Here is a 57671-nt window from a genome sequence, read left to right as displayed (position 1 = left end):
GGGCGGATCTCCCTGAAGGATCGTGCGTTCGCGATGGCGTCCGGGCGTCGGCACCGCGGAAACGAGTGCTCGCGAATAGGGGTGCAAAGGATCCAGCAGAACCGCGTCGGACAAGCCTTCTTCGACGATGGCACCGAGATACATGACGGCAATACGGTCGCAGATCTGCCGGACCACGCGCAGATCATGGCTGATAAAGATCATCGCCATGCGGCGACGCTCCTGAAGGTCATGTAAGAGGTTGATGACTTGCGCCTGAATGGAGACATCGAGAGCCGATATGGGTTCATCGCAAACGAGGAGATCTGGATCGGTCGCGAGCGCACGGGCCAACACGGCTCTTTGGCGCTGGCCGCCTGAAAGCTCATGCGGAAAGCGCTTGATGTGGTCGCTCCCGAGCCCGACATCGGCGAGAAGCGCATCGACCCGATCCTCACGCTCGGACTCGCTGCCGAGGCGATGAATGTCGAGCGGTTCGGCGATCTGCGCCCCTATCGTCGACCGAGGATCGAGCGCGCCTAGCGGATCCTGAAAGACCATTTGGATTCGCATCCTGAGACGCCGCCATGGAGCATGGCCAATGGGAGGTAAAGCTTCGCCGTCGAAGCTGACCACGCCAGAGTCAGGCCGTTCCAAGCCGATCAGGAGCCGGCCCGCCGTGGACTTACCGCAGCCAGATTCGCCAACTAGTCCGAGCGTTTCGCCGCGAGCCAAGGCCAGAGAGAGCTCATTGATGGCGTATACCTTCGCTGGCCGTTGGAACAGGCCCTCTCGCAATTGATAGTGGCGGACGAGCCTGTCGGCTTGGAGAAGCGGTGGAGTGGTCCTCCTCATGCGGCCACGATCTCGCCCGCAGAGGGTTCCCCGACGGCACGCAAACAGGCAGCCCTATGTCGGACCTCGCCACGGAGCGGAGCGAGCTCGGTCACCCATTCACCGCAGCGTTCGATCCGCAGATCACAGCGGGGAGCGAACGGGCAGCCTGGCGGCAACTCGGCCGCGTTTGGAACGACACCACGAATGGCCGGCAAACGGCTCCGTGGTGCCTCCAGGTCGGGAAGCGCCGCGAGAAGACCTCGCGTATAGGGATGAACAGGCTGATCAAAGAGACGGTGGGCGGGCAGCTCCTCGACGATGTGCCCCGCGTAAAGGACCAGGATGCGTTCGCACATCTCGCCGACGACGCCAAGATCGTGCGAGATCAGGACTAGCGCCATGCCTGTTTCCCGCTGGATCTGCTGCAGAAGGTCAAGGATCTGCGCTTGAATGGTGACATCCAACGCGGTGGTAGGCTCATCAGCGATCAAGACGTCAGGCTCCCCCGCAAGTGCCATGGCGATCATGACCCGCTGGCTCTGCCCACCGGAGAACTCGTGCGGATAGGCTTTGAGCCGGCGCGCCGCGTCTGGAACGCCAACCTGGTCCAGCAGACGCCGCGCTTCGGCCAACGCGCTGTGCCGGTCCATGCCGCGATGGAGCCGCAGGGCTTCGACGATCTGATCGCCTACCGTGTGTACCGGGTTGAGCGCGCTCGCCGGATCCTGAAAGATCATCGCGATTCGACCGCCGCGCACCTTGTCGAGGCGGGAGGCCGAAGCATGGAGGAGCTCCTCGCCGGCCAAACATACGCTGCCCGTTATCCGGGCGCGCCGCGTCAAAAGTCCCAGCGCCGCAAGCCACGTCACGGACTTGCCGCAACCGCTTTCGCCAACCATGCCGAGCGACTCGCCGCGGGCGAGCGTGAGATCGATTCCCCGCAGCATTGGCACATCGTCGAACGCCACACGAAGATCGGTGATCTCGAGAACCGGCTCTATTTGAGGTCTCTGTGCTTGGCGTATCATCGCGGCCCCTTCGGTTCACTGCGAGCGGCATCCTCCCGGCCCCGGGGATGGAACAACGCGATCGCATCGCTGACCGCGCCGAGAAACTCCGCGGCAGCTCGTGTACCGGTCGCAAGGGCCCCTACCCGCAGACCGACTCCACGAAGCGTGCGTCCATGCGCCGGACTTTGTCGGCGTCGCTCAGCCCGATGGCGAGAGCCCTCGCCAGGCTGCATCGCGCCGATAGCTGCATGCGATTCGGATTGTCTCGCACTCGCGCTGATCTCACGCGACGGCACCGCAGTTCCAGCGGCCAGCGCCTTGGCCTCGCTGCCCGTCATGAAGGGATCTGACACCTGCCGCTGCCCTTTCAGATCGACGGCAACGGTCGGAACTGCGCCGCTACATATGCGCCGCGGCTTCCCCGCCCCGGGAAGAGCGCAGTCGTCGCGTCGGATCGCCCGCGCAAACAGGGTCGCAGGATTGCCGGCAGCGATCGTGGTGCCTTGCGAAATGATCACGACGCTACTCGGTTAAGGCAGGCCGCCAAGCTGGGGTTGCCATCGCAGGATCGCAGATTTGAGCGGCCGATCATGACGATCAGGTCCGGATCAGGGCTTTGTTGCGCGGCCCGAAATCGAGATCGAGCGTCAGCCCTGGCAACCACGGCACGTCGCGGCGCTTGCCGTAGAACTGTCCCGACACGTGCAGGATAACGCAAGGTGGATCGACCTCGTTGATGATCTCGAGCATGCGACGGATGATCGATCGCCGCTGATCGGGCTGGACGGTATCCTGAAGCTTCGCGCCCAGGGAGAAATATTCCTCGTTGTGCCAGACCCCGATCGACTTTGGCAGCGAGCCGCTGGGACCGTATTCACGCCAGGGATGACCGAGATGATCGAGAAAGAGCGCTGTGTTGGAGGTATCGAATATGGCCCGCACCGGCTGACCCTGAACTTGCGCGAAATTTTCCATCATCTGGATTTTGACGTTCAGGCCGACAGCACGCCACATCTCGATCATGATCTGCGCGGTGGAGACTTGATTTGGATAGTAGTTGTTGAGCAGACGATACGTGATCTGCTCTCCATTGTAGCGCGCCGCCGCGAGCAGCTCCTTGGCTTTGTCGGGGTCATAGGCAAGCGCCGGGAAGTCTTGGATATAGCTTTCGCCATAGCTCGGCAGCTGGTAGCCGTTCGGGATCGGAAGCCGATTCTCCCATAGACTCTCCACGATCAGCCTGCGATCGAGCGCGAGGCTGATGGCGCGGCGAACGCGTACATCCTTCAGGACCGGATCGGTCTGATCGAGGACGAGCGAGCGGATATTCTGCACGGCGCCACCAACGACTTCCAGATCGGCGCGCTTCTTTATGCCCTCGAACTGATCCGGCGGAATGTCGGTGATGATATCGAGCTCGCCGGCGAGTAGGCCGTTCACGCGCGCGGAGAGTTCGGAAAGGATCCGATACTCGATGCCTTCGAATGCCGGTCGTCCACCCCAATAGGCATTGTGCGCGGCCAAAGTGACATGGATGTCGAGCTTGTGATCCACCAGCTTGTACGGCCCGCTTCCGACAGGAGTGGTCATCCAGCGCTCCCACGAGCCCGCGGCCGTGAAGGCGCGCTTGCTGACGATCTCCGATCCCCAGGCCGCGAGCCGCTGCTCGAGGAGCGCATCGCCGCCCTTCGCATGCACGACGACGGTGTAGGGATCAACGATCTCGATCTTCTCGAGGCGGTCGAGCGACTGCAAGGCCTCTGACATTCCGCTGCGCCCAGGTCCCAGCAGATGGTCGGGACCCAAGCTGAAGGCCACGTCTTCGGCGGTCAGCGGAGCTCCGTCATGGAAGGTTACGTCCCTGCGCAAAGCAATCGCAGCGACTGCGCATCGATCCGTTCCCACCTCTCGGCCAAACAGGGCCGCAACGTCATGTCCCTGCCGTGATCGACGGTGATAAGCGTATCGAAAAGCTGTGGCATGATCCGGCGAATGGCAGTGTCGGTGGCGATGACTGGGTCGAATGCGCGAGGAAATCCGGACATGCCGACCGTTAGCCGACGACGCGGCAGCTTCCTGAAATCGTTCTCGACAGCCCCAAGGCCCGTGCTGGCCAACATGCTGGCGGAAAGAGCGCCGGTGAGTGCTTGTCGTCGCGTCAGATCGTAACGGATCATCACTGCCTCGGAATTCAACTTCAGTTTGGATCAAGGATGTTACTGCCGTGACTTCGAGATCGGCATGAGTCTGGTCTAGGCAAATCTGAATGTGCGCGACCTTAGAAACCCGAACTGCTACGGCGAAATGACGTTGATCGAATAAGTCGATGCAAACTTTCGAATATGCGATGGACTATGGGTCTCCGAGGGATGCGGGTGTTGGGAAGCAGAAGTTCCGCACCGGTCCGAAGCCTACAGGGAAGCTGGGGCCGACCCGATCGGTCCGCTCGCAATCTTGCGAAATCGAGAGCCGTCCGCGCGCTTGGACCGGATCGGCGCGGTTCTTTGACCTTGCCGAAAAACGCTTACCCCATCCCAGTGCCAAGCTCGTCGGGACAAGCGCGATGTATGCGCAGAGTGATCTGGGACAATTACGGTATCCGCGATCACGCCTCGGCCATGCAGAGGACTTCGTGGCAAATCATTGCCGACCGTGCTGTCCAGAACGTCCACGAGGACATCCAGCCATGGAGGGGATCTTCAGACTTAAAAATTCTTACCATCCAACGGCTAAGATGAATTCTCCCGACAAATCATTATGTTAGGCGATTGACGGAGCCCCCGAACCCTTAGCACGATGTTAGCACGAACGTTTCTTTTACCACGCTCAGCGTGTGTCGGCCGCGAGCTGATGAAAGACAAGCGTCATGTGCGTCGTCGCGCTGCAAAGGGCTGGACGGGAGCGGGCAGATTTCAATAGCGCTCGCCTACAGCAGAACGCAGGAAGCTTCGGACTCGCCGCGGAAACGCAGAAATACATCGCACGTCTGAAGACCCGGCGTGCCTACTACGCCGCGTGCATCCGCGACTCTGAACCGCTTGGAGGCAGGAGCGGCGGATCGCGCCTCGGCCTCGTGGGCACACCCTTCACGCCCGTCAGCGAGCCACAAATCCACTGGCTCATCACGGAGCTTGACCGTTGTTCTTCGAGCTGCTCGGTTCAACCAGCTCGTTCGCCAGACGGTCAAACCGCTTCCGATGCTGGCGCCAGGATCTCACGCACCTTCACATAGGAGGTCGTTTGCGCCCGCGATGACACGGGGCCAAATAGCAAGTCGATGGTATCTTGGAGCGCAGCAACTTATCGTGGACCCGAGATTGCGAGCGTTCAAGACGTTGACTTATAATCTCTGAAGATATTAGGCCCTCTGGGAGTGGGGCCACAAGCAAGTTCAAACGTGAGTTCATTGACGGGAGGAGATCATGAGGCACAAGGCTTTGATGTACGCTGTTCTGAGCTTCCTAGTCACTTTGCTACCCAGCCACGCTCTCGCAGCCGGCCCAACGAAGTACGCGATCCTAACCCAGGGCACGTCATGCTCTCTGGATATATCGGAGGTATCGATCAAGTCCTTTCGACTGCTTGCTCCCGTCGACCAGATACACAAGCTCGCGGGCAAGGGCATCATCAACGTTCATGTCTGCGAGTGCTACCTGATGGCAGGTAATCTGCAAAAGTGCGTGCACGACGCCATAAGGAAAGCCGAGACCCCTCAATCTCTGACAAAGGAACAGGCAGACCTTCTCGGCGGGAAGATGTTCTTGGTCCTTCCCGACAGGGACGAATTCGTCGCCCTTTACCTGGCCTTGCAGTCAGAGTCGTCCGCTGCGGCTTTTGAGCTTGCCTCCCGGCTGCTCCAGCAGGCTGCCGTAGCGCCGTCGCCAGATGCTCCGCCCCCACCTACACCACCTCCACCGCGCGAGCCCGCAAAGAACGCCGATCCCGAGGGGGCAAAGCGCCATCGAAGCTGTGAAGTCGAGCCACAGATTTGCGTGAAGCCGAAGAAGTCCGAGGGGAAGGAATCCAAATCATCGGAAGGCCCGGATCTAGTGGCTGAATACGAACTAAAATGCGAGGGGTTCCCCCCGATCATCGTTTCCACCGAAGGAAAGGCTGGCTTTAAGGTCGGCCCGCTGGAGGTCTCTGTTTCAAAGCCCTAGTTGCAGATCACAGTCGCGCCGGGCTGTCGCGGGAACGGCATCATTGGTCAATGCCGGCCAACCATCGTACCTTTTCCACCAGCGCCAATGCCGCCACGCGCGATAGTTGATCTTTGAGGCGAGCACCGGATAGCGGCGATACAATAGGCGCGCAGGTACCCTACTCCGCGCTCGAGCGGCTCAAGGCTTCCCAAGGCAGCCGCCTCTTCGAGCAGCAGGAGTACCTTGTACTTGGGGCTCGGTAGCTGCTTTGACGCGCGTTAAGGCGTTAATGACGCAACCCACCAGGACGCGCAGGAAGCCGGCGTAAACCGTGAGTTTCTTCTCGTCGACTATCAGGTAGATGGTGGAGACTTCGCTCACCAGCTCGGGGAGCTGGAAGGTGGAGGCGGTGCTGATCTCGCCGGGATTGCCGGGACCAGCGGCGGGTGGCCTCCGCGCTGGACAGCATGCTGCGATGTTCCTCGCTACCTCGCATCGCGAGGAAACTGCCAGCCAGTTCTCGGCCGCGGGCGCGCCCGCGCTGGCGATGGTGCGTAGGCAGCTCCCTGAGGTTCTCCGGCGGTCGCTCGAGAGCGTACGCAATTGCACCATGGTGCGCAGGTGCGGCTCAAACCGCACCAGGTCCAGGATGAGGCAGGTCAGCAGGCCTTCGGCCTTGAATATCCATGAAGTCAAGGCTGCTGAAGCTCGCTTCCTTTGAACGCTGCGCGTGTTCCACCTGAGCCAGCGAAATCTTACACGAATTCAGCCGCTTGATCGAGGCTCGGCGCTGTCCTGATCTTGCGGACAGTCCAAGTTATCGAGAGGAACGTGGGCTGCTCGACCGTCGTCATGTAATTGCGTCCCCTTCGCGGCGCCTCCTCGGAAAGCCGTCCACGATCATGAAATCGCAAACTGGACCGTACGTATCGTACTAAAGACCGCCGATCTTGCGCTCAAAATGCCGTTGATCAGCAGTAATCCGACAACGTACATCGATTAATGTGATGAAGCATTCCCTTTTGGCAAAGCCTGACGCGTTACTAGCGGACATTCAAGGCTCTACCGGAGCAGAACATGCCTGCCGAGCACGATGACGTGCCCCTCAATGCAATCAGGGTGTTCGTGACCATCGCGCGAGAAGGCAGCGTAACACGCGCAGCTCGCGTCTTGGGAGCGACACAGAGCTCGGTCAGCCGCTATCTCTCGGTATTGCAGGATTACTTTGGTACGGACCTCGTGGAAAGGAAAGGCCGGCGCAGCGAACTGACGGAATTCGGACGGCTGTTTGTCAACACCGTAGCCGAACCGCTTGATACGGTGTGTTTTACCGCAAAGAGGATGCGGCGCCGCAATCGACCGGACGCCAATCGGATCGTGGTCCGCACGTCGCTTTCCACTTTCGCGTACTCCTTTCTTATTCCAAATCTCCAGGCGTTCTCTGCCGAGATGGGCGGCGTAATCGTCGACGTGATCAGTTCATTGTCGCCGCCGACGTCCTCCGACGATTTCGACATCTTGATTACTCGTGATCTTTCCGTCATTGAACCAGCCGATGATTGGGAGATTTACAATGAGACACTCGTATGTGTCGGATCTCCAAATCATGTCGCGGGAAAAACACTCTCGATTGTTCGCTCGATGCCGGTTCTCAACATCACGTCCCGACCCGACGTATTGCCCACATGGCTGAGGGCGATGAACTTGGCCTCGAAGGATATAAAGTCGGGAGCGCGATATGATCACAATTATCTTGCGCTGCCGGCCGTCATAACGGGAAAATGCCTGTTGGTGGCGCCTGAAATCATCGTCAGCGATCTCGTGCGCGGGGGTATCCTGAACGTGATACCAGGATCGCGAACTCCCAGCGGCATGCAGTATCGGGCCTATGCGGTCGACCGCAGCGCTAATCCCGAAATCGCTCGCGCCTTTTGCCGATGGGTAGCACGGCTCTGTAAGAAGGCAGCAATCCCGGAGGCGGCCTGATATCGTTTGGACCATGTCGGAACCTGGTCATCGGATCCAGTGATCCAGTGTAGACCACGGTAGCTCAAACGACAGCGACAGCTTCCAAGGTGAATCCGAAATAGCACAAGCTGGTGGCACTGCTCGCGTCCGACTAAAATGCATCTTCTTCGCGGCAACGCTGCTAACCTCATTCAGGGCACCTTCGAAGGGAACCTTGCGGCCTCCACGACATTTCCTGCCAGAACATCGATTGACCGGCATCGAATGGTCTTGGCCGCGAAGCTTCCTATCCGGTCCGCTTTTTACTTATTGAGGTAAGCGCCGGCCAGTTGAGCACCGTGTTCTCACGTACGAGCTTCAACCAACGGATTTGGCAGCGACCGCGATGCACGCCGCGGCAGCTTTGGCCGGACCATCCGGTTTTTGCAGTCGACTCGCTGACAGCGCTTCGCGATCACGCTTGCCCGCGATCTGGATGGATACATCCGAGCAACTTTCGCGCAGTCGGCGCCCGCACGCCGGCATCAAGCATCAGCCAACATTATCGGATGTTTCTCGTCAGGAGGCGAGAGCATTGGATATTACCCGGACCAAAACGAGCAATGACAGGGTCGCGGGGCGTGCTCAGCATGCTCTCTCGAATGCGCGATCGACGTAGTTTCCGTTCACAACGCGCATGCGACGTCACTTTGTCTGGTATATCGAGGTGCAGTATACCGAGCAACCGGCATCCTCTCCCGCATGGACTTGCGGGAGACATTCGCCACCAATTTGCGCCGTCTGCGCAATGCCAGGAGATGGTCGCAAGACGAGCTTGCCTTGGAAGCAAAGATAAGTCGGAGCTATTTGAGCCAGCTTGAAAAAGGCGAGTACTACGTCAGCATAAAGATCATAGGCCGCCTTGCTGACAAGCTCGACGTCGAGCCGGCTGAATTCTTGAAGCGGCCCACAAAGAGAGGTCGCTAGATGGACCCAGCCCAACACATGTCGTACTCCCAATCCATTTTCTTGGTCTCCGTAGCCTTTGCTAGTTCAGGTCTGCCCATCATAACGGGCCTTGCTGAGAACGGGGCTCGAAAGCAGGAGCGGCCCGGTTTCGTGGGAATGGTCGCGAAGACCTTGATGGCGATATCGAAAGCGACCGCGGGCGGGGGCGACACCAGCATCTGCCGAGCCATCGTTTGACAGGGATCGCGTTGGCTTGAAGCCAGTCGCGAAAGACAAAGACCGGTAGATGAGCCCGTCAGGATCAGCATCTGAGCAATTGCGCGCTATCCGGAGGACGAGGGAGCACGCTTTCCGGCGCGCTCCGTCTCGTGCGGCTCGATCTCGGCGTGATACAAACTGCAAACCGCGAATGCCGCATCGAAACCACGGCGATCGGCCGCCAGCTAAAGCCGCCCAAAGAGCGCGACCGTGATATCGGCCGACCGATGCGTCGTTCGGCGATTGCTGTCAGAGGGAGGCCGCGATATGTGCATCGACAGGTCCGCTAGACAGCGCCGTAGCCTTGATCGTCGGGTGAAGGCGCAATGTATTGCCGCCTCGTTCAGGCCGGCCGGAGCAGCACAGCAGGCTCGGGCCGTGAATTGCGCCTAAGCACAACCCAATGTCGGGCAGCCCGCCCGTCAAGAACTCAGGAGGTGTCGTCGTTGTCTTTTGCCTTGTGACGAAGCAAGTGGCGATAACCGCCCCGCATGAGAAGCAGCCCCTTCTGAACCAGACGAATGGTCCGGCTGCGCAGATCGTGTGTTTTCCAGCCTCGATCCGGGATGCGAGCTTTGCCAAACAGGCCTTCCGCGATTTTGCGATAGCTATTCCCTTCCAGCCATCCATCCAGCGCACGCAGAGCGAGGACGAGGCGAAGACGGGCTTGAGGCGATAGAGCAAGAGGGGGCGGCCCGAGAGGGCGCTGCTCGAGCGCCAGCAAAAATCGATCTGCTGCCTGCAAGCGGATGTCGAACTCGCGGTCGAGCGGTAGGTCGACTGTAGCCAATGAGACGCTCGACGGAAGCTCCTTAAACCAAAGGCGATGCTGCACACCTCCGAGCAGGACGATGCCATGCCATCCATCTGGTGCATGCCGAAGATTCCCGCCTGCCAGTGTGGCGAAATCAAGCTCATATGATCCGGAGTTCGCCGAACAGATGGCCGTGCGAACGGCTAGCACGGTCGACAGCGTCTCAGGCGCCCAGAAAACGGCTTGCTTGTCGAACGCCTTTTTCGGATCGGCTGCAAAACGTCAGCCCCCACTTTCGTCGAAAGTCATCGCTCGCCGCGCTGGATAGTTCGCTTCCGGCCAGAGCCGTGAAGGCCTTCTGATAGTCGTGGTCGCGGCGAAGCCACTCCCAGGCTATGTCGGCAGTTTCTGCTTGTCTGACTTCACGGTATGCGCCTTCTGATCTCCAATCGGCACCCGGCATCACGCTCATTTCCCCGCATGTTTCGATGCGCACGCATTGCAGACCGACAATTGTGACGGTTTCTAGTCGTGCGCGTGCAGGTCTCCGCTACTGATGCGCTTTCGCGATGGAATGATCTGCTTGTGCGATGGGAAAGAAGGTCGCGTCGGCTTCACCCTTCACTCTTCGCTTTTGGGCCACCCCCGGCGCAAGAGATCACGATAGCCGTGACGCGCAGCCCACTTGGCGCGAGCCAGATGACTTTCGAACGCACGGCGTGCGCGATTCGGATCAACGGTCGGATCGAAGCCAAGAACAATGCGCGCGACTTCGCGCCAATCAGCATTGTCAGCTTCGGCATCGAGAAGGCGCATATAAGTGACGGCGTGCTGCTCGTCGTACGACGTGAGCTCGGGCGCACTCGGCGCCAGATCTGCAATCATGGAATCGGGTGGCACGCCTGGAACTCCTACGAAACCGAAAAACCTTGATAAATCCGCGCGATGGTAGCGGTATTCACGGCATCTTGGCACCAGCCGGATTGTCGCGGCTTGCGGAAACCTTTCCTGCAGATCGTCGATCGGAGGCTGCTATCGGACATCCTGGCGGTGCCGGCCCGCCGTTTGCCTCGATCACGATGGCTCCGTTTGGGCCGGTGTAAGCGCCTGTTGCCAACCAGCTGGCATTGACGCTTGTGGTCTGGCGGACGCCCCCGTTCCGTGCTCGCCGGCCGACGATCTGGCTGGTCGGTCCAGCCGGCGGTAAGAACTTCGTTCTCGGCTTCGAACGCCACGAGACCAATTCGACCGCCACGAAAGCCGCAGCAAGGTCGGTTGTCCTTCCATGTGGCGCCCACCAAACAGATAGCGGCCGTTCGCGGCGCGCACGGGCCCGGGATCTGGACCGATATGCAGCACGGTCCGAGCAAGCTCTTCCCCGGCCGACGCCGGTGGTTTTCCGGATCGAGAACTCGGCAATACGTCAGGGGTTCGTCATAGACCATGGGCATCGAATTAACCGGAGCAGCATCAATGACGACAGGATCGGGTGGTGGTCTGCATAGTCCTGCGAACGGACGGGAGACCGATGCGGTTTCCATGACAGCGTGCATGAGCGGCACTTTGTGAAGTATATCGGGGTGTGATATATCGAGCAAGCGTTCGTCCTTTCCCGCATGGATTTGTGGGAGACATTCGCCGGCAATTTGCGTGGTATGCGCAATGTGAGGGGATCGTCCCAAGACGAACTTGCCTATGAGGCTTGGATCAGCCGGAGTTATCTGAGCAAGCTCAAAAGGGCGCGTACTGCGTCAGCATCAAAATCATAGGTCGCCTTGCCGATAAGCTCGACGTTGGGCTGCTGAGCTCCCGAAAGGGCCCTAAAACAGGGCGCTAAGCTAGATCAATCCCAATACAGGTCTTGCTCTCAATCCATTGGCTCTGGCTATCGTAGCCCTTCAATGCTGGTTTCCGAGGTGATTTCCGCCGGATAATCTTGCGCAGCAGATTGAGCAGTTTTGGTTCTCAGTACGCATGGGATGACGTTTTGTGAAATATATCGAGGGTGCAGTATCTCGAACAAATCGCTTCCTGGCCCGCGTGCATTTGCGGGAGACATTCGTCACTAGTTTGGGCCGTCTGCGCAACGCGAGGAGATGGTCCCAAATCGAACCTAGCTTTAAGGCCGAGATCAGCAGGAGCTATTTGAGCAACCTTGAAAAGGTACGTAACGTCGGCATCAAAATCATAGGTCGCCTTGCCGATACGTTCCCCGTTGCGCCTGCTGAGTTCCTGAAACGGCACGCAACACAGCCGCCACGTAGGCACGTCGCAATACGCGTCTTACTCTTACACGATTTCTTCTCGACATCGAATGGCTCTACAGCTCACGAAGTACAACGGTGTGATTGCCCGATCAGAAGGTCTGTCAAGCTCAAGGCCGCCCTCGTGCAGGACATGATAGCCGCTGGTCTCCAGATGATGAGCGATCTTGTTGGCATCTTTGGCGCGTTTTCAACCTTGTTCCAGCCGCGCGCCAAATTCGTCCGAACCGTACGAACGAGCTGCTTCCCGGGCCGGGCATTGTCCCTGCGTCTGGTTCGCGCTAAGTGGCAATCCTGAACTGATAGTCAATGAGCGCTACAGCGAGCCTGTACTGCAATGGCGCACGAGCATTTTCCCTGCCATGCAGCGCCGTCGGCGGGATATTGAAGGCCGCGCGCGGAATCTCCATCCGGAGCCGGACCTCGCCCGCTGCGCGCATAAGGCAGCAAGTGTCTTCGTCCGCCGAGCTGCCGTCCGACGAGCTGAGATTTCGATGACGGCGGCCAGACGCGCGCCGTGCCGGCTGCGGTATGGACGCACCATGAGAGATCGGCTGCGAGGTGACGCGTTCAGGTCAAAGACAGTGGTCGGATTTCCGAGACGCCGTGCCCGCGAGATACCTTCATTAAAGGCGACACGTCGTCGGGCTGATCACACGCCGGAAATAATGAGAACGCGTTCCCAGAACTTCACTAATGCCCGCGCCATCTGGTGCCATCGCGGGTTTAATTAGAACATCGCGAAGCGAATTCGTCAAATCGAGAGCGACGTGGAGATCGACTCAATGTTGGTCCTATTCGTATTCACGAGGTAGATACACTGAGCGTTTACGCCATCGTTCTTCAACTGGTGCCGCAGTTCGGCATGATGTCCGGCGTCGCCCCCAAAGCTTCCAGAATTAATTGGCACTTCGCCCCGGCGGATTGCGCTGACGCCGAAGCGCACCGCAGCCGGCCGACGCGATAGGCCGCCATGGAGCGGCGAATACCCTTTGGCGGAGATCAACGGAACCCGTGCATGCCGGGCTCATTCGCCATGAAGCGCAAATCTGATTCGAGCCGTACTGGGAATCGCAGCCGATTGGCGACCATAATCATCGCGCTTGGTGCGCAGGGGGGTAAACAGCTTGGACACCACGGAAGATAAAATCGAGGCGGCTGAGCCGCCCAGTCCGTCGCCGCCGCCATTCGTTCTTCGATGTTCTGGAGAAGGAGGAAGGCCTCGGTGGCGTCGGGTCTCCGCAAGGCTGTACTTGAAGAGGGCGTGCTCCACGAACCCGCCATACGAGCCGCCCTGTTTCCGGATGCGACATGATCCGGATCGAGACAATATATATTAAGGAATTTCGCGTCATTCGTGACCTGACCCTCGAGTTCAAGGGCCAGAACTTCGCTGCATGCGGACCGAATGGGACCGGCAAGAGCGGCGTTGTCGACGCGATCGAGTTCGCTCTGACCGGCAACATTTCTCGCCTCGCCGGCGCCGGGACCGGGGGCCTTTCTGTCAAAGCGCAGGGCCCGCACGTCGACCGTCGCAACAAGCCAGAGGCTGCATCCATGACAGTCCACGTCACTATCCCCGGGCTGGGCAACATGAAGGTCCGGATACGGCGATCCCTGAAATCGGCGAGCGCGCCGGAAATCACGCCTGCTGACAAGGATGTCGTCGCGACGTTCGAGAGGATCAATCTACCCTGAATTCGTGCTCTCACGCCGCGAACTGATCCGCTATGTCCTCTCCGAGCCAGGGCAGCGAAGGAGGTACAGTCGTCTCGACGACGTTGAGAAGCTCCGCGCCGTCCTGCAGAAGATCGCCAACCCCTCAACCAAGGAGCTTGCTGGCCTCGAACGAGAAGGACGCAATCACGAATCTTCTTGCAGCGCTCGACACTGCCCAGCTCACCAGGAAGTCGGTCCTCGATGCGGTCAATCCGCATCGTGCAATTCTTGGGCTGGGCCCCTCTGCCGGAGCTCGACGCCAACACGTCGCTGAAAGATGGGCTGACCGCGACCACCACAGGGGGCCAGGGCGCGTGCCGAAGACACAAGCCAATGCCGACCTTGGCTGGCTGAGGGAAGCACTCCAGGCGCTCAAGGCCGACGCGTTCAAACAGGCCTGCTCGACCGCCCATACCAATGCGGCCGAACTCGGCAAGGAGACAGCCTCACCAGCCTGTCGCGCGAAGCGCTTCTGCAGTCGCCACTGGACCTCTACGATGGAACGGCTTGCCCGGTCTGCGACAGGCCATTCGAGCCCGATGTCTTCAAGGATCAACTCGCTGCAACGCTCACCCACCTCGACGATGTGAGCAGGCGCCGAGCCGCCCTCGAAGCGGAGCTGAAGCCGATCCTCCGACCGTCTTCATGCCGCCGGCACCGCGCTGAACATCATGATCGATTATGCGAGCCTGTTATCGCCCAGGATCAACGCCTCCGAACTGACGAAACTCAGGACCGTTCTACGTGGCCGATACGAGCAGCTTCAGAAGCTTTTGCCGCGCGGGGACACGCTCGCGGTTCTCGCGGCCGTTCACATGGTCCCCGATCTGGAGCCGACGACTATGGGACTGTGACGACCGCTGCGCTCGAAAGGATCTACAACGAGTTTGAGGCGGCCCTCGCGACTTACGCAGTATGGGCCGGCGGATCACGATCACACCATGCGCGCGGTCGGGTGAGCGATGCGGCCGATCAAGCTCAATGCCAAGAACGGACTGTTCGCTCGACGAGGGCGCCGGGAATCGGGCGTTGCTGGCTTCGCTGATGAAGACGTGCAACCTTAATGGCGTGAATGCCGAGTACTGGCTTCCGGATGTTCACACATAGCTTATCAATGGCTGGCCCACGTACGGCACAACTGGACGAGTTGCTCCCCTAGGGATCGACTCACACTTGCATGGACAATAGGCTGGCGACGTTTGCGGTGGATCGACCGAAGCGCGCATACTCCGCGCCGACCTCGTGGTTAGGTTACGATCCAGCCGCAGGCCTCGAGGTGCGTGCATGCATATCCGATCCATGCCGGCCAAGCGCACAGCTGCGCCGCGTTCATCCGCATCATGCCGTCAATAACATCGCCATTTGTAGCCGCCCGCCTCCAATACATCACAAGGCCAATGCCATGCCAGACAACACTCTTCACCCGGTCGGCACGCTTCGCACGGAACACCACTGCTACGCCTTTCATCGGATCTTGGTCTAGCCTCTGATTCGAGAGCTATCAGCATGAGCGTGTCCGGCGCACCGCCATAAACACGTCGACTGAGCACGGTAATGCCACGAGTTGCCGGCACAGCTACCCGTCGACGCAATGCTCAAAGGCAACAGCACCTGCTCCGGCGGTACAGATGGCTCCGCAGCCGCCGGTCTCGAAAACTCCGACACAAGCGGCGCGAAGGATAGTGTATCCGCCGATGCCGGCAGCCCTACTTGACCCAAACGCGCATACCGCCAGCCGTGTACCTGCTGTGCACGGCAGCCAAGACGGCGCGCGACATCTGCCACAATCGCGCCTCGCAGAACCCTTTCGGCGACGATCTCTGCTTCGGTTCATCCGGCCAGGGCTTTCGACCCAAGCATCCGCGGCGCAGAACCTTTTCGAAACGTTCGGCCGAGATGCGGTACTATCTCATCCTTGTTGGTTCTGTCGTCGGGACGCCACCAATGATGGACATACTCTCAAACGTTGCTAAGTATGGGCATACCCTCCCTGGCAACGAGCCGACCGCCAGCAAAGCAGATGCAGCGAAACAGCTCGCGTGACGGTGCTTTGTGAATTCTTTTGCTGCGGCTACCGATGCCAGGCTGGCGCAGGCAGCAAGGGATCTGCGGCAACAACCCTTACGTGCCAAAGACAATGCATTTGGTGAACTATGCTGGGCTGACATGACCTGATCTGTTGTATCGCCACAAAACTGTACTCGTCGACATAAACAAGACTTCCTCGTGGGGCACCATCTACATTATCTGGTAGGGTATTGATGGTTCTGAAAATGGTACTGGTGCGGCAGCCTAAGAACAACGGTACGTATCCCCGAAGCGTAATTGTACGAACCATGTGCATAGGTGCGAGGCGGGCCAACATCTTAATCGCTTGCCAAAAGAGTTCAGGTGCTCTCTAGGTCCAGGGCCGGCGGGGCAACGAAGTCGCCAGGGCTCATCTGGTTTCACCAGCTGTCCTGTACAACTGTCGCACTCATGCTTTAGAGAATCGTGGCGCACAGCGCCCTTCCAGATAGAGGGGCTGCCAGCTCACGAGTGAGCGGAGCGGTTTCTTCGCCATGGAGAATTCTGTGTCCGCTCCTGCAAGAGAGGCTCATCATGAAGGCATTGCGTCCCGTCAGCATAGATCACTTCAGAGAACTCGCGAGCGATCAGCTACCAAAATTCATCTCGGAGTACATTGATACGGGCGGCGGCGGCGGTCTCAGTCAACGGCGCAACTTAGCGGCGTTCGATCGCTATACGTTTGTTCCACGTAGTCTGATCAAGGTCACGCCTGTCGTCACTGAGCGGACGATCTTCGGCCGAAAGTATTCTCTTCCATTCGGCATCTCTGCCATGGGTAACATTGGCTTTGTGCACCGGCATGCGGAGCACATCCTTGCCGAGACCGCGCGCGACGCGAATATTCCCTTCATCCTATCCGGGCTGGCAAATGCCTCCGTCGAGGAGATCGTTCGGCTGGCTCCAGATCACGTTTGGTACCAGTACTATATGCCGAACGATGAGAAGGTCGCTCTTGATCTGATCAGCCGGGCACGCGACGCCGACGTCCCCGTCATGGTCGTGACAGTCGATTTGCCGGTGTCGCCGCGTGGGTCCGACCGCCGCGGCGTGTCGCTGTCCAATGGACTGGACTGGACCATGTGGAGGACCATTCTGTCGGACGTTATCTCGCATCCGCGATGGACGTTTGGCCTTTTGAGAGCGCGGAATATCCCACGATTGGAAGGTTGGGTGCGTTATGGCCCGGAAAAAAGTAACAGCCTTGACCTGAGAAAGTACGTTAACAGCATCTGGCCGTTGGATCTATGTTGGTCGGATTTAGAATGGATAAGGCGTGAGTGGCCCGGCAAGCTCGTCATCAAAGGCTTGTTGCATCCGGACGATATAGTGCGCGCTTTCAGCATCGGCGCGGAAGCCGTCACCGTCTCCAATCACGGCGGCAACAAGCTCGACTGCATTCCCCCCTCTATTGATATGCTTGCGATGGCTAAACGCCAACTTGCCCCTGACGCAACAGTTTTTCTTGATAGCGGTATAAGGAAAGGCTCTGACATTTTAGCGGCGATAGCGCTAGGCTCGGAGTTTTGTTTTATCGGCCGAGCGGCGCTCTATGGGCTGGCCGCGGACGGTGCGCGCGGTGCGCGCCGGATCATCGAAATATTGGGCTCCGAGATCAAGTACGCCATGGCAATGGTCGGCATAAGCAACACCGATCAGCTGTCACGGGTCATGTTGTTGCAGGACGGGCGGCAAATCCAGGACGCGTACTCAGCCAGCCTCTCGTGCTTGGGGCTGTAGGTCGACCAGCTGGGAACAGAAGAGACACTATGGCGCCCACCTAGATCCGCTGAAGACGCATTCGGCTCTGTCCAAGACCTTACGCGCAAGAGCAGGCGTTGCGAGCGCGCAGGCTGCTCTGCCCCGTTCGATCGCCGCTGACGCGATGACCTGTACGGTTGAACTTGCCGAGCTTTTTGATATCGATGTGAATCAGCTCGCCGCGATATTCGCGCTCATAGCGCCGCACCGGCTCGTCTGGTTCCAAGTCGCGCAACCGGTTCAATCACAGCCGCCGTAGCATACGGCTCCTGCCTCTGGTCATGGCGCGGGCCGTGGATTGGGATGCGGTCTGTGTCGCCCGACGTAACGCTTGGCTCGGAACCGATCCCAATTCATCCGAGAGCGCTGGCTGCGTCGGCGAAACGAGCACAGCCATGAGGCTGGCCTGGACGGAACATGCCGACCGGTTTTAGGTTCCTAGTAATCGCGTGGCAGTTCAGATAACTCTTCACCACGCCCGGAGCTTGGCACTGGTCTCAGCGATGGGCGCGTGGCGGCGTTTCATTAGGCCGTGTCGTATCGCCCTCGACCTCGCCCGAGTGCGGGAAGCGATTGTCCCGTGCCGGATTGTGAAGTGCGGATCCATCCGGGTCACAGCACAGATCTGCGTGAACCCGAGGAAGTCGAACGTCTCAGGGCGGCGTTGCCCCCGGTTGCGGCGCTCGGCCGCATACTGTCCAAATTCCAGAATCCGCGTCTTCTCCTCATTCAGCGAGAGACCAAACTTCGCCATCCGCTCTTGCAGCTTGATAAGCGTGGGGCCTCGGAATTTGTTTCGAATCTCGCCACGCTGTCGTCCGCATCTCGAGGGCTTTGCGAAAGCCGAGCAAATCGCCGAAGGCAGGCGCTGGTAGCGCGGCGCAGTTGGGTGGCTTGGGTGGGTGAACCATGAGGGCAGGGCGCCTCGTTAGGTTAGGCGACGTGGGGGGCCGTCCGATCCCGTCGCTGGAGACGCGGCGAGCAGGAAAGCCGCGGCACTGCGCACAGACCCAATAGCGGGCACCAAGGCCATAGACGCGCTTGAACAATGCGAACAACGGCTCGATCGGCGCACGTCGAACGAGATAACCGTGTTGCGACGCATCGCCCATTGTCCCAAACGAAACCAGCGCTTATGACTTCGCTTAACGCCGTCACGACCATCCGTCTTCTTCAGATGCACGCGCCGCGCGATGGCGCCGTAGCCTTTGTCGGCATAGACCGTTGCCTCGTCGCCTCGTCTCATGCATAAGCCCAGTTAAGGCAGTTTCAAGAGCGAGGTATCGGACGGCCTGCCCTTAGCAAGGAGGGCGTGAACCGCGCCAGCTTGTTACCGCACCCTTGCCTCAACGTTCGAAGTGGATTGAGGGAGTGCCCCCGATACTGCGGTCTTCGTGTTCAGCCATGTCCCGTTGTAGACGCTCAATGTCCGTAACAACACGCGACGGCGAACTGTCCTCGCTCGCGGCACTGAAGAGATACTTAGGTCTCTTAGCGAGAGGCCGCTGTTTTGGTGGCACATCAATTGCTTGGACCGCAGAATGAGCGACTAATCTGCGCTAGGATCGCGGACGCGCTATGCCAGTCGAGGAATCTAAATGAGACTTGCTCGATTCACCACAACTAAGACCATTGACAACAGCCTCCAGCTTTGCCGCCGGCATCGGCAAATTGAGAATCGTCATCTGAGTTGGTTGGCGCTTAAGACCTCCGATCTCGATTTCCAATTCGCCCTAATTGTCCCCGAGCAAGTTCGAACCAGATTGTAGGTGGGAACCGATATGTGTCGTCTAACACCCGCATGCGGCCGGGCCGTAGACCAGCAGGAGATCAACTGGAGCTCGCTCTCCCTTGCGAACACACGATTGCCTCACCTGGAGCCGGAAGAGGATGAGCAGAAGTTGGACGAGGCTCGACCTGGATTCGGTCGAATTCAGGGACTGGTTGGCTCTACCTCACAACTCGGAGGCGACGCGTACATTTCTCGAAGAAAATCGTGCGCCTGGTCGCCTAAAGCGTTCCTCGGCGACGCTTCGCAACCACGCCCGATGCCCGTATCCTTCGCGACATGCCAAACAGTTTGAGCTGTCATCACAATGTCGGGAAAAAATGAAGGAGTCCAAATAATCTGCGCAAGGCATTCCAACACGCAGGAACTCAGGACGGACCGCTCACACTGTGTACGCGAAGGAAGGGAGTTCGGCCTCGCGAAGTTGCGGCACTTATTCGACTTACCGCACGTTTCCCAAATTCTAAGATGGATATCGAAGTATGACCGCACTGCCCCAAGTCGGAACAAACTGGAGCGACCTTAAAGCACGCTTATGTAAAATGAAGCAGGAGGACTACGCGTGGAGGGACGGACGGCTTCCAGTTTATATCTATCACTACACGGAGGAACTCTTGCGGGTCTCACAAGAGGCCTACATGGAGTTCTTCACCGAGAATGCACTTGGCCGTACAGCGTTTCCGAGCGTCGCCAAGCTCGAGACGGAAGTCATCGAAATGGGTATCGGACTCTTTGGTGGAGGCCCCTGGGCTGGAGGGACGTTCACCAGCGGTGGGACTGAAAGCATCTTTCTCGCAATTAAGACCGTCAGAGACTGGGCACGAAAGGAAAAAGGAATTGATCGTCCCAAGATCGTGATGCCCACTTCCGGACATGCCGCTGCCGACAAGGCTGCCCACTATCTAGGGATGGACGTCGTTCGCGTGCCGCTGCGATCCGACTTCCGCGCGGACATCGACTTGCTCGAAGCCGCGATCGACGAACGCACCTGTATGATTTACGCCTCCGCGCCTGGATATCCACACGGCGTGATTGACCCCATTGAGGAGATTGGAGCGCTCGCTCAGAAGCATGGCTTGTGGCTTCACGTCGACGCGTGCCTGGGAGGATTTCTAGCGCCCTTTGCGCGGGAAATCGGCTATCCTATTCCAGCCTTCGACTTGTCGGTCCGCGGCGTCTGCAGCTTGTCCGCCGATATCCACAAGTACGGATTTGCGGCGAAGGGCGCGTCCTTGTTGATCTTGGCAGATCGCGAGCATCAGAAGTATCAGCGCTTTGAGTTCAGCAATTGGCAGCGCGGCACTTACGTAACAAATACTTTCCAGGGTAGTCGAGCGGCCGGACCCATCGCGTCAGCATGGGCGGTCATGAATACGCTTGGGCATGCCGGCTATCGCGAGATAGCACGTGTGATTATGGGCGCCAGGGAGCGGCTTATAGCGGGCATAGAAGCGATCAAAGGGCTCCGGGTGATCCGGCCCAGCGATCTGTGCATATTGGTGTACGACTCGATCGATCCGAACGTCGATATCTATGTCGTCGCAGATCGCATGGGTGAGAATGGGTGGTACGTTGGTAAGTCGATCACGCCGAAGGCAATTCATATTGCTCTCAGTCCTGTAGTTGCCCCCGCACTCGATGACTACTTGGCCGACCTGGCTGCGTGCGTCGAGCGTTTGCGCAGCACGAACTAGATCCAGACAGCCGCTCTCCACGCTTGTCGAGAAGATGGACATTTGATAGGCAACGCATCCCGCGCGCGGGCATTCCGTTAAGGTTCTCGCTGGCTACGGCTTCAAAGCAAAGGCACCGCGCCCCGCTGAGCCTTTAGGCCCAAAAAGCGGGTGCGCGAGCCTCGCAGAGGCCCGGCGCCTGGAGCATTTTTCGATTTGAATGAATCGGCACGATTCCGAAGATGGTTCAAGTCAAGCCATATGCCGGCATAGGAGTAGCGCCTTTTCAGCGGAAAATCGCGCTCAAAAGGACGGCACACGCCGGCGAACAATCGCGCGCCGATGTGAATGTGGCGTAAGCCCCGTTCTCAGCGCACGGCTTTGAATGCTTGAGCGCGGTAAGCCCAGGGCAGTAGCTAGTCGATGTCGCGGTTGGACGGCCGTTGACGATCTTGGTCAGCAAGTCGATGAGATAGGCGAGCGGATCGATGTCGTTGAGCTTGCAAGTCTCGACCTGCGACGCGACGACGGCCCAATGTTTGGTACCGCCGTCTCCGGCAAACAGTGCGTTCTTGCGACTGAGCTTGATGCCACGGATCAATCATTCGACGGTATTATTGTCAACTTCGAGGCGGCCGTCATCGATGAAGCGGGTCAGCCCCTGCCAGCGCGAGAGGGCATAGCGGATGGCCTCGGCGAGCTTGATCTTCTGGCTCACGAGAGCCAGCTTGGCGCGCAGCCATACCTCGAACGCATCCGCCAGGGCCGGCTTTTCTGCTGCCGCGAGGCGCCGCTCCTCCGCGCCGCGGCCGCGGATCTCCCTCGATCGCGTAGAATGCGGCGATGTGCTTCAGCGCCTCGCTCGCGATCAGAGCCGCCCGCGGTGGCGAGTTCGTAGAAGTTGCATCGCGTACCCAGCAGAAGGTGAGCTCGACCTCGCCACCCTCGCCAAGCTTTCGGTAGGCGTTGTAGCCGATGGAGTGGACGCCTCCCGACGGCATCGAATGCGCCAAGTGTGGGAGTTTTAACCGAGCAGGAGGGCATCCGTGGACGAGGTTGGCATCATTGGTTTGGATTTGGCCAAGAACGTATTACAGCTCCACGGCGCTGGGCAGGACCGCACCCGTAAGAAGCTCGACCGCAGCAGATTGCTCGAGTTTTACGCCAGGTTGCTAAGGTGCGAGGTTGCAATGAGGCTTGCGCCAGCGCCCATTATTGGGCACGGGCGATAAGTAATTCGGCCACAATGTCCGGCTGAGCCATCCCTCATACGAGAAGCTGTTCGCTAAACGTCAGAAGAACGATGCAGCGGATGCGGAAGCAATCGCCGAAGCCGCGTCTCAACCAACAATGCGCTTTGTCGGCGTTGCGCCGAGAACCGTGACGATTTCGGGATGTTGTGTCAGACATTTGTGTTCGCTATCATGACCACCCTCTGAATCGAAGATTGCCCTGCACGACAGGGGCTCACACACTCGTAGACTTCCAAGCCTCTAAAAATTCCGCAAAGGCGATTTTGGAGCAGTGACCCGCTGCCACGGGTTGCAGATTTGGCAACACTGCCTCGCGCGCTCGTAACGTGTTCCCCATACAGCGCTCTGCCAACGAGGAGATCAGCGGATTCTCATTCATAAGCTCTGCAGTAGGACCACAACCTATTGACAGATGAGGACTGTCACCCGCTTTTGCGAGAAACCAGATGTTAACCTGATCCTAGAGTTGACCGCGCGATCGCAAAAGCAACCTTCAGGTCCACGCGCCGTAGCTTCGGGCGACGGCGGCGATGGGCAGCCCGAGCGTGCGCAAGGCCCATCTGAACTGCGAGTAGCGGTGCATTCCGCGAATGCACCGACGTGGCGTTCGTGTAAGCACAACTTGAGTATCTCCGCGCGAAGCTGTTCAGGATTCACTTGCCAGTTGGTTACAAGGTCTAGACGTGCGAACATCGACCAATTTGGTAGGTGGTCGACGCCGACTATGTGCAGTCAAGATAGATCCGGATGGCTGCCGAGCATCTTTTCGGTGCTCGCAGGGTGCAGGTGAGGACTCCGATCGGCAGGCTGCGTCGAGTCGAGTGCATTGGGTAGGAGCTGCAGGCCGCTCAGCAATGTAGGCGTGTTCGAACGGACGAGCGATCGTGCTGCGTACATGTATCCGCAGCGCCCGACGATCAGGTCGCAATGTTGGGACAGGCGGTCAACGGCCTTCGCGATGCCAGCGAGAGCGGTTGGCGTTCCATCGAGAATCGCCTGACCAAAGGCGCCAGGCGCAGTGGCAAATGCGTTGGGACGGGCCAGAACCCAGGGTGAGTAAAAGGTTGGTCCGGCGGCGGGACGACATTGAACGTCGGGCAAGTCCGCCGTGTCGTTGGCGCCCTCGTATGGTAGTAGCGCCCTCCTTTGGGTATAGGAAGCATCGCGGCTGTAAGGCGTAAACGGACAACTCCGTTTACATAACCTCGGAACGAGTAGCCTATCAATGTAGGCAGTGTAGGCCCTGAAAGTTTGATGCCGCTCCTCCATTCCGAACGTCTCACTCCGGCTCCAGGCTCATCGTTTCTCATGATCAATCTGTTGTATCGCAAGCTCCGGAACCACTACCGATTATGCGGTAATGCCGGCTGCGCCCTGCGAAGCTGTTGGAACGGAACGGCGCAATTTAGATGAGCGCTGATCTCTCGCTCATAAGCGGGGACGTCAGGAAATGGCGTGAAGATGGACGTGCTGCTATGTGCTCGCGCCTGAATTCTGTCCCGTTCAGCTCCCTTAACGGAGTACGAACAGTGTTCGACACGTGACCGAGGCGCAACTACTGAACGAGTTTGGTCGCTTGGCTCTATCCACGCGCAATCGACAGTTCGATTACGCGCTTAAGGCAAAAGAGCACCATGCGATGGCGACTGGCACGACAGGCTGCCATTCACTGTCAGGTTGACAACAATAACGTCATGCTCGTTAGATCACGACTGACATACGAGGGAACTCCGCCGATCGCCCGTTAGGAACGACCAATCAACGGAATCAAGCTTCATTAATACGCAGTAACAAGATCGTCACGTCCAAAATCCAATCGAGATCTCTTCCGATCTCGTTCGACGCTAGGTCCAGTTCTACCTTCCAAATCAAGGCGATCATCGAGTGAGGTTTGCGCGACACCTCTAACCCATCCCGGCTGTGAGCGTTGAAAGAGGCTTGCGTCACGTCCACTTGTACGAGGTAATAGGTAATATCCGACTTCTGATCGTGCACTAGTCTCCCGCTTTAGACGGGGCCGAATGATCCGTTTGTTGTCGAACGCTTGAGTTCCCACTTGCATTCGCGCTGGCATCGCAATTGCAGCACGCTCGGTAAAGGCTACGACTCAACAACTTGAACGCTCACCTTGTCTCATGAGCTCGTCGACTGCGAAGCCATACAGGAGAAGCTTTGAAGATGCCGTGTGGGATGCTCCTGCCGCTGGTCGCCCGAGGCGTAATAGAGTGCACTCGGGGGGTCCGTCGGCCGAATGGCCGATCGTCGCGAACGTAGGTCCAAGCTTGGCCAGGATCGGCATCGTGGTGTCACCGCCCTGGAGCCGCTTGGCGGCGGGGACATGGTGCTAAATCGGCCCATACATCCCCTGTAAGGCAGCCGCGCAGGCGCCTACCTGATCGGGCAGTATTGACAGGCTCAGATCGATACCCTCCCGTCAGCCGGGATGGAGGTTAGGTGCAGCGTATGTCGGTACGGCAGCATCTGTGAACTTCATCGCGACTTTCAGGAAGCGCTTTTGCACTGGAACAGGCTAGCCAGCTATATCTGACGAGAAGACAATGAATGCTTCCTACCGTAGCTCTGTCGCGCAGCGTTTTAAACCGGTCAATTACTCAAGTGCGAAGCACGTCATCAACTTTAGCTACGGATCTCCCGATCCGGCAACGTTTGCAGAACTTGTCTGGCCGGAGGCGTTTGACAAAAATACCGGCGTTGCCGCCGCGGACTTGACGCAGTATACGGATGTGGCAGGTCTGCCGGAGCTCGTTACCAGGCTCGCACTACGGTATAACGTGCGGCATGACCAAGTTATCATTACAGCGGGGGCTTCACAGGCTATACAACTACTTGGCGATGCTTGGATCAATCCCGGTGATGTCGTACTCACGGAGGATCCGTCCTACTTGGGCGCGCTGCGCACGTTCTCTGTAATGGGTGCAACCGTCCTGCAGCTACGCATGAGCGCAGAAGGCGTCGATCTGAACGAGCTCAAAGCGACGTTGCATAGCAACTCCCGCGTAAAACTCTACTATACGTCACCAGCATTTCATAACCCAACTGGACGCGAATTGTCGCGCACCCATATGGCCGAGGTAGCTGCACTCTTAGCGGATCGCGGTTTACCGTTGGTCCAGGACCTTGTCTATGCAGAGCTTCCCTACAAAGATGCAGTGGACTGGTTGGCACCAGCCGACAACGTGATTAATATCCATAGCATATCCAACATTGCTGGGCCCGGGTTACGAGTAGGCTGGGTGCTTGCAGAAGCTGATATCATCGCTAAGCTTGTGAGGCTTAAATGCGACGGCGGCGTAAGCCCTATTGTAAGCAACATCGTCTTAGGATTGATTCAATCTGGCGCTCTTGACGCGCACATTGCGCGTCTGCGCCAGCACTATCGCGCCAAGCGAGATACCATGCACACACTGTTGCAGTGTAGCCGCTTCTGCGAGCCAGGGTACGTTGTACCAACTGGCGGATTTTCGTTCTGGGTACGGCTGGCGGCCTGCACTGACATTCTGACTTTCATTGAGGCTGCACGCTGCGAGCACGACGTGCACCTTATACACGGCTGCAATTATGGCCCAAGATGCGAAGATCATGTACGCCTGTGCTTCAGCTATCTTCCGACAGCTTCAATTGAGCAGGGGCTGGTGAGACTGAATGACTTGCATGCGAAGCTCCACTCGCACACTGGCAGGCGTACTCCAAAACTCGAAGATCTAGACAACGACATAGGTGCGTTTTCTGTTTAGCGGGTCTCAGAGTATTGCCATCCCTTGGGGCTCGGGCTCGGATGGCAAACTGGATTTTTGTCAGGGGTTGAGTTTACCTTCCAAGCATCCTGAACAGACATCCAAGGCATGGCTCGCGCCGAGTGGCCGTAACCGTTTTGGAGCCACCGGGATGCCTTACCGGTAGGTCGAGTCGCCGACCCGTCTGATAAAGGGCGGCCTCTCGGAATCAAACTGCGGTACCAATAAAAGCCTCCGGTTGTGCCCACCGCCCAACCGGCTTTCAATTACCCATAACTTTGACCACTTGGGCTGATCCGCAGATCGGCGAAAACTTGAATCGAAAGAATCACTTGTGATTCCTTTCTGAGCACCTGATTCGCGAGGGGTGCTCTATGGGGCTGACATTAAGGGATCGATCGGCAAAAGGCTGTTTGCCGTCCTTGGAAGGTGAATGTTGGATTGATGAGAGAGTAGTGGATGCGAGTTTAGGGACGCGCGGCTCGGCGACAGATTCCGCAAACTGCTCACGCAGATTGGAAGCGCCGTGGGACAAAGCATTCCGCTCGTCTGCCAGGATTGGGCGAATACCAAGGCAGCCTACCGCTTCTTCTCTAACGACCGGGTCAGCGAAGTAGACATTCTGGCCGGACATTTCCGATCGACACGTGACCGTGCCGCCGCCACTGAAGGTCTGGTTCTTGTGCTGCACGATACAACCGAGTTCAGCTATCAACGCGAGAAGTCAGAAGCGATCGGCATCACCAAGAGCATAAACAGTGGATGGGATAAGGCAGGTCGCCTCAGATCGCACCCGGTTTGCGGCATCCTGATGCATTCGAGCCTCGCGGTTACAATCGAGGGGGTGCCGCTGGGGTTGGCGGCCGTTAAGTTCTGGACCCGGAAGAAATTCAAGGGGACGGCAGCGCTTAAAAAGAAGATCAATCCGACCCGGATTCCCATCGAGAAGAAGGAAAGCGTCCGGTGGTTGGAAAATCTCAAGCAGTCTACGCAACTGTTGGATCATCCGGGACGATGCATCCATATCGGTGATCGCGAGAGTGACATTTACGAGCTCTTCTGCGCAGCACAGGAGATCGGAACTCATTTCCTGATCAGGACCTGCGTCGACCGCTTGGCTGGAGACGGGGATCACACGATCGCCGACGAAATGGACGAGGTCGCCGTCAAAGGGCTCCATCGCATCGAAGTCAGAGACAGCAACGGCGATCCCGACCAGGCCATTCTTGAGATCAGGTATCGCGAGATTCGCGTCCTACCGCCGATCGGAAAGCAGAAGCGCTATCCCGCTCTGACCCTGACGGTGATCCATGCCGAAGAGCGCGGGACGCCGAAAAACAGAAAGAAGATCGATTGGAAGCTGCTCACCGACCTGCCTGTTGGTTCCCGCACCGACGCCGTTGAGAAGCTGGAATGGTATACTTTGAGATGGAAGATTGAGGTGTTCCACAAGATCCTCAAATCGGGCTGCAAAGCTGAGGAGTCGAAGCTCAGGACCGCCCAGCGTCTGACCAATCTGATCTCGCTCTTTTTGCATCCTGAGTTGGCGGGTCTTCTGGATGACGATGCTCAACCGTTCCGCCCCAGACGCGCCGCCAACCCTCGCGTTGACTGCGACTGAAATCGGCGTGCTCGATCGCCTCGTGAACGACAAACCAAAAAACAAGCCAGAAAACGCTCTCGCACTATCTGATCAAGATCGCCCGGCTCGGCGGTTATCTCGCCCGCGCCAGCGATCCGCCGCCCGGCAATACCGTTATGTGGCGCGGGCTGTCACGCCTCACCGACATCGCGCTGGGCGCCATGGTCGGAGAGAATTTGTGGGTAATTGAAAGCCCAGCCGGACGGTTACGGTACGCATACGACGGAGACCGCCTGATTGACGCATGCGCGCGGGGCCGGGTAGTGCTATGATAGCGTTGCGTGAAGGTTAGGCAGCTTGCTGATCGGTGGGCTTGTCGGCTTGGCGCAGGAGCTTCCATTCCCAAGGCAGCAGTTCGTGCAAACGGCGGGAAGATCGGCGATCTGGGCGAGGACGTCGGCGAGCCAGGCTTTGGGGTCGACATCGTTAAGACGACAGGTCGTGATCATCGTCAGCATGATGGCAGCGCGGTCGGCGCCGCGTAGGCTGCCGGCGAAGGTCCAGTTGCGCCTTCCCAAGGCGCGCAAGGCTCTTTCTGCGGCGTTGTTGCTGAGGCAGATCCTGCCATCGTCGAGGAAGCGGGCAAAGTCGGCCCAGCGCCTGAGCATGTAATTCATGGGCTTCAGGACCCGGAGGAGCGCGAGAGGGTTTCTCGCTCGCGGAGCAGCCAGTCGTGCATGTCGTCGAGCAGCGGCTTGCTTCTCTGCTGGCGCACGGCACGCCGCTCGTCGGCGCTGCGGCCGTTAATGGCGCGCTCGATCTCGAACAACACATCGAGGCGTCTGACCGACTCCAGTGCGATCGGGGAGACCGGTTTGCCCTTGCGACCTTCCCTGGCATTCTTCTCGATGTCGGCCAGGTCGAAGAAGCCCCGCCGCGCATGGGCGAAGCAGAATGCCGGCGTGATCGGCATCGCTTTCTTTGCGGGCTGGCTGTATCTGGCGGCCGTCATGGATCTCTTCAGTCGAAAGATCGTCGGCTGGGCCATGCGGGATGCAAGTCGAACTCGCATCCGCGGCCGTCGGCCGAAAGAGGCGTAATAGACCGCTGCCGGCGGCGCAGGCCCACCGTAGGGCCGGTCATCCCGCACATAGGTCCAGATCCGGACGGTCTGATCTTCCCCCGAAAAAGTGGACGGGTTTAAGCGGCTTTTAGCTCCATCTCGATCGGGGCGATATATCCGATCGCGGAATGGAGCCGGGTGCGGTTGTAGAAGCCCTCGATGAAGGCGAAGATATCGCGCTGGGCCTCGGCGCGGGTCTGGTAGTCGCGATCGATGAGCCGCAAGGCCGATTGCTACGACAATGCCCCGATGGAGAGCTTCTTCCATACCCTGAAGACCGAGCTCGTTCACCATCCTGCAAGCCGATTGCTATAGCGGCTTCGAGCCGTTGTTCCACCCTCCGGGCTCAATGAGCCTACTACAGGTGTCCACTCATTCGGAGGAGGTTCAGTCGTGCACTTGCCCTTCGCCAGGATGCGGATGGTGGGGGGAGTAGGCCGGAGGGATTTCACCTCCAGCCTCTCGCAGAACCGGGCGTGAGGCTCTCGCCTCACCCGGCTCCCATCAGGCAAGCTTGCCGCCAGCGCCGAGTTGCCAATGCACAAAGAACCTGCGGTTCTCAGGCGCGATCTTCTCCAGGAAGAGACGCGCGCGTCACAAGCGGTGATGGAAGCGCTTGTACTTTCGCTTCAACCAGATAGCCAACGTCTGGTTGATGTAGCGCGCCAAAGGATAGAGCGCTGAACGCGTATATCGCCCGTAATAAGCGATCCACCCCCTAACCATCGGGTTTAGCTCGCGGGCAATATCGTCCAAAGTCACCTCGGTTCGCTTGCGAAGTTTCAAGCCTGGGATCGTCGCTCGCATGGCATTCAGCGCTGCTTTGCTGACCGCCGGAGTGAACCCGCAGAACATCCTCTGCGAACGCGGCCCCAGGACCGATCGCGGCCGAAGCAATAACCGAGAAAGTCAAACATAACCGTCTCAGTCTTGCCCGGCCGTCGGTCGTCCTTGCAGTAGACGATCCTCGTCTTCGTAGGATGCAGTTCCAGGCAGCACTCCGCCAGCCGAGCCTGGAGCGCTTCGCGAGCGCTTTGCGCCTCCATCTCATTCCGACAATGTACCAACCCGTCATCTGCATACCGACACCACCTGAGATCGGGGAACATCCGTGCCATCCAGAGATCAAATGCATAGTGCATCAAGACGTTGGCGAGGATCGGGCTCACCACGCCCCCTGTGGAGTACCGCGGCTTCGCTCGATTATCGTTCCATCCTCTTGCACCATCGGCGCTGTCAGCCATCTTTCAATGTAGAGCAGCGCCCATGCGCACGTCACATGTTTCCGGACGGCCCGCAGCAGAAGCTCGTGGTCGATATTGTCGAACAGTCCCTTGATGTCGAACTCCAGAACCCATCGAGAGCCGATTTACCGGGTCTGTAGCCGTAAGAATCCGCCAGAAAGATTGCCTCGAGAGCCGGCCCAATTAGTTGTTTGACAACCGTCTGTGCCACGCGGTCTGCCACAGTGGGCACCCCGAGGATCCTTTGGCCCCCACTCTTGTTTGGAATGGAGACGGCGCGAACAGGCGGCGGGAAGTAAGCGCCTGAGCTCATTCGATTCCAAATCTTGTAGAGATTGCTCTTCAAGTCGGACTCGAACTGCTCAATCGTCACTCCGTCGACCCCGACCGCGACCACCATTGGATCGCACCTGCAGATATGCTTCGTACACCTCTCTCTTGTCGATGTTGAACGGTTTGCTCGGCTGGTTCACCGTCGTCCTCCTGTTGTCAGTTGCGGCGGTGGCCAGCCCTCCTGATCCGATCCCTTTGCTACGGCCCCGTTAAGAGCCTTCGTCGCTAATACGGATCGGTCCGTCCCAGTGCTCCGCGTCGGTAATCTCGCCTCGCGGTCTTCTCCGCTTGTGCTTCTCCCTTTCGATCGGAGCGACTGGTTCCTGCAGTTCCGCGGCAGCGCCTGCATCCGATTCACGCCTCCTCAACGCCGGTCGCCGCCCGCCCGGTCATCAGGCTTCCGGCGGGCTCATCCCAGAGGGACGACACACCTCTGGTTTTGACGACGATTTCCACGTTCCGACGGTTCATCGGCTGGTTCATTTTCATTCGTCTCTCGGACGCCTATCCGTTCGGGTATTCCCGACCGTTGGCTTCAACGCTCACGACCGCGCCTGCTAAGCGAAGCCGCTTGAAGTGATTTGGGACCTACTCCTGAAAGTCGATCCCGAGGGCCTACCGTCATCGCTGCCACAGCTTGTGCGCACAGATTTTCAGATCATCTCGATCATCCTTTCCGTGTGCTTCTGCAGCACACGGTCATCGCCGTACAGCCGCTCGGCGGCGAGGACATCGCGCTCAATCAGCCCATAGATCGGCTGTAAGGCAGCCGCGCAGGCGCCGACCTGATCGGCCAGTGTCGACAGGCTCAGATCGATGCCCTCCCGGGCGTAGCGCTCCCTCTGCCGGTTCAAGTGCTGATGCTGGCCGAACTTCTCGAACAAGATCATGGCCAAGAGGTTAGGTCCGGCAAAAGCCGCGCGGCGTCACGTGGAAGGGGGCCGGCGGCTGGTTGATCGTCTCACAGTCCCGGCATGAGAACTTCTCGCGCACCGTCTGGATCACCTTCCACTGCCGGGGAATGACCTCCAGCGTCTCGGTAATATCTTTTCCCAGCTTTGATAGCTTCGATGAGCCGCAGCAAGGGCAGCTCTGCGGTGCGGCGACTACGACACGCTCGCGCGGCGAATGGTCGGGGAACGGTTTGCGCGACGGACGCTTGCGCTGGAAGGATTGTACCATCTGCGCCTTGGCTGCCACCCTCTCAGCCGCCAACTCGTCTTCGGTTGCGGTTGCTTCCAGCTCTTCGAGCTCAAGCTCCATCTGCTCCAAGAGCCGTGCCTTGCGCTCCGAGCGGCTGCCGTAAATCTGGCGAGGCAGCTTCTCGATCTCGAGCTTGAGGTAACTGGTCAGTGCCTCGGCCGCCTTCGCATTGGCAGCTTCCGCTTTCGCGCTCGCCGCAACCGCCTCCGCTTCCAGGCGCGCCGCGCGCTCCGCGAGGATCATCGCGTGCGCGGCGGCAAGATCGGTGGGAAGCGATTCAGATGTGGTCACGATGGTGATGGAATCACATCCATCACGATCCGCAAGTTCAAAGCCTCATCCAACCGATGTCGGCCGGCACGTCTCTTGTGGGTGCTGCCAGTCGATCCCGGACAAGAGATAACCGAGCTGTGCCGACGAGATCGTCACCACACCCTCGGCCAGGCTCGACCAGATGAAGCGCCCCCGCTTCAGCCTTTTGTGAACACGCTGGCGCCCTGGCCGGCATGCCAGATCACCTTCAGCAGACCGCGGAAGCAAAACAGGTGGCCGCCAGTAGGTCCGCAAGATCTCCTGAACCTGCAATGCCAGCGACGGACTAAGCGGCACAAATTATCCGTCCATTGTAATTCAGCCATTTCGGCTATCTCATCGTGTGTAGCGCGGCCCCGACCCATCCTGTTAGACGATCTTGGTGGTCAATGCGCCGGTAGCTGCGTCCCGGCGGTTCGTCTTCACGCCATCGACCAGCTTCCTCGGAATCGGCGTGGCGCAACCACTATGCATTCGTGACTGGGCGACCGGATCAAGCGATAGAGGCCATAACCAGTCTGACTGGCTTCGTCGCAGAAACGTACGTGATGAATCGACTGGCGATTGACTCAATAACTGCCGCAGGCTTGTCGCCCCCGTGTGGGCCTCAAGCGAACCTGTTCTTCGCCACCAGCTTCGACAATCGCGATAACATTGCTCAGCTTCGCGGAACGTCGAGTCGGATAAATGCTTCCCCTACAATCCGCCACGGCCCGTCCTCCCATGAAGATCGGCGCGGACTGACCGAGCAAACCTTCGCAGGCGCAGTGCAGAGCGAGCCACCTCATCGGCAGAGACGGAAATACAAGCTTGCACTCGACCGCAAAGCGCGTCGTTACGTCGCGTTCGAGATCATTTGCGCCCGCAAGTCGCCCTACCAGCGCGGACGCGTTTGAGCATCGTGGTCCACGCCTATTTGGTTTGCGACGCATGTCAACATCTCGACACGTGTTTGCAATGATTGCATCTGCACGTTGGTGTCCTCTCAAATACTTGTGTCGGCGAAGCGGCCGCATGCGGCGGCACGCAAATTGCTTTGACACGTCGTGCTGACAGAGCTGTCTGGCGATAGGCTAATTCGAGGCGGATTCCATGACTTCAATCGAGAACAGGGCACGCGACAGGTTAGGCAACGAGAGGCGGCTACGGTGCGCGCTCGTCTCAAGCCGACTAGATTTGAGGCATTATCTTGGCGCAGAAATTTCGCGCATTACCGAGCAGGTCGATATAGTCGATCAGGATCAGAATCGTGACGCCGATGTTCGCCTCGCGCTGGCTTGGCATCCGCATGATGATTCGTTTTCCCGTTACCCCAATTTGCAGGTGGTGTGTTCCATTGGCGCTGGCGTCGACAATATCGTCGGATGTCGGAGCCTCAAGCCTGAGGTAGACGTGGTGCGGGTCGTTGATCCCGAACAGGCGCGTATGATGTCCGGCTTTGTCGCCTGGCACGTGATTGGTCACCAGCGCGGCTTTATCAAGTATCGCGAGCAACAGCGCGACCGTGTTTGGCGGCCGCGTCCGCAACGCAGCGCCGACAGCGTGGCAGTCGGTATTCTGGGCCATGGTCAAATCGGTCGCAAAGTCGCGGCTGATCTCGCTCATCTCGGGTTTTCCGTAATGTGCTGGAGCCGGACACTCAAGCCCCCGTCCGATATAGGACGGAACTATCACGGGTCTACCGGACTCGCCGCTATGCTCGAAAACACCGAGGTCCTGGTCAACACCCTGCCCCTGACGCACGAGACTCGCGACATTCTCGACCAGCGCGTTTTCGCGAACATGAAACGCGGCGGTTACCTGGTCCAGATCGGCCGCGGTGAACACCTCGTCGAAGCCGACTTGCTTGCGGCTCTCAATAGCGGCCAATTGGCGGGCGCGGCACTCGACGTGTTCGCATCCGAACCATTGCCGACCAGCCATCCGTTCTGGCAGAATCCCAGAATAACCATCACGCCACACGACTCAAGCGACGTCAGTATACGCGCGGTCGCAAACACAGTGTTAGCAACCGCCGAGGCCATCCTCGCCGGCCGCCGGCCGCGACATGCCATTGACCGCACTCGGGGCTACTAATATAGCGGAGCCGCTTCAATGAATGGCATCCGACTTTCGCGCCTCATCATCTGGCATAGCTTCCGCCGGCATCTAGCCCATTCGTCCTGAGTCGCCCCCTTATTCCTTTGGTCGATTGGTCCAAGCTAAACGAATGGACCCGATACCCTCTTGAACAGCCGGTCGGCGCTCTTGACTGTCCTTCCGCTACATGCGGCCATGACGCGAGCGCGCCCCGCTGGCGATCCCGCTCGCAGTCTGACCACTGCCTCGACTTTCGAAAAGCGATCGTCATTGACATCGTCCTCGTCAACGTACGCCCATAAGCAAGCCGGCTTGATCAGAACTCCGTGTCCATCAAACGGCTCTAGTCATCTGGAACGCAAATTCGTCGCATTAGTTATTGCTCGAATCTCTAGAGAGGAGAGCGCTTGTGGCGAATGCAGGTGTGAGAGGCCGGCCGATCGCGCCGTTGGTGCTGAGTCCGCAGGAGCGGGCGTACTTGGAGAGGCAAGTTCGTCGGCATCGTGTAGCCCGATCGCTATCTGAGCGGTGGCGCGCGATCCTACGGTGTGCAGATGGTCTGCCAAGCAAGTCTGTGGCTGCCGAACTTGGCATCCATGAACACACCGTTGGCAAGTGGCGCCGCCGATTCTTGAAGGATCGCTGTGATGGCCTGCTTGACGAAGCCCGCCCTGGCCGCCCTCGAACCATCGACGACGATCAGGTTGCTGAGGTAATCGAGCGGACATTGCGTACGACGCCGCCCGACGCGACGCACTGGTCGATCCGCTCGATGGCCGCGGAAACTGGCTTTTCTCACACCACGATCCGCCGAATGTGGACGGCGTTCGGCTTGCAGCCGCACCGCAGCCAAACATTTAAACTGTCGAGCGATCCGCTATTCGTCGATAAGGTGCGCGATATTGTCGGGCTTTACCTGTCCCCACCGAACCGAGCCGTTGTCCTCAGTGTCGATGAGAAAAGCCAGATCCAGGCACTCGATCGCGAGCAGCCGGTCTTGCCGATGATGCCTGGGGTGCCGGAACGTCGCACGCACAGCTATGTGCGGCATGGTACGACCACGCTGTTTGCCGCGCTCGATGTCGCTTCCGGCTTTGTCATTGGCAAATGCTACAAGCGCCATCGGACGGTCGAGTTCTTGAAGTTCCTCAAAGAGATCGACGCTCAAATCCCTGAGGGGCTCGCTGTCCATATCGTCATGGACATGTGTGGACGCCCCCGTTGGTGCAAGAAGAATCTTTCGAAGAGCACGGAGCGTGGTCGGGTGCTGACATGTGTCCGGCCTTTTGCTGCGGCTGTCATATGCCGCTGGCCCGTATGGGAGTTCGCGGAACGGGTCCAATTCAACCTCGCGTGCTCGAGGCGCGTATCCATGATCTGGTTTTCCCGATCCCGTCTCGTTGACCGTTGCGCCATACTCTCCGGTTGACCTTCTCACACTCTCACGGTCCCTGCCGCGGAGCTACTTCGCCGCAGCCGGAACCCGATAAGTTCCGCCTCTCGCCAACAATGCCCAGACGATGCGCGCCGTCTTGTTGGCGAGGGCGACAATCACCAGCATGGGCGGCTTGCGGGCAAGCATGCGCGCAAGCCAAGGATTTGCTGTCGAGCCTTTGCGCATTGCCCAGCGCACGGCCGCGCTCGCGCCAATGATCAGTAGTCGGCGCAGGGTTCGTTCGCCCATGCGGGATGTCTCGCCGAGCTTCTGCTTTCCGCCGGTGGAGCGCTGCAGCGGGGTGAGCCCCAGCCACGCCGCAAAGTCGCGTCCCCTCTTGAAGGCCTGGGCCGTCGGTGCCAGGGCAACGAGCGCCGTGCCGTGATCGGCCCGATTCCTGGGATTGTCATCAGCCGCTTCGCTTCGACATCCTCCTTGGCGCGTCGGGCAAGCTCTCGGTCGAGCAGCGCCACCCTCTCGTCCAGTGATCGCAACTGCTCGGCGAGTAGCCGCAGGATCGGTCTGGCCAACTCAGGAATGTCGGTGTCATGGTCGTCGATCGCGGACATAAGTTTGGCAACATGGGAGGGGCCTTGCGCAACCACCATCCCAAATTCGGCCAGATGGCCGCGGATCGCATTGATGGTTTGGGTGCGCTGACGCACCAGGAGATCGCGGGCGCGAAACACAACGGCCGCCGCCTGCTGCTCTTCGCTCTTTACCGCCACGAAACGCATCGTCGGCCGCTGGACAGCTTCGCAGATCGCTTCCGCATCGGCGGCATCATTCTTCTGCCGTTTCACGAAAGGCTTTACATAGTCAGGCGCAATGAGTCGCACCGCATGCCCCAATTTCCCGATCTCGCGCGCCCAGTAATGGCTGCTGGCGCAGGCTTCCATGGCGACCGTGCAAATCGGCTGCGCGGCAAGAAATTTGAGCACCTGGTCCCGGCGCAGCTTCTTGCGGAAAAGCACGGTTCCTGATGCATCCGCGCCGTGCATCTGGAACACATTCTTCGCCAGATCCAACCCGATTATGCTAACTTCCGACATGGACGCCTCCGTTCAAGTGATGGTCAACGACACCACTTTGGCACAGCGATGCCGTGAGGGGGCGTCCACCCCATCAACTACGCTACTCACAAGACACCCAAGATCAAAGCGTGGCTCGCTCGCCGACCGCACTATCATGTCCACTTCACGCCGACTTACGCGTCATGGATCAATCAGATCGAGCGCTGGTTCGCTGAACTCACCAGAAAGCAGATCCAGCGAGGTGTTCACACCTCCGTCAGGCAGCTCGAGGCCGACATCCGTACCTTCATCGAACTGCACAACAACAACCCGAAGCCCTTCAAATGGACCAAGTCCGCAGACCAGATCTTGGCTTCCATCAAACGCTTCTGCCACAAAGCCCAGCAGACTTTATGTGGCGAACTTTAGATTCACGTGACTAGATTTATGGTTGAGCGAACACGTCCGACGAGACGAGAAGCTAGACACCTCCCACCTGAAATGGCAGGGGCTGCTTCTTTTCACTTGTTGTAATCTGCGCCACTTCGAGGATGGCTGCCATGCTTGGGACTCCTCAGTGTGAAGGGCAACGTTAAAGATGCCAGGACGTCGAGCCCCTTGCGTTGATTTGTTCCGACGAATTCGGCTCTTGCAAACTCGATCGCGATTATTTGAGGCATTCCACAAAGATCACAAAGGCTCGGACGGTGCGACAGATCAGCCGCTAGAGGCTCACTCGTAACGAACCCGCATGTTCAAAAACTTACAACACGGTTGGGCTACAACATGATCAATGATGACCCCCGCATCTCCGCTAAAGTAGCCGCTCAGGTGCGAAAGCACTGGTTCCGACAAGTCACGCACCCCAAAACCGCTGAAGACCATCAATCAGTTGCCGACGGCAAGCGGAAACAACAACTCCTCTTCATTCTGAGTTTGCTAAGTTATGCGGAGGCCGAAATAGCAGAGCTAAACCTTGAAACATCTGCGGTGCTTTTGGAAGCCGCGATCGCCGACATTTTTCAACATCTGGAGTAGAGCACGAGCGGTTGCGGCTTTTCTGAAGGAGATGCGCCTTCAGCGGCCCGACCGCTTGGCTTGCAAGATGTATGGATCGCTCCTCGAGCAGGACAGGGGAGCGCATGCGCTCTTTGGTCTCACCATTGAGCTGAGGGCGGCTCTTCGGTTCGCGAAAACGTCAAAAGAATGCTCGTCCTGCGCCGAGGGAATGACTTATCTGGGACATCTTCGAGAAAGTCTTCCGAGTATCCAAACCTAGCCACCGTGGGCACACTTTGTTCTGCCCTAGTTGAGACTTCCTAACGCTCCAGATTCGACAGCAGCGCTGCTCGACCATTCGTCTCATAGAAAACATCCAGCTCGCCTTCTTTCAATACTCGGCTGTGTCACCATCGGTGTGCGGCGTTTGCATCTTCTGATGTGACGAAGGTTTTGAACCTCTTCAGGTTGGACATCACAACAGGAATCCACTGCCTCCAAGCAATAACTCGGTCGATATCGATCCCGACGAGAAGGATCGTCGCGCTGACGACGCCCACACGATCTGCCGAGCCGGATACCGGACTCCAACGCAGCCGGCTCAGTTCTGTGTTTGCCCGCAATCGGATGCCTCGCTGACGACTGACATAAGTGGCTCATTCAGTTAGCGCCAAATCATCTTTATGCACGACAACGTCGAGGCACCCCCAACCTAGTGGCTCTCCCGCATCGATCCTGGACCGCCGCATGATACAGCGTAGTTCTTCGCTTGAATAGATTGAAAGACCGCGACCGGCTTCGTTGCCGCAGGTGTTTCTTATGACAATCGCATCACCACGAGAAAAGTCGCCATCGCATGATCTCACTTCTGGAACATAAAGATTCCTGCCTAAGCGCAACTCCCTCGCCGCAGCATTGTCAACAACAAGGGCGCCGAATGGCCTTAACGTGGTCGCGATCCGCGTCTTGCGCGCCGCGCGCGCTGCGGTGGAGGGATGAAACCAAGTACATGGACAACCGGCATCGATAGCCGAGAGGGGACGCGCATCGCGGCCATCTGCAATAATCATGGTACATCCGGAAGCCAGGGCGGCCCGGGCGGCGGCAATTTTGCTTGCCATCCCACCGGAGCTGTAACCAGGCCGTGCGCCACTGGCCATCCGCTCGATTTCCGCGGTTACATCATGTACATCGCTTATCAAAGTGGCGTTCGATGTTTGATGCGGATCTGCCGTGTAAAGACCAGCCACGTTGGACAGCAGCACCACCGTATCGCCTCCAATCAATTGCGCTGCACGGGCCGCAAGGCGATCATTATCACCGAAACTCGCTGCCTTTCTCGCTATAGCATCGTTTTCGTTGACCACGGGGACCGCTTGCAAAGTCAGAAGCCTGATCAAGGTTGCGCGGAGGCCAGCCATACGCTGTTTCTCTGTCGCATCGTCCAGGGTAAGCAGAACCTGCGCCACGGTTAACCCATGTCGGGCATATGTTTCTCTGTAAGCTTTAGCAAGTTGAATTTGCCCGACCGCAGCGGCAGCTTGCCAATCCGCTCTCCGCAGTCGTTCCTGGTGTAGATCAAGAGCGTATCTTCCAACAGCAACGGCGCCGGACGAAACCACAGCGACGTCCTGGCCGCGCCCACGAAGTCGCGCGATATCTTCGGCTAGCAATTCAAGCCATGACTCTCGAATTTTGCCAGTCGCTTGGTCGACGACGAGAGCCGAACCAATCTTCACGATGATGCGCCGTGCCGACACAAGCTTCTTTGAAGCCGGCTCGAACACATCATCTGTCTCTCGCTTCATTGATCCTTCCAACTCCTTTGGGCGAATAAATCGCCTAATGTTCTCTTTTGTCATGCTTTACCCCCGTATAGGTTGTATTAAGCCAAGGATGGGCAGCGTCATAGTCGGGCTTATCGCCAATGACGCTCTAGCTTCGGTGACTATCGCCTTCTTCATGGTGGCAGAGCTCGTTGGTTCCTAACGAACTCCTGTACACCATTTCCGTCGCCATCTTGCCCTACCGACATGAGGCCATAGTAGATTTCCTGCATTCGCCAATGGGCGAGCTACCGTAGCCCTACTAGAGACCGCAGCTTGCGTATTAGCGCTTTCTTCAACCTTTAGGGTTTCAGCAGCTTAATCCGACGTCGCAGGGCAGCGAAGCGAACTCCCGCGCATGCTCGGAACGCATAACATCGGTTAGCCATCCCGATGACATCCGTTCGTAAAGGCGTCGATCATTCAACGGCAAGCTCGTGGTATTGCCCCCATTGACCGGCGACGCCGGTCGGTAGTTGAAGTGATTGAGCCGCCGTCCGGGCGGTCGGGAAGCAGAATGATCCGGACATTGTTACGCTTGACGGTCTTCACGCGGACTTCAGCCGCGCTTGCAGCGGCGCGAGGCAGGTGTTCGAGATTAACGCGGCAGCGATCTCACGGGCACGAGTGGCAGCGAAGACTGCGCCATTGTCGGCCAACAATTTGCGTGATGCGCGGATGTCGCCAACTCGCCGCTCGACCAGTGCACCATGAGATCCCTGGTCATTCCGCCCGCGATCCGAGCTGCCATGGCCGCCCCACTGATGATCTCACGCGAATATAGCTATCCCGGGCAAGCGCGCCTTGAGCTACTGCTGGTTTGATGGACACCCGGTTAAGCTGATCCCACCTTGCGCTCGAACTCTACCGGGCTGAGATAGCTGATGGTTGATGCCTGCGGGTCGTGAAAATAGTTTGATGTAGTCGAACACATCAGCGCGTGCCTCGTCTCTGGTTTGATAGATCTTGTTGACCGTCCGCTCCCTCTTGTGCGGGGAGAAGAAGCTCTCCATCGCCGCGTCGCCCTAGCCGTTGCCGGAGCGGCTCATACTGCAAACGATGTCGTGGATTCGTTGCCCCGCCTTCGACGACAAATATTCCAGCAATAGATGTATTATTCATTTGACTATTCTCATTATAGATGTATGGATACAATCCATCGGTCGAAAGATGGACCGCTATCAGAGAGTATTGTTGCAACCAGCGGCTTGCCGCGCTCCTTCGGAACGATGTGATATGCGAAGCCCATGATGAAGCACGGAGAGCGGTCACGTCGTTGAGAAGCGGAGGGCAATGCTCCTGATCAATACGATGAAAGCCGCGTCCCGATCAATCTGGATCGAATTGGGTTAGCTTCCCTCTGCCCAAGCTGCACCGCGCTGGACGCTAATCGATGTTCGTCGCACAGCTGGAGGGGCGCGGATCCGCTATTCCGGGCAAGCGTGCTTCGGACTTCGCATATCGCTATAGGCATCCTGACGGAAAACGAGACGAGCTTCATCGGTTGCCGGGCGCTGATCGATTTTGAGCTTCCATCGAGGTGCACATGAGCGGAGTCAATCAATACAACAGTCGATCACAAACAGACAATGTCCAGACGGTCGCAAAGGATCTTTACCAGATTGGAGAAATTCCGCCATTGGGTCACATCCCGAGACACATGTATGCCTGGGTTATACGCCGGGAGCGGCACGGAGATCCAGAGATTGCAATGCAAGTGGAGGTAGTCGATACTCCTGCCGTAGGCCCGAAAGACGCCCTTATTATGACTATGGCGGCTGGGGTAGGCTACAACGGCATTTGGGCGTCTCTCGGGCAGCCAGTCTCCCCATTTGACATTCATCGGCATTCTCATCACATCGCCGGGTCCGATGCGGCGGGAGTTGTTTGGGCTCTCGGAGATCGCGTAACGAAATGGAAGGTGGGAGATGAGGTGGTGCTTCACTGCCATCAGGACGACGGCGACGGCATAGAGTGCAATGGAGGCGATCCCATGTTGTCGCCCTCTCAGAGAATTTGGGGTTATGAAACGCCTGACGGATCCTTCGCACAATTCGCACGTGTTCGATCGAACCAGTTGTTACCCCGGCCGACACACCTTAGCTGGGAGGAGAGCGCCTGCTATGCAGGCACACTGGGCACCGCATTTAGGATGTTGTTCGGCCACCCGCCACACGTCATACACCCAAATCAAAACGTTCTAGTGTGGGGAGCTGCGGGCGGGCTCGGCTCGATGGCAGTCCAGCTCGTAACGATAACTGGAGCCAACGCGATCGGGATCGTTTCTGATGAATCGAAGCGCGAATACGTGATGTCCTTAGGGGCCAAAGGCGTGATAAATCGTAGAGAGTTCGACTGCTGGGGTCGACATCCCGATGTCGAAGAAGCTTCTATGTACAGCGATTACATGAAGGAAGTTCGTCGTTTTGGGAAAGCCATTTGGGAGATTACAGGAAAGGGTAACGACGTAGACATCGTCTTCGAACATCCCGGAGAAGTAACATTTCCAGTCAGCTGTTACGTCGTGAAGCGAGGCGGAATGGTCGTCTTCTGCGGAGGAACCTCCGGCTATAACCTTACCATGGATGCGCGCTTTGTCTGGATGCGACAAAAGAGAGTCCAGGGGAGCCACTTCGCGAATCCATATCAATTGTGGCAAGCGAATCGACTTGTCCTTGAACGGCGTATTGACCCATGTCTTTCCGAAGTATTCACATGGGCCGAAATCCCGCGCGCGCACAAAAAAATGTGGAAGAACCGGCACCCACCGGGCAACATGGCGGTTCTTGTACAAGCCACCGCGGAGCAGCCTGTTGGGGGCAGCGGCTGAACTGGGAAGCATGCGTTTCGACGGGGACATACCGTCATCCGATTTGCGGCAGAATTAGTCGTCCGGTAACAAGCTGGATTGTCTGCGGCTGAAGGTGCGAAGGCGCGCCTGAGGACGATCAGGCCCCTGGGCCTCTGGCGCGCGCTCCGCAATTGGCGGCGGACGAGGGAGATCTGACGTCGCGCTGCGCGGCATTGGTATGGCACCGGCGCGTAACAATGCGCGCATTGCACAGAACGGCTCGAGAGTGCCCAGGGTCGCATCAAACAAGCGCTGGAGGATGCGCTGTTTCTCTACCGCATGAACTACAAACTCACGAGCAAACTCGATTGTCCGGCGTTCTGACCTAGAGAGGGGAGTTGGGCATCCCACGTGCACATAGCAAGCGACATGGGTTTTTCTTCAAATGAGTGTCCACAGCCATTGCCCATTTCTCCTAATAGATGTATTCTCAGTCAGTCTTGAATTTGGAGAGCAAGACGGCGAGCGAACCCGCGGGCTTCGCACATGCAAGACGATGAATCGGAGACACGATGGCCATTCTAGAAACGGAAGCTCGGGGCACGGTTCTGGTCGCCCAATTCAATCACGCCAGCGCTCAAAATCCAATGAGTCTAGAACTTGAAAATGCCATTCGTTCTGCGTGCCGAGAGACCGAGAATAATCCTGCAATTCGGGCCTTGGTATTAACTGGAGGAAAAGACCGATCATTTTGCGCTGGCGCTGATTTTAATGAGGTGGCGCAGCTTTCCGGACGCGAGGCAGTGGAAGCGGCTGTTGACAGATGGATCGATTTTTACTCCATGATACTTGGGATCACGAAACCGACTATTGCTGCCATCGGAGGTTACGCGATAGGTGTCGGTTTCCAGGTAGCGTTGTCGTGCGATTGGCGTGTCGGATCGCCTGGAACGAAGCTACTAATGTGGGAATTGAAACACGGCATCGCCTGTCCTATCGGCGGCTACATGCTTGAGAGGACCATTGGTCGAGCGGCCATGTCCAATATTATTTTTGGTTGCGAGGCCGTTCCCGTTTCGTGGGCGCTGGAGCACAAATTGCTTCACGAAGTGGTCGATTCGAGGCTTCTTGTGGAGAAGGCTATTTTGCGAGCCCAGATACTCGCTGGATTTCCGGAAGTCACTTTCCGGCGAACGAAGGAGTTGGTCAACCAGGGCATGGTCGCTGGATTGCACGAGATCGCGCTGGGCGCGAAGGAAGCACATGTCTCCGGCGTTGCGAGCAGCGCTGCCCAACCACACTTCAAGCGCGTACTCAAGGGGTAACCGTCGCCTCCGCACACCATCTACATCTCTCACGTGAGTTGTACCACGTCTGTTGGCGCAGCGGAGAGAAGCTAGACCTATCTCTTTGCGCTCGGCTTTGCCAGCTTGGCGACCAGCGAAACAATGTCTGCTCGAGCGCCCTCATCTTTGATTTTTATAAAAGCCGTGACGAGCTCCAAAACTTGTTTTCCTAATATGCCTTTTTTCGTGCCAAGAATTGCAGAAATGTCAGAAAATTGCGATCCTCCTTGCGTTGCCGCGTGATTGTCGCAGTCGAAGAAATGTGAGATGGGCGTGTTCAGGGCTTTGGCTATTTCGTAAAGCCGACTGGCCGGGACTCTACTTGTGCCACTTTCGTGCTTCTGCAATTGCTGAAAAACTATGTCCAATCGACCCGCGAGTTCCTTTTGGCTCAAGCCGATACGCTTTCGCTGGCGTCGAATGCGCTCGCCAATTCTCGCATCAAGATCGTTCCACGTCACGATTTAAGCCCAGCCTTTTGTAGCACACCAATCATGTAACATCATCAAATAGTTAATTCAATCAGACAAGGGAGGGGCTGCGCTGGCTAATCAAAACGACATTTCGGGCCTGTTGTTTCCTCCTCATCACGAGGGAATTCGCTCGTAAGCATCGGGCGTGGGCCACACGCGGGTTAGTGCCACCGAATTTGCAGATCACGCCGCTTGCGCAGCAGTCGCTGCTGGGCCAGATGCGCTTGACGAGGCTCGCCGTGGCGATCGGGGAGTGGTAGGAACATCGCTGTTGGCGGGCGGCGCCACCAAACGGCCGATCGTCTTGGACGTAGACCCAGGCCCCGTATCGGTCTTGCCCTTGGCCAGCACCGGCACTTGGGCAGGCCATTTCACCTCCAGCCTCTCGCGGAATTGGGCGTGATACTCTCGTCCCACCCGCTTCCATCAGGCAAGCTTACCCCATCACGCGTTGCCATTGACGGCGTCCACCCAGCTCATCGACTGGACGAAAGCGCCACGGTCACGGCGCCTCGCTCTTCGCGGCACTCGACATTCCGGCGGGCAAGGTCATCGACAAATGCTATTCTCGCCACGGTGCCACAGAGTTCCGCAAGTTCCTCGAAGAAATCGAGGCCGCCGTCCCGCGCGCTCTCGATCTTCATCTCGTCATGCACAACTACGCCACGCACAAGGTCCCACTGATCCGCAACAGGCTCGCCGAACTGCCGCGCTGGCACCCGAGGCCTCGGTTGAATATTTCGAGACGCTTGGCTCTGCAGTGCAGCGGATCAGGCTGGAGGCTGGCCCGCTGTCGCAATCGCTCTATGCGGGGCTGAAAAGAGCAGGACTCGAGACTGTTCTGCTGGTCGCTGAACTGAGAGGTCCCGAGCCCCCCTCGCACAAGCAGTGTAGTGTAGGCCCACCTACCCGGCTGAGGCAGGCAAACAGTCTCACTTGAGGACGGCATCAGATGCACGATTGTAGAGTCCCAGCGCTGCCTCTCTCTAAGACTGCACGTCTGCAGCACCGACGACTATTACCGGACTCTTGGTGTACGATGAAGAAGGTCATCTCCATCATCACGCAAGGGAGAGCACGACCTAAGACATGACACTTAGGAGTCGCTTCTGCCGTAATTTAACGTGGTGCTGATCCAAATCAAATTGCCGCGCGAGGCAGGCTTTTGGCGATCGGCTTAGGCAGCGAACTCACCCCCGGTGATATCAATGGTCGCACCGGTGATGAAGCTGGCAACCGGCGAAGCGAGAAAGGCTGCGAGGTGGGCCACCTCTTCAGCCGTCCCGAATCGGCCGACCGGGATTCGGCTAAGAGCAGACCGGTTTATCGGGGCCTCGGGTGGCCCAGTGAGATCACTAAGAATTCGCCCAGGAGCGATACAATTGACCGTAATGCCGTATGAAGCGAGATCCCGCGAAGCAGCGCGAGTTAATCCAATGAGACCAGCTTTCGATGCGGCATAGTGCGGCCCCGCGATCAACGGCATGGTGCGGCCCGCAAGCGACCCGACATTGATGATGCGTCCATAGCCCTTTCTAATCATTGCTGGGGCCAAAAGTCGTATAAGGCTGAACGGTCCATTAAGATTGACATCGATCACCCGTGCCCACTCCTCGATCGACGTTTGCAAGAGCCAAGGTGCATCCTGCTTGGCACGCTTCGGCGAAATACCTGCATTGTTTACCAAAATCGCAATCTCCCCCCAACGGGCGCGTACGCGATCAATAAATCCCATCAATTCGCTTTGTTGCGTTATGTCGATGCTTTCTGCACAAATCTGGTCTTCCGAACTGTCAAGAATGTGAAGCGCTCGCTCAACGTGCTCTGATCTTGTTGCCACGAAAGCAACTTTATAGCCGTCAGCCAAGAAGCGTCGTACAATCTCGAGTCCAATTCCGCGCGCTCCTCCCGTCACGAAAGCAATGCCACTATGGCTTTGACATTTGGGCCGTCCCGGTTTCGACATGATCATCAAACGCGACGGGCGCGCCCACAGAATCGAAGAGGCACAGGAGCGCAAGGCTTAGAAGGACATATCATCGTAACCGTAGCCGATCAACCTGGTACCGAGCCACACGTGGAGTCACATCATGATGGCTGCCCCGAAGGAAGCGGGCGCTGCCCTTTAAAGGAGAGCCGGTGCCACGCGGGATTTGCTCATGTGTGGCCTAATTTTTGCCGGATGCAGTCACACAGCCGTTCGATGTCACGGACCTCGTGGTCGGCGGTAATGCAGACTCGAATCCCCGCCTTTCCTCGTGCAACGGTCGGGAAGAAGGTTACTGACGTATAGAAGCCCGCATTGAGAAGCTCCCTTGCGATTGTAATGGCGTTAGTTTCCGATCCAATCGCTATCATTCGGATCGGAAGTGAATTGCCTTGCTCCGCGGTCGTGACACGACGATCGAAGAGGTCGACGCGTTGTGCCAGCGTATTCTGCCGCTCACCGAGTTCTGGGGAGAGGTGAATCTTACACGAGCCAAGCGCCGCCCCCACCGAAGCCAGATTTGGGGCGACCGAAAACGCGTAGGGAATGGAGTAGCGACGAAACAAAGCCTCGTGAGTCGCCGTTCCGAACATCAACATGCCGCCCGATGCCCCGAATCCCTTCGCGAGCGAGGCTGCTATTATCGTGCGGTCGCCCAGCTCCTTCCGAAATTGAGAGCGCGCAAATCCTTCTCCTTGCCGTCCGAACACCGATATGCCGTGAGCATCGTCGATATATAGAAATAGACCATAACGTTCCTGGAGCTGGCACAATTCCTTAACTGGCGCATGCCCTCCCATCGAATATACACCATCGCATACATAGGCGACCACGGGCTCTTGGCGGCACAGGCGTTCGAGTGCATCTAAGTCGTTGTGTTCAATCGTCTCCACTCGCGTCTCGTCGGCAACCACTGGCTTGTGATAAGCGAGCGATATGTGTGCTATTCGGTCGAACACAACTACCGGCTTCTTTCCACCCGTCAATTGACCCGAGGCTAGGATGGGCATTGCACCCATATTGGCGAGCATGACAGTGGAAAAGGCGACCACGTGCGCGCAGAACATCTCGGAGAGGGTTGCTTCAAGGTCTGCCAAAAGATCGAAATTGAGCCGCGTTCGCGCACAGGACCAATGCAAAGACCGGTGCGCCTCAATCGCCTCGATCGCTCCAGCCACGACGATCGGATGATTGTCGAGCCCCAGATAGGAGCATCGAACAAAATCAACTATCTGCGGTCGACCGTCGGGCGGGCCTGCGCCCAGAGCGATGCCGCGTCCAGTTGTGGAGCGCCCCTGAACGCCCATCAGACCAGCCACGTGGGCAGCATCAAAATATGCCCTGCTCTCGTTGATCATATAGCCGGTGTTCCGAAAGTGCCCGGCCGGATGACAGCTGTGAGAGAGGGCCATCTCTTCTTGCATTTCACTTCTCCATTCTGTCCGAAGAATGCACGGGACTCGTCAGATGACTTAGCGCGAGAGCGAGGCTTGATTGGGATTGGGCCGCCTGAATATGTATACGGAAAGCTTGAGCTGCCCCCTGCTTGTTTAAACCACCGGCAACATGCCTTTGACAGCTACCAGATCGTATGGGACTAGCGCGTCGGGCCCCGGCCTCGCATCAGCGCCCCCTAGTCGGCAGTGCTACAGCTACATGGAGTGACCACCGACGGAGTTCTAGGTGGCCAGCGGTTAGGCCGGCTTTGGCTCAGACTAGCTACACGGGGCCCGGCCGTGCAAGGTGATCCGGCTTAATCGAGCTGTTTGCCAACGAGCGGGACGAGGACGCCCACATCCTTAGCAGCCGCGGGCATGTAAAGGATGTCTGCAGTCTCACTTGGCATGTGCTCTGGCACTCCATGACTCAACCGCATTACCCGTGACGAGTCACGAAAGCTCGCATTGACAAACGCCAACATCCCATTGCTCTACAGACTCATGCGCGGCGCCAGCCATCGACAAGATCGGCCAGGACCATCTTGCTTTGCCTCAGCAAACTTGCCCGACTGCTGTCTGAAGCAGTGTTGCGACGGTCGCCCAGGTTCGTCCGCCGCCATTGCTGCCCGCAAAAAGACCATTCTTTCTGGTGACTGTTTGTGTGCTGATGGCGCGTTAGACCACGTTGAACTCGAGCTCGACGCGGCCATGGGTCAGGAAGCGTTCGAAGATCGGCGCGAGACGGATCGATTCAGCCAGTTTTGATTTGCTGAAAATCTGCGGAAGATCTGCCGCCTGCGACGACAGCCGTGGAGCCTTGCTGGTGCGCGGCAACGCCTGCGCCGGTTCTTTAACCGCGCACGTTTTCTCGTCCTGCCAGAGCTTTGCCATCCGCCCGAGCGTCGTCGCTGCCACTTTGGAGCTCCCTGCAACATGCAGCTCGTAGAACTTGCGCCTGCTGTGTGACCAGCAGCCAGCCGATGTGACGCCATCATTCCCCGGCAAAGACCGTTCGGCCTTGTTGACCTCGCTGAAGATGCAGTGAATGGCGCTTCGACCACCTCCCGCGGCGGCATAGACGGCCCAATCTCGACCGGCACGAACGGCGCTATACTCGCTTCACGTGCTTGCAAAGCTCTTTGCGCCACCGGAACAGCTGGCTCACATGAAGGCCGGCCATGCGAGCCACCTCGGAAACATTGGCTCCGGGCTCAAGCGATGCTGCAACTAGCCCTTCCTTCTCATCCTACGACCACCGGCGCCGCCGCTCGACCGATGTGATCACCTCCGCCTCGAAACCGTCATAGCGCTTCTCCTAGGATTACCCCTAGGACCTGCAGCGATCGCGTTCGTCAAACAAGGCGGCCCTCAATGGAGGGATACGATGGATAAGTTCGAGCGCGAGCTGCTCATCGGGGCGATTGGCGCGCCGCGCCCCTTAATCACTAGCGGCCTCTCGTTCTAACCGAACGACAAGTTGGCGTTCACCCCTATGTCGGGAATTCAACAGGGCCGCCAATGGAAATAGCGGCTTCTTGCTGGGGAATGATTCTCCGACCGCAAGTGCCGGGGCAGCCATGTCCAATTAAAGCGCTGCCCTGTCGCGGGAGCTCGAAATCTGCCACTCCCGCTGACCAGTCGACTAGCTAGTGCTTCCGATGAGGTTTAGCGTCCAGAGTCTGCAATGTCTCCTCGCCGAGCAACAGACCCGCCCAAGCTTCTTCAGCTTACTATTCCCCTCCTCGAATTCTCTCAATCGGAACACCTGTGCCGCCCGTAGTCCATCATACTTCTTCCTTTGAAGTGACCGCTTGGCTGATCCGCACCTTGCGGCAGATCTCTGCGACAGGAACGTCATCACTCCCTTGCTTCAAGGTATATCGCATCAGGCATTAGCACGGTTTCAGGCCCTCATCGGTCTTGGCTTCTCCCGAAGGGATTAACTCTGGTCAAAAAATGGTCAAGTTGGCCGACTCCGGATTACGGGACCAAGGTTTGGCCGTAGATAGAACGATTTGATCGAGTGCACTTTGCGCCGCTACGACGGCAATCGTGCAGCCCAATACCTATGATCGAGTGTCAGTCTCTCAATTGACACTTAGTCTGGCGCACATACTAATCCTATGCGTTTTCTGGCAAGGCCTCACCGGTAAAGAACCGTCGGGGATTTTCCTCCAAGATTGAAACGATTTCCGTTTGGCGGACGCCGCGCGCGTGCAGCATTGGGATAAAGTCGGTGAACATGTAGCTGTACTCTTGCCAACGTCTCCGTGACTTCATGTCTTCGATTTTGGCGATCTCGTGGGAGGTTAGCGGACGCGACGGCTTGCCGAGGTAGCCGCAGAGGCGATCCATGCTCATCATGATCTGCGCACGAAACCCATCGCGTACGAGCTTAGCCACGTTGTCCGCACGAACGTCGTCACGCTGGGCGTGGTCCATCCCGATTTGATCAAACCCGATGTAAGAGCCACCGTCCACGACACGACGATGATAATCGTGATCAGGGTTGGTGCAGCAATGACCGATTAGACAGCGATGGGCTGCAACACCCCCGACCGAGAACAGCTGCTGCTGTTCCGGCGCAGCGCTACCACCTGTAGTGTGAGTGATGATCGAAACCCCCGTTGTTTTCTGCGCAATGCAGGCAGCGGCGAGGAACTTCTTCTCCTGATCGGTGATAATCGGCCCGTTGGTCGAGACCTTAAGGGCGCCGGCCTTCACACCAGTGTCGCCAATGCCGTGAGTGATCTCGCGGATGTAAAGTTCCGCGATTTCATCAATGGTGCGGGCGCGCCAATAGAACGGCAGTCCTCTTTCTTCGTAGTAAAATCCAGTGGTGCAAATGATCTGCATACCAGATCTATCAGAAACCTCCTTCATTAGGTTGACGTCGCGGCCAAGCTCGATTGGACAAGGATCGACAAAGGTGCGGACGTTATGCTCAGTACGCAGTTGCACTAACTTTCGGACGGCCTCCGCGATCAATTCTGCGCGATTGAACTTGGCGAGCGGATCGAACCTAGCGCCGGGAAAGGCGATGAACAGATGCTCATGCATCAGAGTGCGTCCGAGGCTCTCGACTGGGATTGAACCTGTTACAGTCTCAACCATCATGGGCGGGCGTCTCCGTAGGTCTGGCCATTGTCTGCAGTGTGGCTGTAAGCGTACCGAGTGCACCGGAGCGGCGCAGTAAGGATCGGTCTTTCAGACGGTGGGATTCCTGATTTAAAAGGCAACTCCTTGATCCTCCTGTCGTCCTCGTTTTTACTGATCAGGCGCTTGGTATTGTTGATCTCGAGACTGGCTTTGGTTGGTACGCAACTGAATACACTTGTAGGCCTCGAAATCGAGCAAAACACGCAACTCGCCGCGATCGGCATCTACGTGCAAGCCACGCCAACGCAACAGGCCGCCGCACTCGGCAGTCCGACTAACAATGCGTTCATCGACCCTCAAGCTCGCTTCCGGCGCGACGCGGGAACGTGCATTGGTTTCGGTCCCTTGCCAGCTGTAACCGGCTAAGGCGATGTCCGTGGTCAGGGTTTCGTTGGATGATCGCCGGTCCAGCGGCCTTGCGCCGTCGCCCACCGGCGCTTCGCGCAAGAGCATTCTGATCGCTGGCGAAGTCTCGGTCGGCAAGATCACAAGTTCAAATGTGCGCTTCTGATCGAAATCGGCGGAACCGCCGTTCGCATGGTCCATCGAGGGCGCGCTGGAGCTGAAGAGCGCGACGCTGTTCTTGGCTTGGCTCTCCGGCCAGATAAACACGGGCAACGTTGATAAGTTGAAAATCGATACGCCGCGGAGCTGATCGACCAACCGATCTCGACAAAGGTGCGCTATGCCCGAGACGTCCCGACTGGCGGGCCGCTTCAGAGCAGCAAAGCGGCGGTTGCCGGATTTCTGATAGGGTTTCGGCATCATTTGCGCGCGAGGACCAAGAGGCGCTGACCATCGGGTGTAAACGCGCCGCCTTCCTCCCCAAATGCTTCAACAGCATGGAATCCTAAGTTTCGCAGCATGCGAACATACTCAAAAAATCCATACTGCCTGTAAGAAAAACGCGTTCGTGTAACGGATCCATTGCGAACGAGTATCTTTTCGCAGTGCCGCCGGCCGGTTAGCGCATCGTTCTTCCATATATCGACTCTCAGATCATCGTTGCGCTGCACAAGTCGATAGATGGGCCACTCCTGGCGTAGCGAAGCAAAAGGATTGGTGCTATCGATTAAGAGACGCCCGCCGCGTCGAAGTGAAGAGGCGACTTCACAAAGAACTCTCTCGTTATCCGCGTCATCAAAAAATCCAAACGTCGTGTACCACAGGAAAGCCGCGTCAAATTGGTCTCGCCAAGGAAGAGAGCGCATGTCGCCAAGAACATACTCAACATCTACCCCGCTTTGAGCGGCACCCAATTCGGCTTTCTTTAGCAGAACCGGCGAAATATCGAAGCCAGCTACCCGCGCTCCTTTTTTTGCCAACCGGTTGGCAATCCGCCCATACCCGCATCCTAGATCAAGAACTGAGCTGCCCGGTGTAAGAGAAAGAAGGTCCCAAATCGCCCGTACTTGTCGATCGCTTGTCTCCGGTGGATGGAGGACTTCGTCAAAATGGGAGTAGTCATCGCTGAAGTATGACTCAAGCTCGGATAAGGAAAGAGGATTACTCATCTCGTCGGTCATGCTCTTGCCCCTCTCTTATTCGCGCGCGAGTGTCGGAAAGGATCTGCGTTTCGCGCGATGTATGTTTCGCCACGTCTCAACCTGCGGTCATGGTTTTGTTACCAGAGAGCACCAACCGGCGAACCTACTAGCCCTAGTAGCGACGGACTAAGCGGCCGGACCTGATGGCAGACTTAATCCAAACGAGTTTGGCGTATTGCGCCCACCGCTCGCGTTCGGCTCGCTCTGCGGGGACCGTCAGGCGCACTTGGTATGGGCACTCGTCGGCTTCGTGAGGCCGCTGGCGATCGAGAACGCGATGCGATCGGCCAGCCGGCGGTGCTTCAAGCATTTTGGGCTAAGACCTACTTTCAAGGGCTCTGGGAGACGAACTCGGCTTTCCAAGACAGCAAAAGGCGATAGGTCGAAGCCATGTTCCGGGAGAGAGAAGCCGGACTCATGGCTCCTTCAGTCCGCTTTGCCGGGGCGCAACGGCTGGCTGAGGTCCTGCGCTTGGATTGGCAACTTCTCGTGCAGCAGAAAACGACGGCGTTCTCGGCGAGACATAAAGCCCCAAGCCATCGCGCACCTTGGCCACGAAGTTTGGCTCCCTCAAAAGTTTGAAAGTCTCCCTCCGATGAGGCTGCAGAAGGCCCGCCGACGCGTTGCTTCGATACCGACAATCCGGCCTTATGCCCTGGAACTCCAATGTGTAGCGTCCTCTGGAAAGGCTCTCAAGCGTCTTCACGGCGTCGACGGGCGGCGTCAATCGTGCGTGGCGCCCCGGAACGCCGCTCGTCATGCAGCCCATCCATACGCCGCTCCACAACACGCCGACCCGATTTGCGGTCGGCGCCGTCTCAACATAAAGCTCTCGAGGCATTCTGCATGGACTTACCCGGGGCGATGTAGTGCTATGCGACACGGCCCTGATCCGCCCATATCGGGATAGCGAGAGCTCAACTACCAGCCCGAGTCACTCGCGGGTCATCGTCGACTACGATGGCGGTCACAGCCAGCTGATCCGAGACGAACTCGCGCGACCAGCGTTCGTTCGGCACCCAAGCCCCGATGGCGCGCTTGCAACCACCCGCGGCGAGGCAATGCATGCCTCTCTTCCAGGTAAAGCCGGATAATTCTCGCCCTGTACCCTCCCGCTTAGCGGGACATGAACCCTCGCGTGGCGCGGATCGCCCGCGCAGCAAAGTAGGGCCGGCCGTCGCTCTGCTCAACAACTTCGGAGCTTTTTGGGTCTCCGGCCGAGGCGGGCCTAGACAACAGAATAGCAGTGAGGGCCTGTGTATCGTGCCCGCCCTACTCACTTAAATGTTAATGGATTTCATCCTAAAGTAGCGAGCGTGAGCCACCTTTCCGCTCATGGGCAGGCGCAACTCCAAAGTGGCTCCTGTAGCTTCTTGAGAACTGCGTCGGTAAGGCGAAGCCGGTTGCAAGCGCAATTTCTCCGATCGATTTCGTTGTCTGGCGCAGCAGAACCCTGGCGCGTTCAAGGCGAGTCCGCCGGTAGTGCCGATGGATCGTCGTACCGAGATGGCGCGCAAACAGGCGCTCGAGCTGCCGCAGCGAAACGCCCGCGAGCTCGGAGAGTTCGCGCGGCGACAACGGCGTTTCGATCTCCTTTTCCATCCGCAGCAACGTCTGAACCAGTCTCGGATGATGTACGCCGAAGCGCTCCGTGGGCGACAGCCGCTGGGCAACTTCACCGCGTCGCACTTCTGTCTGAAGAAACCAATCGCTAACGGCCGATGCCAACGCCGCGCCGTGATCGATCCGGATCATGGCATGCATCATGTCGAGCGCTGCAATCCCACCGGCGCAAGTAAATCGATCGCGATCGATCTCGTACAGTGAGCGACTGAGATGCAGGAATGGAAACGTCTCGGTGAAGGCCGGGATGTGCTCCCAATGCACGGTGCATCGATAGCCCTCGAGCAGTCCGGCCCTCGCGAGAAGATAGGGTCCCGCCGAGACCCCGCCCAGTTGTACCCCGTGACGGGCCGCCTTTCGCAGGAATGCAAACGTCGGCGGGTGATCAAAAGTTTGGGGATTGCCGCCCGCACAAACCACGATCGCATCGAGCTGGCCAGCATTGCTGATGCTGGCGTCGGCCTGAATGCGAACGCCGTTCGAGGCGGCAATATCACTGCCGCGGATCGAGATGTGCCGCCAACGGTAGAGGTCCTTTCCGATCAGGACATTGGCGGCGCGCAACGGCTCGACTGCCGATGCATAGGACATCAGTGCAAAGCCTGGAATCAGCAAAAAACCGATCCGGCGCGCTCGCGGGATGTCGTTTATCGCAATCTTTTGGTCGTATTCTGTCATGTCGCACGATCAATAGCAGCGCATGCTTTCTTTCACAAGATTGGCTCGAAATGGCTCAGTTTCCCATGCGCTACTCGCTTTTCAATCTCGTCTGGCAGGCGCTCCACGGACATCGCGATTGGCAGCCAGTGTGGCGTGATGCGGCTCCCCGCACGCACTATGACATCGTCATCGTCGGTGGCGGCGGACATGGCCTCGCCACCGCCTATTATCTCGCCAAAGAGCACGGCATCAGAAATGTTGCGGTGCTCGAGAAGGCTTACATCGGCTCCGGCAATGCCGGGCGGAACACCACGATCATCCGTTCAAATTATCTCCTGCCCGGCAATGAGCCCTTCTACGAATGGTCACTGAAGCTGTGGGAAAGTCTTGAGCAGGACCTCAACTACAACGCGATGGTCAGCCAGCGGGGCGTGCTCAACCTCTATCACTCTGATGCCCAGCGCGATGCTTTCGCCCGGCGCGGCAATGCGATGATCCTCGCCGGCGCCGACGCGGAACTTCTCGATGCGGCCGCCGTGCAGCGGATGATTCCGATGCTCGATTTCGACAATGCGCGCTTTCCGATCAAGGGCGGCCTGTTGCAGCGACGAGGCGGAACTGCACGGCATGATGCGGTGGTTTGGGGCTACGCTCGCGGAGCCAGTGATCGCGGGGTCGATATCATCCAGAACTGCGAAGTCATTGGCTTCCTGCGAGAGGGCGGCCGAATCGTCGGGGTCGAGACGACCAGAGGCAGGATCGGCGCCACGAAGGTCGGGCTGGCCGTCGCTGGCAGTAGCTCGCGCGTCGCCGCCCTGGCGGATTTGCGACTGCCGATCGAGAGCCATGTGCTACAGGCCTTCGTCTCGGAGGCGATCAAGCCGTTCATTCCAGGCGTCGTCACCTTCGGTGCAGGTCATTTCTATATCAGTCAGTCCGACAAGGGCGGGCTGGTATTCGGCGGCGACATCGATGGCTACAACTCCTACGCCCAGCGCGGCAACCTGCCAACAGTCGAGGATGTCTGCGAGGGTGGCATGGCGTTGATGCCTGCAATCGGGCGGGTGCGCATGCTGCGCTCGTGGGGCGGGCTGGTCGACATGTCGATGGACGGCTCGCCGATCATGGACAAGACACCGGTCGACGGCCTCTATCTCAACGCTGGCTGGTGCTACGGCGGTTTCAAGGCGACGCCGGCTTCAGGTTGGTGCTTCGCGCATCTGCTCGCGCGCGACGAGCCGCACCCAGTCACGGCCGCTTACCGTCTCGATCGCTTCGAGACCGGCCATCTCATCGACGAAAAGGGCCATGGCGCCCAACCGAACCTGCATTGAGAACCGGCATGCGCATCGAATGTCCCTTCTGCGGCCCGCGCGACGTCAGCGAGTTCGGCTATTACGGCGATGCCAAGCGCCGCCCCGCGGCGTCCATGTCGGATGCATCGCGGCAAGTCTATGAAGCAGTCTATCTGCGCGACAATCCGGCCGGCCGCCATGAAGACCTTTGGTATCACTCCGGCGGATGCCGAAGCTGGCTGAAAGTGACCCGTGACACCCGCACGCATGAGGTTTTCGACGCGACGCTTGCCGCTGGAGAGACCTCATGAGTAGAGGAACTCCGCACATGAAACCTAATCGGCTTGCGAAAGGCGGCCTGATCGATCGCAGCAAGCCGTTGAGCTTCACCTTCGACGGCCAGCGCTATTATGGCTATTCGGGAGATACGCTCGCCTCCGCGTTGCTCGGCAACGGCGTCAAGCTCGTCGGCCGCTCGTTCAAGTATCATCGGCCGCGCGGCATCTTGACTGCGGGCAGCGAGGAACCGAACGCGCTCGTCGAGCTACGGAGCGGCGCGCGGCGCGAGCCGAACACGCGCGCGACGGTCGTCGAGCTGTTCGACGGTCTTGAAGCACAAAGCCAGAACCGTTGGCCTTCGCTGAAATTCGATGTCGGCGCGGTCAACTCTTTGCTCTCCCCGTTTTTCGCTGCCGGCTTCTACTACAAGACCTTCATGTGGCCCGCCGCTTTCTGGGAGAAGGTCTACGAGCCGGCGATCCGGCGCGCCGCCGGTCTCGGGCGCGCCAGCCAGGATGCCGATCCGGACACTTACGAAAAGCTGTATGCCTTCTGTGACGTTCTCGTCATCGGCGGCGGCGCGGCAGGGCTTGCCGCGGCATTGAGCGCGGGCCGATCGGGCGCGCGGGTCATCCTGTGCGACGAGGATTACGTCCTGGGCGGCCGGCTCAATGGAGATAACAGGGAAATCGGAGGTGAGAGTGGCGCCGCGTGGGCGCACCATGCGAGCCTATCCCTCGAGGCCATGTCGAACGTTCGCGTGCTGCGCCGGACGACCGTGTTTGGTGTTTACGACGGCGGAACCTACGGCGCGGTCGAGCGCGTCTGCGACCATCTTCCGGTCCCAGCGCCGCATCAACCCCGGCAGCGGCTTTGGAAGATCGTCGCCAAACGCGCAATTCTTGCCACTGGCGCAATCGAGCGGACCATCGTGTTCGGCGGCAACGACCGGCCCGGCGTGATGATGGCTTCGGCGATTCGTACCTATCTGAACCGGTTTGCCACTCCGGCTGGCCGCCGCGCCGCGATCTTCACAGGCTGCGATGACGCATGGACGACCGCTTTCGATCTGCTCGGCAGTGGAATTCCGGTGGAAGCCATTATCGACATGCGGACCGAGATCGACTCGCGCCTTACCGAGAAGGCGAACCGGTTAGGCGTCCGAACCTTGGCGGGCGCACAAGTTGTGAAGACGCGCGGAAGCCAGGATCTCAGGACCATCTCCGTTCGCACGGCGAATGGACAGACGAGTGATCTTGCCGTCGACTTGCTGGCGATGTCCGGCGGTTGGACTCCAAATCTCGCCCTGACCACACATCTCGGCGGCCGGCCGAGCTGGTCGGATACACTGGCGGGATTCGTCCCAAACACGCCTCCTCCCGGTATGGCCGTCGCCGGTGCTGCACAGGGATCCTTTGCGCTTGCGGACGCACTTCGCGAAGGCGATGGGGCTGGCGCCGCAGCAGCCGTCGCGACCGGATTGGCCGTGCAAGATCACCCGTTGCCAAAGACCGATGATGAAGCCATCGCCTCGAAGCCTTTCTGGTACGTCGCCGACAGCCGATCGAAGGCGTTCGTCGACTTCCAGAATGACGTGACGAGCGATGATATCGCGCTCGCCGCCCGCGAAGGCTTTCAGTCGGTGGAACTGCTGAAGCGATATACCACCCTTGGCATGGCCACCGACCAGGGCAAGACCTCGAACGTCAATGGTCATGCCTTGATGGCGCAAATCACCGGACGCCA

40 protein-coding genes and 15 pseudogenes (2 of these 55 only partly in view) are annotated in these 57671 nt (G+C 58.3%); 21 read left to right on the top strand and 34 right to left on the bottom strand.

Going from position 1 to position 57671, the window contains the following annotated elements:
• The 4 genes from ACNJX8_RS10250 to ACNJX8_RS10235 form a co-directional block, all read right to left on the bottom strand.
• Nucleotides 1-834 carry the 5' portion of an ABC transporter ATP-binding protein gene (locus ACNJX8_RS10250; RefSeq protein ID WP_439360494.1) on the bottom strand. The gene continues 162 nt to the left of window position 1, outside the view, so the window shows 834 of its 996 coding nt (coding positions 1-834); it begins with the start codon at nt 832-834; its stop codon lies beyond the left edge, outside the window.
• Entirely contained in the window at nt 831-1817 is a 987-nt protein-coding gene (locus tag ACNJX8_RS10245) for an ABC transporter ATP-binding protein (protein ID WP_439361872.1), read from the bottom strand. Before ACNJX8_RS10245 ends, ACNJX8_RS10250 begins: the two co-directional genes overlap by 4 nt.
• A gap of 606 nt (nt 1818-2423) precedes the next feature.
• The gene (locus ACNJX8_RS10240) at nt 2424-3644 is read right to left on the bottom strand and encodes an ABC transporter substrate-binding protein (protein WP_439410325.1); all 1221 of its coding nucleotides are present in this window, start codon (nt 3642-3644) and stop codon (nt 2424-2426) included.
• A gap of 35 nt (nt 3645-3679) precedes the next feature.
• Nucleotides 3680-4003, bottom strand: coding sequence for a hypothetical protein (locus ACNJX8_RS10235; protein WP_439410324.1), 324 nt, complete (start codon nt 4001-4003; stop codon nt 3680-3682).
• Nucleotides 4004-5248: 1245 nt separating this feature from the next.
• On the opposite strand from ACNJX8_RS10235, the gene ACNJX8_RS10230 reads away from it, so the two are divergent.
• Nucleotides 5249-5986, top strand: a complete 738-nt coding sequence (locus ACNJX8_RS10230) for a hypothetical protein (RefSeq protein WP_439360493.1) — start codon at nt 5249-5251, stop codon at nt 5984-5986.
• 180 nt (nt 5987-6166) lie between these two features.
• Here ACNJX8_RS10230 and ACNJX8_RS10225 read toward each other — a convergent pair whose 3' ends face one another.
• A complete protein-coding gene (locus ACNJX8_RS10225; protein WP_439360492.1) occupies nt 6167-6664 on the bottom strand; it encodes a hypothetical protein in 498 nt (165 codons plus the stop codon).
• A 381-nt stretch (nt 6665-7045) separates the two neighbouring features.
• On the opposite strand from ACNJX8_RS10225, the gene ACNJX8_RS10220 reads away from it, so the two are divergent.
• A complete protein-coding gene (locus ACNJX8_RS10220) occupies nt 7046-7954 on the top strand; it encodes a LysR family transcriptional regulator (protein ID WP_439360491.1) in 909 nt (302 codons plus the stop codon).
• Between the two features lie 723 nt (nt 7955-8677).
• On the top strand, nt 8678-8902 hold the full coding sequence (locus ACNJX8_RS10215; RefSeq protein WP_439360490.1) for a helix-turn-helix domain-containing protein: 225 nt from the start codon (nt 8678-8680) through the stop codon (nt 8900-8902).
• Between the two features lie 670 nt (nt 8903-9572).
• On the opposite strand, the gene ACNJX8_RS10210 is transcribed toward ACNJX8_RS10215, so the two are convergent.
• The 3 genes from ACNJX8_RS10210 to ACNJX8_RS10200 all read right to left on the bottom strand — a co-directional run bounded on the left by ACNJX8_RS10210 (nt 9573) and on the right by ACNJX8_RS10200 (nt 10781).
• Nucleotides 9573-9932: a DUF2285 domain-containing protein gene (locus ACNJX8_RS10210; RefSeq protein WP_439360489.1), complete on the bottom strand. Its 360-nt coding sequence runs from the start codon at nt 9930-9932 to the stop codon at nt 9573-9575.
• 187 nt (nt 9933-10119) lie between these two features.
• Nucleotides 10120-10359: a transcriptional regulator domain-containing protein gene (locus tag ACNJX8_RS10205; protein WP_439360488.1), complete on the bottom strand. Its 240-nt coding sequence runs from the start codon at nt 10357-10359 to the stop codon at nt 10120-10122.
• A gap of 158 nt (nt 10360-10517) precedes the next feature.
• Complete coding sequence (locus ACNJX8_RS10200) at nt 10518-10781, bottom strand: DNA -binding domain-containing protein (protein ID WP_439361870.1); 264 nt, start codon at nt 10779-10781, stop codon at nt 10518-10520.
• A gap of 1104 nt (nt 10782-11885) precedes the next feature.
• On the opposite strand from ACNJX8_RS10200, the gene ACNJX8_RS10195 reads away from it, so the two are divergent.
• The 3 genes from ACNJX8_RS10195 (at nt 11886) to ACNJX8_RS10185 (ending at nt 14469) form a co-directional block, all read left to right on the top strand.
• A complete protein-coding gene (locus tag ACNJX8_RS10195) occupies nt 11886-12458 on the top strand; it encodes a helix-turn-helix domain-containing protein (protein WP_439360487.1) in 573 nt (190 codons plus the stop codon).
• A 1013-nt stretch (nt 12459-13471) separates the two neighbouring features.
• Complete coding sequence (locus tag ACNJX8_RS10190) at nt 13472-13858, top strand: ATP-binding protein (RefSeq protein WP_439360486.1); 387 nt, start codon at nt 13472-13474, stop codon at nt 13856-13858.
• Between the two features lie 137 nt (nt 13859-13995).
• The gene (locus ACNJX8_RS10185; RefSeq protein WP_439360485.1) at nt 13996-14469 is read left to right on the top strand and encodes a hypothetical protein; all 474 of its coding nucleotides are present in this window, start codon (nt 13996-13998) and stop codon (nt 14467-14469) included.
• Between the two features lie 656 nt (nt 14470-15125).
• Here the strand turns inward: ACNJX8_RS10185 and tnpB (ACNJX8_RS10180) are convergent.
• Nucleotides 15126-15356 (bottom strand): annotated as a pseudogene (gene tnpB / locus ACNJX8_RS10180) (IS66 family insertion sequence element accessory protein TnpB); the annotation flags it as partial.
• Between the two features lie 233 nt (nt 15357-15589).
• Here tnpB (ACNJX8_RS10180) and ACNJX8_RS10175 point away from each other — a divergent pair.
• Together ACNJX8_RS10175 and ACNJX8_RS10170 are read left to right on the top strand one after the other, a co-directional pair.
• Complete coding sequence (locus ACNJX8_RS10175; protein ID WP_439360484.1) at nt 15590-15922, top strand: hypothetical protein; 333 nt, start codon at nt 15590-15592, stop codon at nt 15920-15922.
• A 558-nt stretch (nt 15923-16480) separates the two neighbouring features.
• Nucleotides 16481-17686, top strand: coding sequence for an alpha-hydroxy acid oxidase (locus tag ACNJX8_RS10170; RefSeq protein ID WP_439360483.1), 1206 nt, complete (start codon nt 16481-16483; stop codon nt 17684-17686).
• Nucleotides 17687-17810: 124 nt separating this feature from the next.
• On the opposite strand, the pseudogene ACNJX8_RS10165 reads toward ACNJX8_RS10170, so the two are convergent.
• Nucleotides 17811-17951, bottom strand: a pseudogene (locus ACNJX8_RS10165) (IS481 family transposase); the annotation flags it as partial.
• A gap of 2027 nt (nt 17952-19978) precedes the next feature.
• Between ACNJX8_RS10165 and ACNJX8_RS10160 the strand changes: the two are divergent.
• Nucleotides 19979-21190, top strand: a complete 1212-nt coding sequence (locus ACNJX8_RS10160; RefSeq protein WP_439360482.1) for a pyridoxal phosphate-dependent decarboxylase family protein — start codon at nt 19979-19981, stop codon at nt 21188-21190.
• A 347-nt stretch (nt 21191-21537) separates the two neighbouring features.
• On the opposite strand, the pseudogene ACNJX8_RS10155 reads toward ACNJX8_RS10160, so the two are convergent.
• A pseudogene (locus tag ACNJX8_RS10155) lies at nt 21538-22143 on the bottom strand (IS66 family transposase); the annotation flags it as partial.
• Nucleotides 22144-22215: 72 nt separating this feature from the next.
• On the opposite strand from ACNJX8_RS10155, the pseudogene ACNJX8_RS10150 reads away from it, so the two are divergent.
• Nucleotides 22216-22537 (top strand): annotated as a pseudogene (locus tag ACNJX8_RS10150) (IS110 family transposase); the annotation flags it as partial.
• A 1652-nt stretch (nt 22538-24189) separates the two neighbouring features.
• Here the strand turns inward: ACNJX8_RS10150 and ACNJX8_RS10145 are convergent.
• A complete protein-coding gene (locus ACNJX8_RS10145) occupies nt 24190-24417 on the bottom strand; it encodes a hypothetical protein (RefSeq protein WP_439360481.1) in 228 nt (75 codons plus the stop codon).
• A 168-nt stretch (nt 24418-24585) separates the two neighbouring features.
• Nucleotides 24586-24856, bottom strand: a pseudogene (locus tag ACNJX8_RS10140) (IS66 family transposase); the annotation flags it as partial.
• 124 nt (nt 24857-24980) lie between these two features.
• Between ACNJX8_RS10140 and ACNJX8_RS10135 the strand changes: the two are divergent.
• Both ACNJX8_RS10135 and ACNJX8_RS10130 read left to right on the top strand, forming a co-directional pair.
• Nucleotides 24981-26177, top strand: coding sequence for a PLP-dependent aminotransferase family protein (locus ACNJX8_RS10135; RefSeq protein WP_439360480.1), 1197 nt, complete (start codon nt 24981-24983; stop codon nt 26175-26177).
• 502 nt (nt 26178-26679) lie between these two features.
• A complete protein-coding gene (locus ACNJX8_RS10130) occupies nt 26680-27798 on the top strand; it encodes an IS4 family transposase (protein ID WP_439361869.1) in 1119 nt (372 codons plus the stop codon).
• A gap of 287 nt (nt 27799-28085) precedes the next feature.
• Here the strand turns inward: ACNJX8_RS10130 and ACNJX8_RS10125 are convergent, their stop codons facing one another.
• From ACNJX8_RS10125 to tnpB (ACNJX8_RS10090), 8 genes and pseudogenes are all read right to left on the bottom strand, one after another.
• Nucleotides 28086-28268, bottom strand: coding sequence for a transposase domain-containing protein (locus ACNJX8_RS10125; protein ID WP_439361868.1), 183 nt, complete (start codon nt 28266-28268; stop codon nt 28086-28088).
• Nucleotides 28269-28349: 81 nt separating this feature from the next.
• A pseudogene (locus ACNJX8_RS10120) lies at nt 28350-28909 on the bottom strand (IS66 family transposase); the annotation flags it as partial.
• Nucleotides 28910-28959: 50 nt separating this feature from the next.
• Nucleotides 28960-29103 (bottom strand): annotated as a pseudogene (locus tag ACNJX8_RS10115) (IS3 family transposase); the annotation flags it as partial.
• Nucleotides 29104-29476: 373 nt separating this feature from the next.
• Nucleotides 29477-29689: a group II intron maturase-specific domain-containing protein gene (locus ACNJX8_RS10110; RefSeq protein WP_439360479.1), complete on the bottom strand. Its 213-nt coding sequence runs from the start codon at nt 29687-29689 to the stop codon at nt 29477-29479.
• A gap of 5 nt (nt 29690-29694) precedes the next feature.
• Nucleotides 29695-30200, bottom strand: a pseudogene (locus tag ACNJX8_RS10105) (reverse transcriptase domain-containing protein).
• 613 nt (nt 30201-30813) lie between these two features.
• Nucleotides 30814-30948: a hypothetical protein gene (locus ACNJX8_RS10100; RefSeq protein ID WP_439360478.1), complete on the bottom strand. Its 135-nt coding sequence runs from the start codon at nt 30946-30948 to the stop codon at nt 30814-30816.
• A gap of 209 nt (nt 30949-31157) precedes the next feature.
• Nucleotides 31158-31905, bottom strand: a pseudogene (locus ACNJX8_RS10095) (IS66 family transposase zinc-finger binding domain-containing protein); the annotation flags it as partial.
• Between the two features lie 93 nt (nt 31906-31998).
• Nucleotides 31999-32271: an IS66 family insertion sequence element accessory protein TnpB gene (tnpB, locus tag ACNJX8_RS10090; protein WP_439360477.1), complete on the bottom strand. Its 273-nt coding sequence runs from the start codon at nt 32269-32271 to the stop codon at nt 31999-32001.
• A gap of 1179 nt (nt 32272-33450) precedes the next feature.
• Between tnpB (ACNJX8_RS10090) and ACNJX8_RS10085 the strand changes: the two genes are divergently transcribed.
• Both ACNJX8_RS10085 and ACNJX8_RS10080 read left to right on the top strand, forming a co-directional pair.
• Complete coding sequence (locus ACNJX8_RS10085) at nt 33451-34050, top strand: NAD(P)-dependent oxidoreductase (RefSeq protein ID WP_439361867.1); 600 nt, start codon at nt 33451-33453, stop codon at nt 34048-34050.
• Nucleotides 34051-34462: 412 nt separating this feature from the next.
• Nucleotides 34463-35257 (top strand): annotated as a pseudogene (locus ACNJX8_RS10080) (IS630 family transposase); the annotation flags it as partial.
• Nucleotides 35258-35515: 258 nt separating this feature from the next.
• Here ACNJX8_RS10080 and ACNJX8_RS10075 read toward each other — a convergent pair.
• A pseudogene (locus tag ACNJX8_RS10075) lies at nt 35516-36540 on the bottom strand (IS110 family transposase).
• Nucleotides 36541-36615: 75 nt separating this feature from the next.
• On the opposite strand from ACNJX8_RS10075, the pseudogene ACNJX8_RS10070 reads away from it, so the two are divergent.
• Nucleotides 36616-36930: pseudogene (locus tag ACNJX8_RS10070) on the top strand (transposase); the annotation flags it as partial.
• 357 nt (nt 36931-37287) lie between these two features.
• Nucleotides 37288-37539, top strand: coding sequence for a hypothetical protein (locus tag ACNJX8_RS10065; RefSeq protein WP_439360476.1), 252 nt, complete (start codon nt 37288-37290; stop codon nt 37537-37539).
• Between the two features lie 617 nt (nt 37540-38156).
• Here the strand turns inward: ACNJX8_RS10065 and proB are convergent.
• Together proB and ACNJX8_RS10055 are read right to left on the bottom strand one after the other, a co-directional pair.
• Nucleotides 38157-39308, bottom strand: a complete 1152-nt coding sequence (gene proB, locus ACNJX8_RS10060) for a glutamate 5-kinase (RefSeq protein ID WP_439360475.1) — start codon at nt 39306-39308, stop codon at nt 38157-38159.
• An 853-nt stretch (nt 39309-40161) separates the two neighbouring features.
• Nucleotides 40162-40393 (bottom strand): annotated as a pseudogene (locus tag ACNJX8_RS10055) (IS3 family transposase); the annotation flags it as partial.
• Between the two features lie 479 nt (nt 40394-40872).
• Here ACNJX8_RS10055 and ccrA point away from each other — a divergent pair.
• Complete coding sequence (gene ccrA / locus ACNJX8_RS10050) at nt 40873-42156, top strand: crotonyl-CoA carboxylase/reductase (RefSeq protein ID WP_439360474.1); 1284 nt, start codon at nt 40873-40875, stop codon at nt 42154-42156.
• 533 nt (nt 42157-42689) lie between these two features.
• Complete coding sequence (locus ACNJX8_RS10045; RefSeq protein WP_439360473.1) at nt 42690-43442, top strand: enoyl-CoA hydratase/isomerase family protein; 753 nt, start codon at nt 42690-42692, stop codon at nt 43440-43442.
• A 77-nt stretch (nt 43443-43519) separates the two neighbouring features.
• Here ACNJX8_RS10045 and ACNJX8_RS10040 read toward each other — a convergent pair whose 3' ends face one another.
• The 10 genes and pseudogenes from ACNJX8_RS10040 to ACNJX8_RS09995 form a co-directional block, all read right to left on the bottom strand.
• Complete coding sequence (locus tag ACNJX8_RS10040; RefSeq protein WP_439360472.1) at nt 43520-43924, bottom strand: helix-turn-helix domain-containing protein; 405 nt, start codon at nt 43922-43924, stop codon at nt 43520-43522.
• Nucleotides 43925-44412: 488 nt separating this feature from the next.
• Complete coding sequence (locus ACNJX8_RS10035) at nt 44413-44655, bottom strand: hypothetical protein (RefSeq protein ID WP_439360471.1); 243 nt, start codon at nt 44653-44655, stop codon at nt 44413-44415.
• Between the two features lie 458 nt (nt 44656-45113).
• Nucleotides 45114-45902 (bottom strand): SDR family oxidoreductase, encoded by a 789-nt coding sequence (locus ACNJX8_RS10030; protein ID WP_439360470.1) that lies wholly within the window; start codon nt 45900-45902, stop codon nt 45114-45116.
• Nucleotides 45903-46093: 191 nt separating this feature from the next.
• Nucleotides 46094-47347 (bottom strand): aminotransferase class I/II-fold pyridoxal phosphate-dependent enzyme, encoded by a 1254-nt coding sequence (locus ACNJX8_RS10025; RefSeq protein ID WP_439360469.1) that lies wholly within the window; start codon nt 47345-47347, stop codon nt 46094-46096.
• A gap of 585 nt (nt 47348-47932) precedes the next feature.
• Nucleotides 47933-48361, bottom strand: a pseudogene (locus ACNJX8_RS10020) (IS66 family transposase); the annotation flags it as partial.
• A 109-nt stretch (nt 48362-48470) separates the two neighbouring features.
• A pseudogene (locus ACNJX8_RS10015) lies at nt 48471-48590 on the bottom strand (transposase); the annotation flags it as partial.
• An 893-nt stretch (nt 48591-49483) separates the two neighbouring features.
• Nucleotides 49484-50476 (bottom strand): phosphotriesterase family protein, encoded by a 993-nt coding sequence (locus ACNJX8_RS10010; RefSeq protein WP_439361866.1) that lies wholly within the window; start codon nt 50474-50476, stop codon nt 49484-49486.
• A gap of 153 nt (nt 50477-50629) precedes the next feature.
• Nucleotides 50630-51286, bottom strand: a complete 657-nt coding sequence (locus ACNJX8_RS10005) for a hypothetical protein (RefSeq protein WP_439410323.1) — start codon at nt 51284-51286, stop codon at nt 50630-50632.
• Nucleotides 51286-52047: a class I SAM-dependent methyltransferase gene (locus ACNJX8_RS10000; protein WP_439360467.1), complete on the bottom strand. Its 762-nt coding sequence runs from the start codon at nt 52045-52047 to the stop codon at nt 51286-51288. Before ACNJX8_RS10000 ends, ACNJX8_RS10005 begins: the two co-directional genes overlap by 1 nt.
• 1323 nt (nt 52048-53370) lie before the next feature.
• On the bottom strand, nt 53371-54369 hold the full coding sequence (locus tag ACNJX8_RS09995) for a GlxA family transcriptional regulator (protein WP_439360466.1): 999 nt from the start codon (nt 54367-54369) through the stop codon (nt 53371-53373).
• Between the two features lie 65 nt (nt 54370-54434).
• Here ACNJX8_RS09995 and ACNJX8_RS09990 point away from each other — a divergent pair, with 65 nt between their 5' ends.
• The 3 genes in view from ACNJX8_RS09990 to ACNJX8_RS09980 are tightly spaced (at most 17 nt apart) and all read left to right on the top strand, a layout consistent with a single transcriptional unit that may run on beyond the window.
• Nucleotides 54435-55685, top strand: coding sequence for a sarcosine oxidase subunit beta family protein (locus ACNJX8_RS09990; RefSeq protein ID WP_439361865.1), 1251 nt, complete (start codon nt 54435-54437; stop codon nt 55683-55685).
• An 8-nt stretch (nt 55686-55693) separates the two neighbouring features.
• Nucleotides 55694-55957 (top strand): sarcosine oxidase subunit delta, encoded by a 264-nt coding sequence (locus ACNJX8_RS09985; protein WP_439360465.1) that lies wholly within the window; start codon nt 55694-55696, stop codon nt 55955-55957.
• A 17-nt stretch (nt 55958-55974) separates the two neighbouring features.
• Nucleotides 55975-57671, top strand: partial view of a sarcosine oxidase subunit alpha family protein gene (locus ACNJX8_RS09980; RefSeq protein ID WP_439360464.1) — the 5' portion only. The gene runs 1276 nt beyond the window's last position; the window shows 1697 of its 2973 coding nt (coding positions 1-1697); the start codon lies at nt 55975-55977; its stop codon lies beyond the right edge, outside the window.

The organism is Bradyrhizobium sp. SPXBL-04 (assembly GCF_051853035.1).
GTDB classification, from domain to species: domain Bacteria; phylum Pseudomonadota; class Alphaproteobacteria; order Rhizobiales; family Xanthobacteraceae; genus Bradyrhizobium; species Bradyrhizobium zhanjiangense.
This window is presented reverse-complemented; position numbering and strand designations above follow the sequence as displayed.

Excerpts from the sequence above, each read along its gene's own strand:
- ACNJX8_RS10235 (WP_439410324.1), bottom strand. The coding sequence starts at position 4,003 with ATGATCCGTTACGATCTGACGCGACGACAAGCACTCACCGGCGCTCTT.
- ACNJX8_RS10230 (WP_439360493.1), top strand. The coding sequence starts at position 5,249 with ATGAGGCACAAGGCTTTGATGTACGCTGTTCTGAGCTTCCTAGTCACT.
- ACNJX8_RS10220 (WP_439360491.1), top strand. The coding sequence starts at position 7,046 with ATGCCTGCCGAGCACGATGACGTGCCCCTCAATGCAATCAGGGTGTTC.
- ACNJX8_RS10215 (WP_439360490.1), top strand. The coding sequence starts at position 8,678 with ATGGACTTGCGGGAGACATTCGCCACCAATTTGCGCCGTCTGCGCAAT.
- ACNJX8_RS10205 (WP_439360488.1), bottom strand. The coding sequence starts at position 10,359 with ATGCCGGGTGCCGATTGGAGATCAGAAGGCGCATACCGTGAAGTCAGA.
- ACNJX8_RS10200 (WP_439361870.1), bottom strand. The coding sequence starts at position 10,781 with ATGATTGCAGATCTGGCGCCGAGTGCGCCCGAGCTCACGTCGTACGAC.
- ACNJX8_RS10190 (WP_439360486.1), top strand. The coding sequence starts at position 13,472 with ATGATCCGGATCGAGACAATATATATTAAGGAATTTCGCGTCATTCGT.
- ACNJX8_RS10170 (WP_439360483.1), top strand. The coding sequence starts at position 16,481 with ATGAAGGCATTGCGTCCCGTCAGCATAGATCACTTCAGAGAACTCGCG.
- ACNJX8_RS10160 (WP_439360482.1), top strand. The coding sequence starts at position 19,979 with ATGACCGCACTGCCCCAAGTCGGAACAAACTGGAGCGACCTTAAAGCA.
- ACNJX8_RS10135 (WP_439360480.1), top strand. The coding sequence starts at position 24,981 with ATGAATGCTTCCTACCGTAGCTCTGTCGCGCAGCGTTTTAAACCGGTC.
- ACNJX8_RS10125 (WP_439361868.1), bottom strand. The coding sequence starts at position 28,268 with ATGATCACGACCTGTCGTCTTAACGATGTCGACCCCAAAGCCTGGCTC.
- ACNJX8_RS10110 (WP_439360479.1), bottom strand. The coding sequence starts at position 29,689 with ATGCGAGCGACGATCCCAGGCTTGAAACTTCGCAAGCGAACCGAGGTG.
- ACNJX8_RS10100 (WP_439360478.1), bottom strand. The coding sequence starts at position 30,948 with ATGAAAATGAACCAGCCGATGAACCGTCGGAACGTGGAAATCGTCGTC.
- ACNJX8_RS10065 (WP_439360476.1), top strand. The coding sequence starts at position 37,288 with ATGATCAATGATGACCCCCGCATCTCCGCTAAAGTAGCCGCTCAGGTG.
- proB (WP_439360475.1), bottom strand. The coding sequence starts at position 39,308 with ATGAAGCGAGAGACAGATGATGTGTTCGAGCCGGCTTCAAAGAAGCTT.
- ccrA (WP_439360474.1), top strand. The coding sequence starts at position 40,873 with ATGAGCGGAGTCAATCAATACAACAGTCGATCACAAACAGACAATGTC.
- ACNJX8_RS10045 (WP_439360473.1), top strand. The coding sequence starts at position 42,690 with ATGGCCATTCTAGAAACGGAAGCTCGGGGCACGGTTCTGGTCGCCCAA.
- ACNJX8_RS10030 (WP_439360470.1), bottom strand. The coding sequence starts at position 45,902 with ATGTCGAAACCGGGACGGCCCAAATGTCAAAGCCATAGTGGCATTGCT.
- ACNJX8_RS10025 (WP_439360469.1), bottom strand. The coding sequence starts at position 47,347 with ATGCAAGAAGAGATGGCCCTCTCTCACAGCTGTCATCCGGCCGGGCAC.
- ACNJX8_RS10010 (WP_439361866.1), bottom strand. The coding sequence starts at position 50,476 with ATGGTTGAGACTGTAACAGGTTCAATCCCAGTCGAGAGCCTCGGACGC.
- ACNJX8_RS10005 (WP_439410323.1), bottom strand. The coding sequence starts at position 51,286 with ATGCCGAAACCCTATCAGAAATCCGGCAACCGCCGCTTTGCTGCTCTG.
- ACNJX8_RS10000 (WP_439360467.1), bottom strand. The coding sequence starts at position 52,047 with ATGACCGACGAGATGAGTAATCCTCTTTCCTTATCCGAGCTTGAGTCA.
- ACNJX8_RS09995 (WP_439360466.1), bottom strand. The coding sequence starts at position 54,369 with ATGACAGAATACGACCAAAAGATTGCGATAAACGACATCCCGCGAGCG.
- ACNJX8_RS09990 (WP_439361865.1), top strand. The coding sequence starts at position 54,435 with ATGCGCTACTCGCTTTTCAATCTCGTCTGGCAGGCGCTCCACGGACAT.
- ACNJX8_RS09985 (WP_439360465.1), top strand. The coding sequence starts at position 55,694 with ATGCGCATCGAATGTCCCTTCTGCGGCCCGCGCGACGTCAGCGAGTTC.